Raw genomic sequence first — 57,671 nt, 5'->3', positions numbered from 1 at the left:
ACTATTCTATTAGCTATGATGTTAAGAATTTTGAAGATATTGTATCATTCAGTGATGAATTATCAAATGCGAAAATTTCGAGTGAAAATGCTGCAGAGCAGGTAAGCACCATGATGCGTACATTCTCTAAAATACAGACTCTTTTCTTCATTATTTCTGGTATGATCATATGTGTAGCGATGTTTATCATCATCATCATTTTGATTAAAATGCAGGCCATTCGCTATAAAATGGTAGGACTCCTATATTCCTTTGGTTTTCAAAAGAATATGGTAGTAAAAATAATCATTGCTGAAAATATTCTTTTAACGACTTTGGTAGGGGTTATATCTTCGATATTGTTGATTGCTATTCAATTCTCCACCCAAATATCCCCCATTCAAATTCATTTAAGTATTGGCGAATTTATAATAACTTTGTTAAGCTCCTGTAGTTTCATATTGTTGCTGTATGCGATCATCAATAAAAAGTTAATAAACACTCCACCTACACTTGCACTGAAAAAGTAAATGAACGAGTGTATTCACAAGATTGCATTCCAAACAAAAAGATTATTTCAAAGAGGTATACATGAAAAGAAATGCATGGATAAGCAAAGGATTCGTATTTATATTCATCGGAATGATTTGTTATACAATCAGTGTTTTTAGAAAAGGAGATGAACATACAATGACCCCTTATGTTATTCCACATGAAAGCATGAAACATGAAGGAACTTGGCTCATATGGCCTCATCATTATACCTATGGAATATCTTATCGAAATGAGCTAGAACCAATTTGGATACAAATGACACAAGCGCTGATTTCTGGCGAAAAAGTTCATATCCTTGCTTATCATGAACAAGAGAAAAAACGAATTGAGAAAGTACTCCTGGATAAACGTATTCCTCTAGATAATATTGATTTTGTTCTCGCAAAATCAGATGATGTATGGGTAAGGGATACAGGCCCTATATTCGCTTACGATAAAAACAACACTTTGAGTATTTTGGACTTTTCTTTTGATGGCTGGGGTAAAAAAGCACCTTTCAAAAAAGATAACAAAATCCCTTCTGTTGTTTCTAACAGTAAGAAACTTCCTTCCTTGATTTTATCTACTATAGTCCTTGAAGGAGGTGCAATGGAGTTAGATGGACGTGGTACTTTTATGGCTTGTAAAAGTTCCTTAATAAGTCCCCATAGAAATTCAAAGGTCTCACAAAAAGAAATGGAAGAATTTCTACATCAGTATTTTGGTATTACAAATTTCATATGGTTGGAAGGAAGCATCGGTGAGGATATAACAGACTCTCACATAGATGGTATCGCAAGATTCTATGATGAGGAAACTATTTTGACAGTTTCAAAACGTGATTTCTATGAATTATATGACAATATAAAAGAGAATGATTATGATGTTCTTACCTCTGCCAAAAACACAAAAGGAAAAGCGTACAATATCATTGAATTACCTCTTACGCAAAAAAATGTGATTGGTTTAGATTATAAGGGTTCCTATTTGAATTTCTATATAGGAAATAAAGTGGTGTTGTTTCCAATATACCAAGATAAGCATGATAAAATCGTAATCGAGAGCATGAAAAAACTGTATCCTGATAAGCAAATTGTTCCTATTGATGTAACACCCTTATATCCATATGGTGGTATGCTACACTGCATAACACAACAACAACCTGCGAATAAGCATTGATGTTTATAGCCTTTAGGCAACTTTGTTTGCCTACTTTCAACAAAGCGTATATCTTAGTACGCAATGCACTTTTTCAACTGATAAGGGTGTGAGGAATCTTAAAAAAATCGCGTGATTCTACATGCGATTTTTTTGCGTATAATTTTTTAAAGCTAAGCACCCTTCTACTATATCTTCATACGTTTGTTCGAAATTTCCACTATACCAAGGATCTGCAATCACACCCTTGCGATGTGTATAACTTAACAGACTATGAATTTTATTCTCTAGATCTCCATGACAGATACGTACCATATTAGAAATGTTTGCTTCATCCATCCCTATTAAAAGATCATATGCTTCATAATCCTCCTTCGTCATCACCCTTGCGGCTCTTCTTGTATAGGGAATATGATGTTTATCCAACATCCTCTTTGTACCTCTATGCGTATCATTTCCAATTTCTTCCCTACTCGTTGCGGCAGAAGCGATCATGTAGTCTTCCTTATTTTCCTTTACTAAATCTTTCATTACAAATTCCGCCATGGTAGAACGACATATGTTTCCATGACAGACGAATAGTATTTTTATCATCTTTGCATATCTCCTTATATCTTGTTAAATTCTTTGTTTATTAGCGTTTTAGACATATATGTTTGAAATACTTTTCCCAATGCAAGGCTACCACAGTTGCAAGCAGAAATTCAAAAAGGTTTTTGCGAATTAAATCATCATCTAATATCATTCAACCACGACCCTCACTTTGTAGCTTAATAAGCCAACCTTTAGCATCTGATAGCTTTACTTTGTCAATCCGCATATTACCAAAAACTTCTTTTTTTGATGAGGTTGATGACAAAGTTATAATTTACTTCAGTGTTATGTCTTACTCCAGTCTTTTGTGATACGTTTTTCCTTATCACATAGTGGTATATCATCCTTTACTGCTACTGGAATCGTGTCCGTTTTAACAAATTCCAACTATGCATATATTTCGATTTCCTGCATTATTTATGTACTTATACATATATCGTCCATCATTACGTTGGCTCTCTCCATTGTGTGAAATACGATTTTTATTATCTCGTCTTTTTTCACTCATCTTATCAATCCTCTCTTAACTGAAAGAGCCTTAATATGATATAAAAAGTATAGCATATCAAAAGCTCGTTAACTATATCAAATTGTTTTCGTTTTATCTGTATTCGATTACCACTCCGTATGAATCGGCTGGCATTTCTATTCTCTTTTCTCCAATGCACAAATAGCGTGACGCTTCTTCAATCGTCATGGGATAGCGTTTCAATATTGGAATTATTTATGTTTAACTTTGGGAAGAAAAACTGTGAATATATCTATTGGTAACTGTAAATGTGTCGTATGACTTACTCTTCGGTTTCAGCGTCAAAGATGATACTGATATAGTCAAGCTTGATTGTTAAATACTCTCGTTTTGCTATAACTTATTTCTCCTTTCCTTTTTGCACTTTAGAAACATTGCAAAAACCTCTGTAAATGCTAATTTAAGCCAGATTTCAATTACCAGTTGTGTATCACAAAGTGGTGTTACAATATCTCCCCTGCACAGACGCCTAAAAGCGTTTTTCCTGCGGTTAACATGCTAACCGCTTTGGAAGCATCCATCAGGTTAGATCAGCGAACATATGAATGTTAAGGTGTCTGTAAAATTTATTAACATTCAGATAAAAGCAATACAGAATTCACAGTATGAATTGACGCTTTATAAAGATACTAACTGCAAAATTGTAGAGTAAACGAATGCGTGCACTTCTCAAATAAGATTTGCACGCTTATTGACTAATATGTTGAAATTATATTTTCAAAATGATAAAATTATCATATTATGAAGTAGGAGGATCCCCATAGTGAACAAAAAATTGATGGAAGTAATGACGAATCCTATAAAATGCAAATTGTTGTTTGAGATAAATTCTTGCAAGCAGACAACTGCAAAACATTTAGCTGAAAAATTCAGTGATATACCACAGGCTACATTATATCGCTATCTAAAGAAAATGACTGCTGATGGTATACTGAAAATCGTAGAGGAAACTCAAGTTAGAGGAGCAGTAGAAAGAACATATAGTGTCGCTATTAATCTATCGAAGGAGGGAGCTAAAATTATAAGCAACAATTCAGGTGAAGCTTATATGCAGGCATTTACCCAATATGTCTTAGGTTTTATAAAATTATTTCAAGAATATTGTAATAGTGATAACATTAATATTCAAGAAGATAAATCCGGATTTTCGCTTGCTCCAATTTATCTAACAGATGAAGAGTTAGAAAAAGTGGTAACAAGCATACATGAAACTATAAAACCTCATAGAGACAATGAACCTGCGGAAAATAGAAAGCTACGCTCTATCGGCGTAATTGTTTCTCCTCCTACAAAAAAATAATGTTTAGTATATCTCCCATTTCTTCTTTGTGTAAATGGGAGATTTTATTTGACTCAACATTATCATTATGATATTATTATCTCAATGATAATAAAAATGGAGGTAATCAATATGATTAAGAAATGTATCATTATCACAATCGTTTCCTTTGTTCTGTTAATGGCTTTAACTTTTATACTGCCACAGTCAATCTCATTGCACTTTGGTATGACTGGTTCTGGTCCAGAAGTAAACAAATACTTTATTTTGTTGTTTACACCTGTACCAGCTTTAATTTACTGGGCAACGATAAAAAAGTATAAACGATAGATCTAGGAGGATAAAAACAATGAGCAATGTGTTAGAAATTAAAAATTATTCCAAAATATATTCTGATAACAAAAAAGCAGTTGATAATTTAAGCCTTACTGTTAAGGCTGGTGAAATTCATGCTTTTATTGGTCACAACGGTGCTGGCAAAACAACTACTATCCGTGCCATTGTTGGGATTATGGACTTCAACGAGGGAGAAATTTTTATTGACGGTCATTCTGTGAAAAATGACCCTGTAAAATGTAAGTCAATCACGGCTTATATTCCTGACAATCCAGATATATATGATTATGTAACAGGAATACAATATTTGAACTATATGTGCGATATGTTTTCGGTACCTGCAAAAGAACGAACTGTAAAAATTCAAAAATACGCAGATATTTTTAAGATTACAGCAAATCTAGGTGATTTAGTTAGTTCGTATTCTCATGGCATGAAGCAAAAGCTTGCCTTGATAGGGGCTTTTGTGTATAATCCAAAACTTTTAATTTTAGATGAACCGTTTGTAGGTCTTGACCCAGAAGCGTCCTTTCATTTAAAAAAAATCATGCGTGAACTATGCGAAACAGGTACAGCAATCTTTTTCTCAACCCATGTTCTCGAAGTCGCAGAGAAATTATGCGACAAGGTTTCTATTATCAATGGAGGCAAATTGATAGAAAGTGGCACTATGGAAGAAATTAAAGGTAGCCATAGTCTTGAAGATGTGTTTATGGAGGTCATAGAAAATGATAAGTAAGTATACATACCTTTTGAGAATGCAACTATACAACCTGTTTGGCATGAACCGTTTATTTCATTCACATGACGCAAAAGAAAAACAACGTACTGCCATTGTGGGAGGGTTAGGATTGGTTGCCATTTCTATTCTTATTACTTATATAGCAAAGTTTAGCAACAGCATGGCAGAAGCTGGTTTAACTGAGGCACTGCCCACTATTATGGTTGTAATTTGCTCCGTAGCCACCTTAGTACTCACTTTTATAAAAAGTACAGGTGTGCTTATCGGTCTAAAAGATTATGATATGGTTATGTCTTTACCCGTAAACAGCCTTGCAATTGTAATGAGCAGAATAACAATGCTGTACTTAATCAATTTAATAATTGGCTTTATTGCCATGTTACCATCAAGCATCGTGTATATTATTTATGCACAACCAGCGTTCAGCAATTATCTATATTTGATTGGAGCATTACTTTTTACACCTATCATTCCTATGATGATTTCATTGTCGTTGGGAGTTTTCATTGTTGCCGTTTCATCACACTCAAAGCATAAAAATATTTTTTCTCTTGTTTTGAGTACCGTAGGCGTATTAGGAATTGTTTATGCGTCTACGAAAACTCAGTCTATGAATGCTTCTCAGATTGCTAATTTAGGAGAAGCTATGACAAATGCTATTAATCAATTCTATCCACCTGCAACCCTTTTTTCAAATTCACTTTTGTACAATGACTGGATAAGCTTTATTATTTTCACCAGTAGTTCTTTAATATTGGGAATTGTTTTTGTTGCCACTGTTTCCTACTTTTATAAAACACTGAATACTTCTGTATTCTCTCAGCATACCAGTAGAAATTATAAGTTGGTTGAATTGAAAAGGTCTTCTCCGTTTATGGCTTTATATAAGAAAGAGATAAATCGTTTAACTTCATGTACCATTTATGCCTTAAATTCATGCATTGGAATTATACTTCTTTTTGTTGTATCTGTAATGGCAGTGTTTTTTATGCCAGCTTCATTCAAAGCGCAAATAGAAGCAATGGGAATTCTGAAAGTTATTCAAAATGTCTTACCAGTTGCGTTGGCTATTTTTGTTAGTATGACTTCGACAACGGCTGCTTCACTTTCATTGGAGGGTAAGAACCGTTGGATTATGTGTTCTGCGCCTACAAAAGCTCAAACAATCTATAATGCAAAAATTGCTGTTAATCTAACGGTTATATTGCCAGTATTACTGATAAGTACCATTTTATTGAGAATTGCATTTCCATTATCATTGGAAAATACTTTGCTTATGTTTATTACTCCAACCATATATGCGTTTTTTATTTCAGTTCTAGGAATGTTTTTGAATATTAAATTTCCAAAATATGATTGGACAAGTGAATATTATGCTGTAAAGGGCGGTGCAATTTCAGTCTTAGCAACCGTAGGGGCAGGAATGGCTAGTAGTTTGATTCCTTTTTATCTTTGCATTTTCTTTTCTAAATACAGTATGCTGATCATGATTGGAATTACAATAGCTATATTAATGGCAACAATCATAATTTATCAAGCAGTTTGCAAAACAGAATTGTACATGATATAAAAATGAATGAGCCATTGCTTGACTACAAGTTTAAAGCACTGTCAGATATGACGAGACGAGAAATTTTGTGCTTTCTAAAAAACGGTAAAAAATGCGCTGGTGATATTGTAAATCAGTTCTCTATAACTGCCCCGTCAATTTCTTATCACCTAAATATTCTAACAAAAAGTAAGCTGATTTCAGCTCATAGAAATAGAGGATTTATCATATATGAGTTAAACACTACAGAATTAAATGAGGTCATGGAATGGTTGGAAAACATAATGTTTATGTAAAGGAGATGAAATTCTACTGTGTCTAAATGGGGGCGAGATACAGCTTATCCAAAATTGCAAGTTTCTATGACATTACCATTCAAAAATTATTTTCTGATGCATAGTTAGTAGCTTATTTAAGTTGTGTAATAACTATAGATGCTAATTAACTAGAAAAATTTCTTTAGCTAGTATGCTACTTTATTAAAAAATTGAATAAGATAGAAGATTTTCGATCAATTGAAAAGCGTTTGTCAGTTATGCTATACGGAAGTGATTATATAGGATAATTTTAATAGTAGAGTTCACGAAAAATGAAGAATCTATTTACCAAGAAACAGTAAAATGGTTATCACATAAGCTTTCTGTCCCCCGTTAAACTCATAGAACAGAAAAATAATTTCATAATTAATATATTTACTCTAACTATAAAAAATAAGAATGGAAACCATTTACAATTAACATTTAAGGAATTTGACTTCATTCATTAGGAAGTCAAGAAAGAAGATAGAACTCAGCCCAGACTAACCGCAGTACATTTTTACAGTCCTGGGCATCGGATATGAATTTGCACGATGATAAAATAAAGCAAGACAGTCTACTGATTTAGATTGCCTTGCTTTTATCTATATTTTCATATCATATCGAGACCATTAAAAAGTTGTAAATCAGTTGTAAAACGTAATACAATTAGGATAAAACAAGCCTAGAATAAAGGAATACCCAAAGAATGACAACTCCTGCCATGACATGCAAACAATACTTTTATCATACTTTCATACTCCTCACGTAAAATTCATTTTTTAGGAATAAAATTCATCACCACCTCTATAGTTAAAGAATTCTGGATAACCAACTTACCCAACGGTTTGCAAGTTAAACTTGTATCCATGGATGTAGCATATAAAAATATGATACTAAAAGTATATGGAGTCCCAACAGGTGCAGTGAACGAAGTAGCGACGATCAACCCTAAATTTAAACCTAATACAGACTCTACGATTCACATAAAAGAGCCATCATCTAACTATCGTCTTACTGTAAATTCAGGAACTGGTTCTGGAAATATGTTACGGGTGATCTCGTAACAATCAGCGCAAATGCTCCCGCTAGTGGAAAAGTATTTAAGGAATGACTAGTTAATCCTAGCGACGTTATACTTGCGAATGCTAAGAGTGCTACAACTACATTTACTATGCCTGATAAAAATGTAGAAGGTATACGTAAAGAGGCACAGTATATATCAAATAACTGGACAGCCATACAATCCGCACACTTCAATATCTCTATGGGATGTAGTATGGAAAGCGCAATCTCTCATTACTTAGCCTCAACATTTACAAGTGTGCCAAAAGGGTATGGAAAATCAAGCCTTTCAAAATATGTAAGTAACAGAGAACATCAGGTTAATAACGTTGACTTATCCAAGTTGTATATTCAATCTTTTGATTATGAAAAAGAAAATGACAAGATTATAATAAACGATTCTTTGGACTTTTCTATATTCGAACATAATACACAAAGACAAGGCAAAGCATCTACATCAAATTATATAAAAGGATTCATGGCAAGACATTGAAAGGCTGCTCGCTACGCTCACACCCTTTCAATATAAGATTTAATTTTATATGGTAATAATTCCACACTTACTTGACACTAACTACAGGCTCTCTTTATACAAGAGACTAATTCTCTTACGAAAAGCAATAAAGAATTTTTTAATCTCAATTTAATTAAACAGGGACTATGTTATTCAAATATACCTATAGTTCATGAAAAACAGGATTCATTTTATCATATGTGCAATAGTATTTAAAGCCAAGTTCTTTTAATATTTTTTTTGCTTCCTCTATATGAAATCCTAAATGCTCTTGTTTATGACAATCACTTCCAATAGTAATAATCTTTCCACCTAATTCTTTATATAGCTTTAAAATGTCTATAGAAGGGGTGGTGTCTTTTAACCCATATCGTACATATGATGTATTGAATTCTATTCCTTTATTATCCATAATAACTTGTTTTAGAATTTTTTCTACTAATGACTTAATATTTTTAAATGGATAAATTCCTTGTTTATCATAACGTACAATCAAATCCATATGTCCTAAAACACTATAATTTTTATACTTTTGTATTATATTATAAATTTCTTCATAATACTCCAAATTATACTGTTCTTGAGTTTTATTCTTTTGAAATTCTTGTGTCCAAAATTCTAAATTTTGAATTTGGTGGACAGAAAATATAATAAAATCAAATTGATATTTATTAAATAATTTTTCATATTGATTGATCGTATGTTGCTGTATTCCAAATTCCATCCCTGTTTTAATTACAATACTCTCTTCATATTGTTTTTTTAACAACTCAATTTTCTCAAAATATTTTGGATAATCTACATTTGCCATTGGTTCATTATTTCGATAAACAATTTCTTCTCCACTATCCCAATCTACTTTAACACCATAATCCACATGCTCAGTAAAACAAATTTCATCCAAGCCCTTGTTTATAGCATCACAAATAACTTCTTCCATTGGATAAATAGAATCATCACTAAATTCTGAATGTACATGATAATCAACTAACATCATCTTTCCTCCGTTCTTTATAAGCCAATTATACAATATTAGTTAATCATTGCAATAATATCTAAAAATATGTAACTATGTAAACAATTTTTAATCTTTTTTATTAAATAAATGAATACATTGTTTCAAGTATATTCACAATTTTAAGTAAAATATTTGAAATCAACAAATTGAATAATCCTAATTATCATGATAATATAAAAATATAGTTATTAAAAAGAATGTGACTTACAAATAATCTTTTTATGCATAATGAGTAGTAAGTTAAAATTTCATTAACGACAAAATTTTACTTTATAGGGGAGAAAATAACATGTTAAAAAAAGATTTAAACGATATATTAATTAAACTTTCAAATACAGAAAAAGAAATTCATAGCTATATTCTAAATCATTTAGATTTAATTGAAAATCTAACTATAAGAGATTTAGCTAGCTCTACATATACAAATACTTCTACAATTATGAGATATTGTAAAAAAATTGGATATTCTGGTTTTGACCAATTTAAACATTCATTTAAAAACGACATAAAAAAATTAAACTATGATTCCTTTTTAATAAATGATTCGGAAAATACCATTCATTGTGTTAATAAAATGAAAATATTATATGATGAGGTTGTTGAAAAGACTTCACAGTTACTATCTATAACTCAACTAGATCTTATCATTGATGCCATTAACAATCATTCATATGTAAGCATAATCGCATATGATGCTAATATTGCTTTAGCAGAATATGCCACACATTATTTTAGCTTAATAGGTAAAATATGTAATATTTATTCTAGCATTGATCAGCAAATTCAATTTTCAATGCATGCTAATCCAAAAGATTACACTGTCTTTATAATTACTAGAAGCGGGAGTACAGATAGAATAAAAAAAGTTGTAAAAATACTCAACAAAAGAGGTTTCTATGTTGTATTGCTCACTCAACGATATATTACTCCAATATCCATATACTGTGATGAATGTATTGCTGCTCTCTATGACAATAACTTTGATAAAATGGGAGATTGTATTTTTTATACTTCAGTGAAATTTATTCTGGATTGTTTAGTATCTACATATTATTCAAAACATTATCAAAAGACTCTTTCATATGTAGATCAATACAATCATTTCTTTTTTGAAAATAATAATAAATAATGTTATAAAACTAATTTTTGATATTTATGCATTTTTATTAATTGTCCATTTTACTGAGCACCTCTTAAATCTAGTAATAAAATACTAGATTTTTTTATTGCTAATCATAAATAATTATAAAATTCAATATAATTCCTACCTTAATGTTTTTATGTCTTTTTGATTCATAGCTAATTTTAAAAAAAGTTTATATCATTTACATTTTTACTGTTCTTATTCAGGACATAACTCCTGGATAATATGATATTTTTTCATTTTTGATGCACCTAAATATGAGTTAATTATGTAGTTTAAAATGATTAGACCTTTTATGTTATTACATTTGTGTAACAGTGTTTCGCAAAACGAATTATACAATTCACTTTTCTTGTCACATCGTTACTAGTACTTCTTTTTATATATTCTTTTTTTTACTCTAAATATAATGATTTATGTAAAATAAAAGCTGAGGAGGAATTATTATGAAAATTTATTAATACAAAACCAATTTTGGCTTTAAAAGATGGATTTATTTATACAATGCCATTAATGATAACTGGTTCCATTTTTCTACTTTTAGCTGAATTTCCAATTGAACAAGTTACTTTATTTTTTGATTCTGTTGAATTAAAAGCCATTTTCAATCAAGCCTATGAGTGTTCATTTAACATTATGGCACTTATTGCAGTTATAGGTATCGCATATACTTATACTGATAATGAGAAATTGGCTGCACTTCCCGCTGGCATTATTGCTTTATCAGGATTTCTATTACTTCAACCTGGTTCAATAATGCGCGTTGGTAATTTTGAAAAATCTGCTTCTCTTTGTTTCTTCTTTTTTGATTTCTTTACTGGTTCTGCTATTTCTTCTACTGGATGATCATTGACATCTTCCACTTCATTAAAAAGATTCAATTGACCAGCAATTGTTTGTTCGCTACTTGATGAAAATCTCGCTTTTTTCAACATAGCAATTTGTTCTCTATACCAATTATTTTCTTGTTCCAGCTTGCTGTTTTCATTTGCTAATCCATCTCTATTGATAAGCAAATCGATGAGTTCTTCTTGACTCATCGATTGCAGTTTTGTTTTGATTTATTCTCTATTTTGCATGCCTATATCATACCACTTACAGCATATAAATGCACGATGTTTAAAGGCTTTTTTGATGATTTATACATATTTCGGATTGCTCTTTTTGAATGCTGTTTTCTGTTCAATTCGCAATCCTTCCAATAACCACTTTAACTGTTGGTGTGTAAGAATAATCGTTCCATCTTCATTCTTGATCCACTTAAAATGTCCTTTATCTAATCGTTTATATAAAAGCCAAAAGCCATTCCCATCCCAGTATAGGCATTTGATTTTATTACAGTGTCGATTACAGAAGATATACAACGAATCATGGAAAGGATCAAGATGATGTTTATCCTGTATCAGGGAGGCATAGCCATCAATTCCTTTTCGTAGATCAGTGTATCCTCGCACCATATAAACTTGTGTAATATCATGAAACTGTATCATTGTAGTGCCTTCATGATTTTGCGTAGTCCTTCATCATCCAATGAAGCATCTATTGATAAAGATACCCCGTTTATAACGAACGAAATCTTTTGCTGTACTTCACATGTCACTGCTACGATGCTGACTTCATCTGCCTTGTTCACAATTTGATATTTATGGTTTTTGAAACTTTGATAAGGAAGCCCACGTTCTCTACAAAACTTCTTCATATTCATTCCTGATGATTGTTGCTCTTTATGTAGTGATTCCCAATCATAATCATATTTTACTGGCATTAATTTCACCTCCTGTTGGATATATTATCTTACAGAAGGTTATCTATTTCTAGATGTGCTCTATTTGACGCTTACTGTAGAAGTAACTGCCATCTATGGTAATCGAATTACTCCTGTATCAGAAAATAAGCCGGTTGTTAAGAACACGAATATTACTTCCCCAAACACTGGGAATACATCTAAAACTATACTATGTATAAGTTTCTTAGCTCTTTCCGGTTGTGCATTGGGCTATGGATTGAATAAGAAAAAAGCTTTGAAAAAATAACGATTTTAAAAATTCTAAAGAAAAGTTATGGCTTTATCCATAGCTTTTTTTATTCTAGATACAAAATAATTATGTATCTAGTACATAGACAATGTATGCATTGTACGAAGTGTTTGATAATCGAAAATTGTAGAAGATTAGCTTATATAGAACATATGAATACCTCTCATCTGAAAAAAACTTATTTTACTGGAAGTATTCTATCACGAATAATGGTATAATATACGTTAAGGTAAGGTGATTTCATGGAATTGACGTCTGCACAAATTAAAGATTTTGCGGGTAGTGAAGAGCTCTATCAAAGGGCAGAAACAATGGTAAAGGAAGGGCGTATCGTATCTCTTGATATTGATGATTTTAGTAATCCACAATTGATACTAATCAATGCGACCATTAAAGATGAGAAACAATATCATGAAGTGAATATGTCGATTGAAAAAGACGATGAGATTGTACGTGCCCATCTATGCAATTGTAAAGAACATCAAACAAAATTAACCTGTGCACATTGTTGTGCAGTCCTATTAAAAGTAAAACAAGATCAAGAGGCTATGCAAAAACAGGATCAACCTGTACAAGCTAGTATTGTACATGATAACTATGCATTGCATGTAATGAACGCTTATGAGGAACAAATCGTTTATTCTTCTTTGGCTATGAATTTAAAACAGTCCATTCATGTAGAACCTGTATTAGAACTACGAAAAAAGAAGATTATGGCGCTTACCTTAAAAGTTGGAAATGAGAAACGCTATATTGTAAAGGATATCCGTGGTTTCTTAGATGATATCGCACAGAACGTAAAAAAGAGCTATGGAAAAGATTTGGAATTTCTCCATAACTTGCACAGTTTTGATGAAGAAAGCCAAGAACTGATTCAATTTATGATTCGCCATAGTTATGATATTTTATACTTTGAACATAATGAAGCTTTGCAAAGTTGCCCCCAAGCGCGTAATCTGTGTTTTACTCCAGATGCATTGGATGAGTTTTTCACAATGTATAATGGAACGGATGTAATGCATCGTATGAAAGAAAAGATGCTGATCAATATGCGTTTTCAAGATGGAAACCCAAAGCTTCAGTTAGAAGTAAAAAGAAAAGAAGATGAATCTTTTGAAATTAGCTTGAATACGACGGATTTCAGGGTACTAGAAGGTAGATCTCACATCTATGTATTGATGGATCATATCTTATATCGTTGTGATAAAAAGTATTCAAAAGATTGTGTGTTATTGTTAAATGCATATGTACAAAAGAAAAGCTCATTAATTATATCTCATGATTTTATGCGTAATTTCTATAACAGTGTACTGATGAACGTAAAACATCATATTCCTATTATTGGTGATGATATCAGTGAGTATGCACCACTACCACTTGAATGTAAAGTCTATATTGATATGCCTAAACATAATGTGATTAACGCGAAATTGTTATACTGTTATGGAAATGAAGAATACAATGCATTTTCTACGAACACATTAAGTTCTTCTCGTTCCTTTCATGAAGAGATTGCGACACGTCTTGTCTTTACAAAATATATGAAACGTATTGATGGGTTAGAAGGTCTTGCGTATATCGAACATTCTCAGGATGCAATTTATGAGTTTTTAGATAAGGGTATTGAAGAACTTTCTAACACGTGTGAAATTTACGCAACAGATAAATTTAAAAAGCTACAAATCAAAGACAGTGTCAATATTTCTATGGGTGTACGTATTGAAAGTGATTTATTAGAAATTAATTTTGATACCTTTGATTTTCCAGTTGAGGAACTTTCTCAAGTATTGGAAGCATATCGTTTGAATAAACGTTATTATCGTATGAAGAATGGTTCTTTTGTGAACATCGAAGATAGTGCACTACAAGAGTTATCTAGTATCCTAGAAGGAATTCATGTGGGTGATAAAGAAATCAGCAGTGGAAGTGTGAAAGTACCAAAATATCGTTCCCTCTATATCGATAACAATTTAAAAGATACCAATCAAATCAAAGTAGATCGTGATTCTTCTTTTAAAGATATTGTACGCGGTGTTCATAGCGTTGCGGATAGTGATTTTCAAGTACCTGAATCACTAAAGGGTATTTTACGTAATTATCAAAAGGTTGGATTTCGTTGGTTAAAGACTATGGCGGCATATGGTTTTGGAGGAATCCTTGCGGATGATATGGGAATCGGTAAAACTATTCAAGTAATCACCTTGTTAGAAGATGAGAAGCTACAACATCCAAAGACCTTATCTCTAGTAGTTTGTCCATCTTCTTTGATTTTGAACTGGGAAAGTGAGATTCATAAATTCTCTAAGATTTTATCTTGTATCCTCATATCAGGAACGAGTGAAGAAAGAAAACAACAGATCAAAGATTGTAAAAACTATGACATTGTCATTACAAGCTATGATTATATAAAACGAGATATGGAATACTATGAAGATATTACCTTCACTTATGAAATCATAGATGAAGCACAATACATTAAAAATCATTTAACAAAAAATGCTTTAGCAGTAAAAGCCATACAATCCAAACATCGCTTTGCGCTGACTGGTACACCAATTGAAAATTCCCTAGCAGAATTATGGTCAATCTTTGATTTCTTAATGCCTGGATATTTATTCAGCTATCATTATTTTAAATCAGAGTTTGAATTTCCGATTGTAAAAGAACAAGATCAGGCTACTTTAAAAGAATTAAAGAGAATGGTAGAACCATTTATCTTAAGACGTATTAAAAAAGATGTATTAAAAGAATTGCCTGAGAAAGTAGAACACACGATGTTAGTGGAAATGGATGATGAATCTCGTAAACTATATATGGCAAACCTAAGTATGATACGACAAGATTTACAAACCAATTTCAAAGAAAAAGGGTTTGTAAATAGTAAGATTATGATTTTGAGTATGCTTACTAGATTGCGTCAGATTTGTTGCGATCCTCGCTTACTATATGAGAATTATCATGGGATAGGAAGTAAAGTAGAAGCATGTGTAGAGTATATTGAAAGCTGTATCTCTTCAAATAAAAAAGTACTTTTATTCTCTCAGTTTACATCTCTTTTATCACTTATCCAAAAAGAACTCGAAAAAAGAGAAATTGATTTCTATTTATTAAAGGGAAGCACACCAAAAATCATGCGACAACAATACGTGAATGCGTTTAATACAGATGCGACTCCGGTATTCTTGATTTCCTTAAAAGCAGGAGGAACTGGATTAAATTTAACTAGTGCTGAAGTTGTTATTCACTTTGATCCATGGTGGAATGTATCCGCTCAAAACCAAGCAACAGATCGTGCTTATCGCATTGGTCAACACAACAATGTACAAGTAATTAAACTGATTGCGAAAGATACCATTGAAGAAAAGATCATGCATCTACAAGAGTTAAAACAAGATTTAAGTGATTCTATCATTCACCAAAATGAAGGTATTATTACGCGTATGAACGCAGATGAAATATTAAATCTATTCGAATAACAAGCCAATACTTCTTAGTATTGGTTTTTTACACATAATTTTGCGTAAGATACATACATAAAGAATAGGTGAGCTTATGAAAAAAAATCTGCTATTCTATAATTCATTAAATCCAAAACAATATCTACAAGTCCTACTAGAAAACTATCCATATGATATTGATGCCTCTATGGTTTATTCTCTTTGTAATAAACACCCCTATCCTCATCCTGTACTATGTTCTTTTATTTCATATTATAAAGATGTGATCAAGATTCGCATCACTTCAAACCAACAAGAATGTTGTCCTTCCCTTCTTCCACTCTTTTTAAAAATGAGTTTATTATCACAAAAAGATAGTGGGTTATTACGTAGCTATCCCTTTAATTTTCAAGCCGTTTTCTTTGTAGGAAAACATACTTTTTCACATCCTTATGCACATCTTCCATTTCAAAAGATTCCTTGTATTGATCGTGTCGTATTACATGATAAGATAAAACTTTGTATGCCACCTTATGAAGAACTTCCCATTCATAAAAGGACAAGTTTTATCTATCGTGATATTAGTATGGATGCCTCTGATTATGTATCAATTAGTATTCAAATCACACACAAACAAGGGATGATATTCTTATCAAAACAATGTGCTTCATTGGCTATTCCTTTGTTTCATATGTACCATACGACCAGCCCTTCCATTCATCAAGATTTTTTACTGATTTTTGGATTAAAAGATCAAAATACTTGTATGGAATACTATGTGGATGAAACCAATGATATGTACATTGGACTAGCAAAGGGAGATGAGCGTATTCATCATTTCCTACATTTAAAACACATGCTTCTTACCTTATATAATGCACTTTGTGTTCACCAACATGATCTACCTATTCATGCCTCTATGATAGAATTCTTTTATCAAAAAAAACAATATGGTTTTTTATTTGCGGGAGAAAGATGTAGTGGAAAGTCTGAAATGTTGGATGCATGTGTACAAGTACTAAAAAAACAAAACATGCAATATCAAGTCTTGTTTGATGATTTTGGAACGCTTCATTATCTTGATAATGAAATTGTTTCAACTGCCATTGAAATAGGTGCCTGTAAAGCATTGAGTGTACCTTCATTTCAAGATATATTTACGAGTTATCATGATGGTATTCTTTTAGAGGAAGATATTACTCGATATCATTTTGTACTTCCGCTTGTTTCTTTTGAAGATACCATTCACTTTCATAGAGTTACACACTTTTTCTATTTAGATGATACAAAAAGAGCTGCATTTCAAGAACCTTTAGAGTCCATGAATGATGTAAAACGTTCTTTCTTTTACAATGCTTTTGGGTGCACACAGGAAAGTCAACTCATCCATGACTTAATAGAAGAATTCATTACAATGATCTTTGTATCAAATATTCCACTGTATCCTCTATACACACGTGCGACTCCTTTTCAAAAACAAACAATTTATAAGCGCTTAGCAAATGAAATATTCCAGAAAATACTTGGATAAACATTGCTTAATTATGGGCTACAAGCTATACTTATAGTAGTAAATTTAGCGGAGGATCAGACATGGAAACGAAAGAAATCATTGATGAACTTGGGATGAAGCGTTCACTTACACGTATCACCCATGAAATCATTGAGCATAATAAAGGTATCAAAGATGTCGTATTGATCGGCATTAAGACACGTGGTGAGATTTTGGCAAATCGTTTGCGGGATAATATCTTACTTGTGGAGAATTATGAAGTGCCTTGTTATGCGCTGGATGTCTCACATTGGCGCGATGACAAAGAAACAACAACACCAATTCCAGAAATGGAATTGCCTGTAAAAGACAAACATGTCATTCTAGTTGATGATGTGTTGTTTAAAGGTAGAACGGTGCGTGCTGCCATGGATGCGATTATGCACTTTGGACGTGCAAAGGAAATTCAATTGGCGGTTTTAGTAGATCGCGGGCATCGTGAACTTCCTATTCGTGCAGACTATATTGGAAAGAATATACCAAGTTCGCTACAAGAAGTCATTCGAGTAAAAGTGAAGGAAATAGATGATATAGATGGTATCTATATCAGCAAATAAAGGTGGAAAAAATGGAAAAAGAATATGTATTGAAGTTTGCGAAAGAGTTATTATCAATTGATTCTCCTACAGGATTTTGTGATAAAGCAATACGCTTTGTGGAGAGTACAGTTACAGAATTAGGATATCCATGTAAAAGAACACAAAAAGGAAATTTGCTTATCTATGTAGATGGTAAGGATGCGTCTAAAACAGTGGGTCTATGTGCGCATTGTGATACCTTAGGTTTGATGGTTCGCTCTATCAAAGACGATGGTAAACTTGCCTTAACTAATATTGGTGGACCTATCATTCCTACATTGGATGCGGAGTACTGTCGTATACATACAAGAGATAACAAAACTTATACAGGTACAATCTTATCTACTTCTCCTGCCTCTCATGTGTATAAGGATGCGTCTAGTAAGGCTCGTGAGATTGCAGAGATGGAAGTACGCATTGATGAAGTCGTAAAAAACAAGGCAGATGTGGAAGCATTGGGTATACAAAATGGTGATTTTGTAGCGATTGATCCAAAGGTTCAAATTACAGATAGTGGGTTTATCAAATCACGCTTTTTGGATGATAAAATAAGTGTTGCGATTCTTGTGGGTGTGTTAAAAGAGCTAAAAGATAAGAATATAACACCAGCACATAATGCTATCTTTATGATGAGTACATATGAAGAAGTAGGACATGGAATGTCTTATATTCCAGAAGAAATTAGTGAACTTCTTGCGGTGGATATGGGATGTATCGGTTTAGACTTAGCATGCAGCGAATATGATGTTAGTATTTGTGCAAAAGATTCGAGTGGACCTTACGATTATGAATTTACCAATCGTTTGATTTCTTTGGCAAAACAAGAACAGCTTAGTTATGCTGTGGATATCTATCCAATGTATGGCTCTGATGTAAGTGCAGCAAGAAGTGGTGGAAATGATATCAAGGGAGCTTTGATTGGTCCTGGTGTTCATGCTTCACATGGAATGGAAAGAACACACATTGATGGAGTACTTCATACGATGAAGTTGATTCTTGCCTATATAAAATAATGAAATGGAGCGATTATGCTTCATTTTTTTCATGTTTTTAAGTACTCTATCATATACTGTGCTGAGGTGAGCCTTATGTTTTTACACACATTTTTACTTGTATTTATTGCCGAGATGGCTGATAAAACCCAGTTTATGATTATGGCACTTACCAATCGTTTTCGTATTAAGACTATTCTTATGGGAATGATTAGTGGAATTATTATAATCGCTGGATTATCCGTATTAGCTGGAGATATCATTGGTGATTTTGTTCCTGTGAAAGTTATTAAAATATGTGGTGGGGTTATGTTTCTATTGTTTGGATTATGGAATTTACGCAAAGGAAAAGAAGAGGAAGATCATCATAAAGTTGGTATGAAATTACCAATCATATCCATTGCGTTATCTTTTATATTGGCAGAATTGGGAGATAAAACACAACTTGCGACAGTTGCATTGGCTGCGGATCATATGCAAGATCATTTAGCAATCTTTGCAGGTTCTGCAATTGGCCTAATTCTTGCGAACATCGTTGGTATCTTTGCGGGAAAATTCATTTTTTCCAAACTTCCTGAGGATCGTGTAAAACTTATTTCATCTTGTATTTTCTTCTTCTTTGGTTCTACTACATTATTTGAGGCAATTCCTGGTACTCTTTGGTTATATGCTAGTTATAGTATCCTGCTTACCCTAATTGCCTATGTTATTTATACCTATTCACGTCGTGTAAGAATTTGATGTTCCCACGAATACAATCTTCCTTTTTGTGATATAATATCCATATCGCTACAAAGAGAAAGAGGGAATATAACATGCATGAATGGTCACTAGATATACTCTATAAAGGGTATGATGATACTTGCTTTCAATCAGATATGAAAGCATTAGAAAAAAATGTAGATGCGTACAATGAGTTGGCAAAGCATATACATGAAAAAACAGAATTAGAAGCGTGTAAAGAGATCGTAAAGCTACAAGAACAAAATAAACTTGTCCTTAGTAAACTCTATGCGTATGGAAACTTAAAACAATCAACAGACACGACAGACTCTGAAACGATTGCTTATTTGGAACAGATTACTCGTCTTGTGACAAAATTAAGTAAAGCAAATTCTATTTTTGAATCTTTTATTGCGCAGGTGAAGAATTTAGATACGTATATAAAAGAAGATGAATTTCTAAAAGAATACGCATTTTACTTAAAAGAAATCCAAGAGAACGGTAAATATTTACTAAGTGATGATGTAGAAGAAGTAATTACAAAATTGAATATGAGTGGAGGCAGTGGTTGGGAAAGCCTACAAAGCTATTTAACAAGCACCTTGAAAGTAGAGTATCAAGGAGAAACAATCACCTTACCTCAAATACGTAATCTTGCATATGATGCGGATAAACAAGTACGTAAAAGTGCTTATGAGGCGGAACTTAAATCTTACGATAAAATTAAAGATGCCATTGCGTTCTCTTTAAACAACATCAAGTCTCAATTTCAAACAGTTTGTGATCTACGTGGATTTGAAAGTCCTTTGGATATGACCTTATATCAAGCAAGAATGAAAAAAGAAACATTAGATGCGATGTTAGAGGCTATGGAGGAATACATGCCTTTATTTCAAACCTATTTAAAAAGAAAAGCAAAATTGTTAGGATATGAACATGGACTACCTTGGTATGAACTATTTGCACCTCTAGCAACTACAAGTACAACATATTCTATTGATGAAGCAAAAGAATACTTAGTAACGCACTTTAAACCATTTGCTCAGGATATGGCAGATATGATACAAACTGCATTCGATGAACAATGGATTGATTTTTATCCAAAGAATGGTAAAGTTGGTGGAGCTTTCTGTTACAATTTACCATTTGTCAAACAAAGTCGTGTACTAACAAATTATGATGGTGGTTTAGGAGATATAGTTACACTTGCCCATGAACTTGGACACGCCTATCATGGAATGATGATACAAGATCATCATTTACTAAATACAACGTATTCTATGCCAGTAGCGGAAACCGCATCAATCTTTAATGAAAACATTATTATGAATGCGATTATTAAGGATGCTCAAGGTGAAGAAAAAATAGCCTTATTGGAAAATCAGCTACAGGAATTAACACAAATCATGTGTGATATTTATTCAAGGTTCTTATTTGAAAAGGAAGTCTTTGAACGTCGTACAAAAGGATTTATGTTTCCTGATGAATTAGAACAAATTATGTTGGACGCTCAGAAAAAAGCTTATGGAGATGGATTAGATCCTGCTTACTTACATCCATATATGTGGGTTTGTAAATCTCATTATTATTCTAGTGATTTAAGTTTCTACAACTTCCCTTACGCCTTTGGTGGATTATTCGCAAGAGGTTTGGTTTTGAAATATCAAGAAGAAGGTCCTTCTTTTGTAGATACGTATCGCAAGATGCTAAAAGCTACCACAGTATCTTCTGTAGAAGATGTAGCACGTATTGCCCATATTGACTTAACGGACAAGGGATTCTGGATAGATTGTTTAAAGACATGTGAAGAAAGCGTACAAGATTTTTTTGAACTTACAAAATAAAAACAATGATATTGTAAAATCAAGTAAACGTATCAACAAGCAAAAGGTATGAATTCCTATATTTTTTAGGAGTTCTGTCTTTTTTTGTAGTGGACACCATAAATGTACTCACCTGAAGATTCACAACGTTCTCGTGATTAGGGTTAAAGCACCTTGTATAATCCCCCATCCATTTTACACTATCATCTACTCTAGTAAACTTGCGAATGTAATTCTAGCATACTATAATCTGCTTAACAAAGATATTTAATAGGCAATGGAAAGGAAACAAGAAACAGGGGAGAGGATGAAACTCATGATAATTTAGAATGTGAAAGCAAATTAAGCAGCATACTTAATTTTTCAACGAAAGGAAAATAATGCCATGAAAAAATTATGTATTATCATTTTATGTTTGAGTTTTCTTTATGGATGTCAAAACAAACCATTAACTCCAGATACTTTCAAAGAGTCTTCAGAAATATTTATTTTTCACAAGAATATTAACGACTTTTCTGATTCATTGCCGAATGAAAATCAACATTTCACATTTGAAAAACTAGAAAAACAAGATTCACAATTTATTATGACTTATCAAGTAAAAGAGGTTTCCTGTCTACAACTTAACTTTGATGAAAATGAACAGCTAAAAACCATTAGTTTTGGCAATATTGAAAATATTGATGGTTATCAATATTCAAAATTAGGCATATTACCTTCTGCACTAATTTTAAGCATTATGTACTCAGATATAGAGGAAGAAAATTTGGATACAATAGCAAAATTTTTATCGGAACCATTTTCATCAGATAAACAAATGAAATTGGAAGATAATAAAATCGACTCTACAATTTCAATAAGCAAAGATATAAAAAAACAAATAATCACATTAGTTATTGAATAAAAAATTGAATTAATAAAGGTTACCTCACTTTTTTAGAAAATCTTACCAGATATATTCTATTAAATGAGATAACCTTTTTTATTCTGCTAATCATTAAGATACCTTTATTTTGCATTTTGAAAAATTTGATAAGTTGTCTGATAAGAATTTATCACTCCTTTATCGGAAGTAAGAGAAATGCGTATATATTTGTCGATAAATTCTTCGACTACTTTTGTACATTTTATCGCACCTGCATTGTTCATATGAAATCCTGCATCTTTTGTATCTTTCATCCAATCCACTGAAGGAACATCAGCATTCATATCCAATATAGGTACACCTCTTTTATTCGCATATTCTTTGGCAAGATTGCTTTTTTGCGTAGTCCACTCACGTGTTGGAAATTTAACAAATAGCAATTTGATATTTTTTTGTTTACAAAGTTCTATAATGGAATCAATGTAAGCAATCTTTTTCTCATCTAGTCCTAAGGCAACATCATAGCGAGACATATACGTTTCATAGCCAGTGAATGGAATCACGGTAGTTTCATATAGATAGCCTTTGAAGTGATTTGGTGGTTTATTGTTCGTCGTAATACTTTGAGAAGGAATGATTTTGTTTACGGTCTTACGATATATTTGATTCGCATAATTTTCATATAAGATATCTTTATCTTCTTGATTTAAACCGCCTGTATCATCATGAATCGCTCGAAGTCTTGCGCTATCTGTACGCAGAGAATTGATAGCACTACAATAACGAGGAATTTGTGAAGTTGAACTCGCAAACAATTCATTAATTTCAAAGATAACAACTTCAGGTGTTTGATAATTAAGTGCATCCTTTAATAAATAATAGGACAACCATGCAGGTTGTGAGGCTGAAGCTAAGGAGTATGCCGTTACTTTCTTATCATTCCAATAGGTCATTGGAGAAAATCCACGATAGATATTGCTATCACCTAAGGCAAGAAGTTGAATACTACGTTTCTTTTCTTTATAGAAATCATCCATATTTGTATATATCTTTGTGCTACAGCCATTTGCACTCACACGATTAAATCCACTAATCTGAATCGGTGATCCTAAAATCAAGGAACAAACAACGATTAGAAATTGTCTCTTTATTCTTTTCATGTTCACTCCTCTTTTCCTTTAAAATTGACTATAAATAAAATCTGGGATATCCGATAAATCTGCTTGTAAGAAATATACAAAGATAATCATAAAACAAAGATAGAAAAACAGAGTCCATGCCAGATACATACATAGCTTATGATTTTTCAAATTTAAGAATGTCTTCAATTACATACACCCAACCTTTCCATCCATAATGTGTCGCATCCATGAAGAAATAATCACTATATTCATGCTTGCTTAGATCACTTAAGTTTACTTTATTTACTCTAGCAATGGTTCTAATGTTTTGGTAATACTCTTCACGTTTTTCTTTTGAGAAACCAACATGATCATACCATGCGCCATTCACTGGAATCATAATCAAATTCACGCTAATTTTGTTTTGTTTACAAACATCTAGGAAGAGTTGTAAATCATCATATTCAGGTGAAATAGAGTAGGATTCATTTAACTGTGAATTTTTCTTTTTCTCCACACGTTTTTTATAGCGTGCATTGTAATTATCATTATCCATGTTAAATGGATTGCTTACTCTTTGTTGTCCTTCGATATCTGCCTCTTTTAATAAACGAGCTTCATCAATCCCAGTAAATTTAGGTACAGGCTTTGCCATACTGTGATAAATATCTGAAGATTGATAGTCTGACATAAAAGCTACATCCGTCTTTAACGAAATAAAAGATGAGAAGATACCTGTATAGGCACTATCTAGAATGCTCGCTTTATTGCTAGTGTATACTTTTTCATATTTCATCACGCGTTCTTTTACTTTTGGGCTCGGTGTTAATAATTCATTGGTACGTTTTATGATTTTCTTTTTTGTAGATTTTTTGATGTTGCTGTTCTTTAGAAAATCAATGAAGTTATCTTCCGAAAATCTTGATGTAAAGGACATTGCATCTGCCCCATCCTTGGTAAACCATTGAGGAGAAAGGATTAAGTTCACTTTTTTATTCTCCATACTAGGTGCTACTGCGCCTAGTCGAATGGCATGGTTCAAGGATTGAAAATACCCTTCTCCAATTAACATAAAGCTTTTATCTTTCGCATTCACCATTTGTTTAGGATGAAATTTAGAATCATATAAACGACTCAATTCACTTGAGCCTAACACCAATGCAGTATTTTTATGAAGATTGTTCGCAAGTGCAGAAGTGGATAAATACTTCTTACGACTTAGATAATAGTCTATATCGTTTGTATCACTTGTAATAGCTTCACTTACATACCAACGAAACCCAGTAATGGTAATGGCAAATACTACCAGAGCGGTGATAAATGCCTTTATAATTCTCATTTTTCAGAACTCTTTTCTTCTAAAAGAGCAATTAACTTATTTGGTGTATCCATTTGACTTCTTTCGATTTCTGTTGGAGATAAAGAAATATTAAAACGCATTTCAATTTCTACAATCAAGGTAGTAACACCCAAAGAATCAATCAACCCCGTATCAAATAGGTTGATATCCAAATCTTCCTTTACAATTTCATCTTCACATACTTCTTCTAACATTTCTAAAATTTCATTTTTCATTTTCATTTCCTCCATTTTTTATATGTGCAACAACAGCAAACGAACAAGACGATGAACAATTTCCATAAAATGACCTGAGAAGATTAAGAATCCAAACATGATCAAGTTCAAGGTCACAAACCATGATAGAAGTTTGTACCATTTCTTGTTTTTATTATTCTTATAAAACTTTGATTTCTTTTGGTAAAACTCAAAACCTCCTAGTAGTAATCCATGGTATAACCCGTATAGGATATAGCTAGGTGTGATTCCATGCCAAAATCCCATAATACTCATATTAACCATATACGCAGAGAATGCCAAATTGAGCTTACTAGAGAAACGTTTCTTACGTACGCTATCCAACATGAAGCGTGAGAATACAAAATCACGAAACCAATAGGATAGGGTCATATGCCAACGATTCCAGAAATCCTTAATATCAATACTTAAGAATGGTTTATTGAAGTTCTCTGGTGTCTTAATACCTAATATATAACTGGCTCCTATCGCCATATTACTGTAACCAGCAAAATCAAAGAACATATAAATTCCATATAAATAGGCATAGGCAATCACTTCCAAAGGAGCATATATGTTAGATACACGATTCATTAGAGTAAATGCAATTCCACCCAATGCAAATTTATATAAAATACCTAACGTAAGCTTAAAGATTCCCTCTCCTGCCATCTGCAAGTACTCACTCTTTGCTGGAATGTTATGCAAATCACTAAGATAACGTCGACTTCGATCAATTGGACCTGAACTTATCGAAGGGAAGAATAAAATAAAACTACTATATTCGAAGAAACTCATTTCTTCTATTAAACCATCATAGGTTTCAATCACAATCTGTATTACCTTAAAGGATACATAGGAAACTCCTATAAAGGCAAATAGATTGAGTTGAACCAAAGAGGATACTTTACAAAGAATCAATGGCAACATTGCCAAGATGACAAATTGTACATAAAGTGAAGAGTTTTTCCCATACTTCTTTCTTAAGAATAGATAGATGCGAATCACATACCATTCAATGACATAGAACGCAATGAGATAGAGAAATCCACTCATACTGTTTCTACAGATTAAATACAGAAAGAAGATAGAAAACCCAAGGGCATATTGTTTGATGGGTTTTTCTTTCACTCCTAGAATAAAGGCTGGTATCAATCCTGCGAATAAGACAAGAAAGAAGCTTAGCCCTTCAAAGAAATTCATGATAACCCCTCTTGTAATGCTTTACGATCCGCTTTCCCATTGTTGGTCATTGGCATTTCATCAATGAACACATATTTCTTTGGTACCATATAATCTGGTACAAATTGTTTTAGTGATGCGGAAATGCTTTGTCCTAATTGGAAACGTTGACTTGTATCTCCTTGATACACAATATATCCAATTAGATTTTTAATCTTTCCATCTTTATAATTAGGAATTACTACGGCATTTTCTACACCGTCCACTTTCATTAGATTCTGTTCAATATCACAGATTTCTATACGGTACCCATTAAGTTTCACTTGTAAATCCATACGTCCACAATAGTACAACATACCATCTTCAAGATAGCCTTTATCACCAGTATGATACGCAGGCATTTCTACGCCATCAATGACTCTTGTAAAAAAGGCTTTCTTTGTTTGCTCAGGATTATGGAAGTATCCTTTTCCTACCGTATTTCCAACAATGATGATTTCCCCTTTTTCCATATCTGGAAGGCAATTCCCCTGTTCATCAATGATTTGAAGCCATGTACCTGGTTTTTGAACTCCAATTGGTAAAGGATTACTATTCTCAATTATTTCCTCGGTAATAACTACATCACTGATAGCCACTGTAGATTCTGTAGGTCCATACGTATTGATTACCTTAGCGTTTGGAAAACGTTGTAATAGTTTTCTAGCCGTTTCATTGGTTAACACCTCTCCACAAAACAAGAAGGTTTCCATATCTGGCATCATATCTTCGCAAAAGGATTTATCAACTAAACACATATCCGCAAAAGAAGGTGTGGATACCCAAACATTGGCCTTTGAGGAAGCTAATGCTTCAAACAATGTATGATAATCTTTTTGTAGTTCTTTATCTAACGTAAATAAGGTACCTCCACTTCCTAAGGAAGTGTATAAATCCATTACGGACAGATCAAATGAAAATGGTGCTTGGTTGATAAATATCTTTGCTTTTGATTGTGCATTTGCAAGAGGTATTGACCACTCTAGGAAATGATTCAAGTTTGCATAAGAAATTTGTACTCCCTTAGGAATACCAGTACTACCTGAAGTAAATATAATATAAAATATATCTTCACTTGTGAGTGCGCAAGAAGAATCAATTTCTTCCGTATGTGTATCTATGATTTCATATAATTTTGTTTTATCTACAATACCATTATGTGCAACATCAAGCTCTTCACTGCTTAGTACAATCGATGATTGAACCGTCTCTAAGATAGCTTCGATACGGTTCTTTGGAATACCTGCATCAATTGGACAATATGCTCTACCAGATTTTACACAAGCTAGAAAACAAATCAACATAAGTGGATCTTTATGTCCATATACAGGGATTGGTGTTTTATCATCCTTTAACTCGCTTTGTAGATAATGAGCCAATCGGTTTGCCTTTTGAAGTAAATCTTGATAACTAAGCGTTTCGCCGTTGTGTATATAGGCAATCGCATTTGATGAAGCGAATCCCTCCAATGTTTTTAATAATTCCATGTTATTACACTCCTCGTTTGAATGGTCCCATCCATTTAACATGTTCATTATAGCATAGTGCTTTTACACCAAATCTTAATTAATCTTAACAATCATAAATGTAAATACGCTGTTATATATTTTTACATAAAAAAACCACGCTCTGGGAGAAGCGTGATTTTTTTAAAGAAAAAGGATTAATCTAAGACCGGCTGGTAACAGTCTTAAATTATGGTATTGCAGATATATATTATTATTTTGGTCTTTATCTGCACCTATATTATAATCCATATTTATTAAAACATTTTTGTTATTTATAACAACATTTTGTCATATCTTATCTTTTCATTTTGTTTCTATATACTTTTGGTGTTATACCAGTATACTTTTTAAATATTTTATTATAATAGCTTTGTCCTTGGAAACCTACACGACTTGCAATTTCTTTTATTTGGACATCTTCTCTCAACAGCTCTTTACTAACATCTACACGTTTCTTTGCCAACATTTCCGTGAATGTCTTATGCATAGTTGTACTTAATAACTTACTTATATAAAAAGGAGATACTTTTAAATGTTCTGCCAAATCACTCAAGGTAATCGGTTTCTTATAATTATGTTCTATGAAATGGAGTGCTTCTTTTACTAGATGATTGGTATTTTTAAATCGTAAATCACTTACATTATGATATAGTTTTTTTAAGTTCAAGGTTAAATTGATATCCAACTCTTGGTATACATTGGCAGATATACGTAGAGGTAACAACATAAAATCATGTAAATCAATATCCATAAATTGTCGTTTGATACTCACAAGTAATTCTTCATAATATTCATCGATATGATGTAAGATATCTTCTTTATCCAACATTAGTACATCATCACATATCTTTTTGATTATATTCTTTAATGATGCTTCCTCCAAATTTTCAAAGATTGTTAAGGTATCTTCCACATAGTTGTGCATGTGATTTATATGAACCCCTAATGTATTGACGTTATCATAAATTTGTTGTTGGAAGGGCAGTTGTTTTCCAATATGATCTCTTGCCTTTAAAAAAGAATCATGAAAGTTATCGATGTTATTTACCATGGTTCCAATACCCAACCCAGCTTCATCGGTAAGATTATTTTCTAGTTGTTCACAGACATTCACTATATCTTCTTTAGAAAAAGATTTATCTCCTAAGACAAAGCAAGTTAGAAAACCATGTATTTTTTCTTGGATGATTTGATATGTCGAAGATGAAAATATGGCGTGCAGTTGTTCAAGAAGAAAATCTTCTTGGGTTCCTCTATATAACACACACATCCCACTTGTAATCTTTGGATTTAAAGCATGTACCTTACGATAAAGTTCTATTTCAGATTCATCTGAAATAATCGCATACAAACATTCATGGATTCTTTGCGGTATCATTTCTTGTATTTTCATCTCAAACGCATCGGCTTTGTTTACATCAAAAGAAGTTAACTTTTTTATTAGGGTTTCGATTGCCTGTAAAAACTCCGCAATGTTATATGGTTTTAAAATAAAATCTGCGACACTTAAACGAATGGCTTGTTGTGCATATTCAAAATAATTATAAGAAGATACAATTAAGAATTGCACTTTTGTATCCTTGCTTTTCATATCTCGAATCATATCTAAACCATTTATCCCAGGCATATTGATATCTGCACACACGATGTTTGGTTGTTCCTTTTCAAATAACGCAATAGCTTCCTTTCCATTTCGTGCTTCAAAAACAAGACCATCTCTTATGTTTTCTTTTAGAATATGAACCAATGTTTCCCGTTCTATCTTTTCATCTTCTACTACAAGTATCTTTACCATTAGATTTCCTCCCCCTTGATTTTCATCACTATTTCAAAGCCACAATCCTCACTACTATTCACAATGATTTCGACTTGATCTTTAAAAAATGTTTTTAATCGTTTCGTCACATTATACAATCCAATGTGTTCTCTTTCTTCATCCTGTATACGATATTCATTTAAGATCAATTCTTCTAATGTATGAGCAGACATACCTATTCCATTATCGCTTACTGATAAAAGAATATCTGTTCCATTCATACTCGCACTTACTATAACTTCCCCATCCGTTATAGTGTCTTTTAAGCCATGCGTTACTGCATTTTCCACCAATGGTTGTAGAACCATCGTAGGAATGTGAATGTTTTGTATATCTAAATCCACATATAAATGGAAAGTGATTCTTTCTCCAAAACGATTTTCTTGTAGAAACATATAGTTTTCAATCGCTTTTAACTCTTCTCTTAAGGTACTTACTTTATGGATGGTATCTAAACTATATCGAAGTAGTTGACTTGTCTTTTCCATCAGTTCACTAGTTTCATATGCGCCTTCACTATACGCCTTCTTATAAATCATATTCAAAGTATTAAATAAAAAATGCGGGTTTATTTGATTTTGTAAAACACGTAATTCTCCTTGAATTAATAACTCATCTTTTTTTAAGTTCTCATTTTGTTGTTCTAGAACACGTTTTTCTAAGTCTGCCTTTTCTTCTGCATATTGGATATTCTTTTGAACACTATCTGCCATATCTTCAAGAGCAATACATAATTCATTCATCTCGACATTCGCATTGGATATTTGTGTTAAATCGTATTCTCCTTTTTTTATTTGTTTCATATTATGGACGATTTTTTCAATTGGATCTGTAATTGATTTTAACATCGTTCTAGAAAAGTATATAATCCATATGATCATAAGGATTATCAAGAGAACCGACATCCAACCTAATATAAGACGATGCTCGTGCACTTGATTTTTATAGAATTGCATATCTTTGGTTAAAATTTCATAATAATCGCCACGTGATCTCATGATGTTGATAAATTGTTGATGTACTTGATCTTTTGATACTGGTGCATCTATCGTGTAGGTAGCATTCTTAACATATTGATAAAACTCTTGTATGCTTGATTTAAGCTTAGTAAACTGTTTATCCTGATCCACCTTGCCATATGCATCTTTTACATTTTGTAGACCTTGTAAAGCCTCTTTCTCGCTATTCTCTGCTTGTTTGATAAAGGTTTCATCTTCATTAGACATATACTCTGTATAAAGGGTATGTATTTCTTTTGCATTATGATATACATGATTTAATTCATTATACGTGGTAAATGTATCATTGTACTTATTAATTGTTTCATCATTCAACAAATAATACATCGTACAACCAAGTGATACCATCAAAAGAAGCATAATATTATATACAAAGATACGCCAACGCATACTTTCTGTTCTTCTTTTCATGATTCACCCTCCCATCAAAATCCTTTCTTATATTCTACCATAATGATGTTCAAAAAAAAACAAGATGCTTGCGCATCCTGTTCTCTATTATTTGTCTACTGATTTTTTAACAAGAGCTAATACTTCTTCAGCTGTTGATAAACTTAATGCTTCTGCAGCGAGAGATTCCATCTCTTTTTTGCTTAAGCCATTTACCATTTTACGTGCTGGAAGAATAGAAGTAGCTGACATTGAGAATTCATCAAGACCCATACCTAATAGTAATGGTACTGCATATGGTTCTCCAGCCATTTCTCCACACATACCAGCCCATTTTCCTTCTTTATGAGCACCTTGAATTGTCATATTTACAAGACGAAGGATAGAAGGGTTATATGGTTGGTATAAGTAAGATACATTTTCACTCATACGATCCGCTGCCATTGTATACTGAATTAAGTCGTTTGTACCAATAGAGAAGAAATCTGCTTCTTTCGCGAAGTTATCTGCATTTACTGCAGCAGCAGGAATTTCCACCATCATACCAACTTCAATATTATCCGCAACTTGTACACCTTCTTTGATAAGGTTTGCTTTTTCTTCATTGAAGATAGCTTTTGCATCACGGAATTCTTGTACCGTAGCGATCATTGGGAACATGATACAAAGTTTTCCATAAATACTTGCACGAATCAATGCACGCAATTGTGTACGGAAAATATCTGTACGATCTAAACATAAACGAATTGCACGGTATCCTAAGAATGGGTTCATTTCTTCAGGGAATTCAAAGTATGATAATTTCTTATCTCCACCGATATCCAATGTACGAACAACAACTTTACGTCCGCCCATACCTTCTAATACTTCTTTATATGCAACAAATTGTTCATCTTCTGTTGGGAAGTGATCAGCATCCATATACAAGAATTCTGTACGGAACAAACCTACACCTTCTCCACCATTATTTAAGACACCATCTACATCTTTCGCACTACCGATGTTTCCAGCAAGTTCTACTTCATGACCATCTGTAGTAATAGATTTCGCATCTTTTAATACACGAAGAGCTGCTTTCTCTTCTGCAAAAGCTGCTGCTTTTGCTTCATATTTCTTAATTGTATCCTGATCTGGATTTAAGATAACATCCCCTTCTAATGCATCAAGGATCATCATATCTCCATGATTTGCTGCTTCAAGTACACCAGCACAACCAACAACAGCAGGAACTTCTAAGCTTCTTGCCATGATTGCAGAGTGAGATGTTCTACCACCAATTGCTGTCGCAAATCCTTTTGCGAACATATTTAACTGTGCAGTATCAGATGGTGTTAAGTCATGTGCTACTACGATTGAATCTTCATTCATTGTTGATAAATCAGGAATTGTTAATCCTAAAACATTGCATTTTAAACGATATGTAACATCTTTGACATCTGCTGCTCTTTCACGGAAATAATCATTATCCATAGACTCAAACATTGCTACCATTTGTGAAGAAACAACATCTGCTGCATATTCTGCATTCACTTTATCGTTTTCAATCATTGAAACGATCTGCCCAGCGAATTCAGGATCTGATGCCATCATTAAATGTGCATCAAACACAGCCAATTCTTCTTCAGATAAACGTGCAGAAGCTTTTTCCTTTACTACTTCAATATCTGCTTTTGTTTTTTCAAGAGCTTCATTGAATTTTTTAACTTCTACTGCAGGGTCTCCATCCTTTTTAACGATTTCTACATTAGGCTGTACCAGCTTGTATACTTTCGCGATAGCTACTCCAGACGATGCCGCAATACCTTTTAACATAAATGTATCCTCCTCTTAACACTTAAAACCACTTATGATGAGTATCTTTTTTTGGTAGAATTACCTGTATTTTTGAACTTCTTTAATCCTACCTACGTATTTAATAATACCATTTTTCACATATATAAGCAATGAAAGAATGCCTCTACCGCAATGTTTTTTAGCTGTTCGTGCGTCTTTCCATCATATTTATTCTTCCACCAATCGCTATCGTTTAGGCATAGGAAATCATTCCTAATGATTTCTGCATAGATTTCAGGTAGTTCGCGTAAGATTCTATCCATATCGATACGAAATTCATTTGCATTATAGGCACCCTCCTGTTCCATTATTTGTAGATTTTCCTTACTGGTTGTTTCTTCATATTTTTGATACAACCTTCCCAAATACTTCATTAATACATCTTCATCTTTTCTTGTTCTTTTCATTCGATATACCGCCCTTCCATAGGTATATACGAGAAAATTGGGTAAAATTCCTAAAAAAAAGACAAATTCTTTTAAAAATTTGTCTCTTCGTACCTTTTATTGAAAAAATAATACAAACAAATAAAGCAAAAGTGCAATCACACCAAACGCTAGTAAGACTACAGGTAGTATTACTGAAAATCCTGCTATTACTAGTGCTAGAAAATCATTCTTCTCTAAATTTGCTGTTTTACCTTCTTTTATTTCCTTTTTTTTCAACAGTTCTTTTAATCTAGGTCTATTTATCACTGAATTCACCACCAAAATGACATAGTGTGAAATGACCTGGTTTAATTTCTTTGTTAGCTGGTTCTTGTTCCTTACAAATATCCTTAGAATAAGGACAACGAGGATGGAATTTACATCCACTTGGTACATTTACATTGCTAGGAATTTCCCCTTGGATAGCTTCCATCGCAGAACGCTGTGATGGATCTGGTTTAGGTATCGCTGCCATTAAAGCTTTCGTATATGGATGTTGAGGATTATTAAATATTTCATCCTTATCAGCCAATTCCACTAGAGATCCCAAATACATGACTCCAACACGATTACTTATATGTTTTACAACACTCAAATCATGAGAAATAAAGATATAAGAAATTTTTTGTTCTTTTTGCAAGTCTACCATTAAATTTATAATTTGTGACTGAATAGAAACATCGAGTGCAGATACTGGTTCATCACAAACGATAAAAGATGGACTTAATGCAAGTGATCTTGCAATCCCAATACGCTGACGTTGTCCCCCAGAAAACTGATGTGGATAACGATAGCAATAATATGGTGGTAATCCACATTTTTCCATCAATCCTAAAATATAATCCTTAAGTTCATCCCCTTTCTTATAGTACCCATGTGCAACCAAAGGTTCAGAAAGAGTGTTATAGATATTCATTCTAGGATTCAATGAACTATATGGATCCTGAAATATAATTTGCATTTTTTCACGTAATTTACGCATTTCTTTGCGATTCTTCGCAAGAATATTTTCTCCATTGAAAATCACTTCGCCCTCTGTAGGCTCATGTAAACGGATAATAGCACGTCCTAACGTTGACTTACCACAACCAGATTCACCTACAAGACCTAAAGTTTCACCTTCGTAAAGTTTAAATGAAACTCCATCCACAGCTTTTACATATTTTTTATTTTTATTAAATTTTCCTTTTCCAAGAGGGAAAAACTTTTTAAGGTCATTGACCTCAAGAATAACTTTCTTATCCTCCATATTATGCCTCCTGTCCTTCATCATATAGGAAACAACTTACATGATGTCTTGAACCCACTTTAACATCACTTGGTTGTCCTTCTCTACATTTTGGCATAGCCTTTGGGCAACGATCAGCAAAATAACATCCAGAAGGAAGATTTACTGGATTTGGCACACTACCTTCAATTGTTGCCAAACGTTCATTTCCGCTATTTAAAGAAGGCATACTAGCCATTAAACCCACTGTATATGGATGTTTAGGGTTTTTGAATATTTCAAAAACAGAAGCACTCTCAACAACTTTTCCAGCATACATAACATTTACATGATCCGCCATCTGTGCTACAACACCCAAATCATGAGTAATTAGCATAATAGACGTTCCAGTTTTTTCTTTTAGATCATTCATTAATTTTAATATTTGAGCTTGTATGGTTACATCAAGTGCCGTTGTAGGTTCATCCGCAATCAATAGTTTTGGACTACAAGCTAATGCCATAGCAATCATAATACGTTGACGCATCCCACCAGACAACTGGTGAGGATAATTTGTAACAATTTTCTCAGGACGAGAAATACCAACTAAATCTAATAATTTAATAGTACGTTCTTTCGCCTCATCTTTTGTAACATCTTCATGTAGAAGAATGTTTTCTTCAATTTGAGATCCTACAGTAAATACAGGATTTAAAGAAGTCATAGGTTCTTGGAAAATCATTGATATATCATTTCCACGAATCTTACGTATTTCTGCATCACCTAAAGTGGCAAGATTTACGCCATCATATGAAATATTACTACCATCTTCAATCTTGCCAGGTTCATCTACTAAACCAAGAATACTCATGGCTGTAACACTCTTGCCACAACCAGATTCACCAACAATAGCAAGCGTTTCATTTTCGTACATTTTGAAGTTATTGCCATCTACAGCTTTGCTAACTCCTTTACTAGTATAAAAATAAACACGAAGGTTTTCTACATCTAGTATTTTCTTGTTCTTATCTTTTTCCATGTATAAACCTCCTATCTAATATCTTTTGGATCAAATGCATCGCGAAGTCCTTCACCTATAAGATTGATGGAGATAACTGTCAGCAAACACATGATACCTGCAGGTACCCAATTCCAAGGCAAGCTCTGGAACACTTCAGTGTTACGAGCCAATTCCATTAAGTTACCCCATGAAGGAATAGGAGGAGTAACCCCCATTCCAAGGAAAGATAACCCTGCTTCTGTTAGAATGGCACTTGCCATCGCTAGAGTCGCATTTACAATAATCATAGAAAGTACATTTGGAATTAAATGTTTAAATATTTTCGAAAAATCGCTCAACCCTAAAGCTTCACAAGCTTGCATATATTCTTGCTCACGTAAAGAAAGAATTTGACCACGTACTAGACGAGCCAATCCTGGCCATGATAAAACACCAATTAAAGTTGATACAATATACATTTTGATATCTGTTGGTGTCCATAATAGATTAAATGCAACTACTAAGATAAGTGGAGTAAAAGGAAGAGAATATACTATCTCAGAGAAACGCATCAATAAATTATCGACCCAACCACCATAATAACCAGCGATACCGCCGAATATACAACCAAGTAAAACAGTTATTATTGCAGCAATTAATCCAACCATAATAGAGATTCGACCACCTAGAAACAGACGGAATAACACATCACGTCCTTGTTGATCGGTTCCTAACCAATGGCTTGCACTTGGCGCCATATTTTTTGCAGCATAACTATAATCTGTTACATCGATTCCCATTATAATTGGAACGAAGATAACAGCTAATACTATCAAAACGAAAACAATTAAACCAATCATTGCAATTTTGTTTTTACGAAATCGTTGAATCGCAATGCGCCATGGTCCCATGGTATCGGATTTATCCATTTTCGCAAGTTCATCAACTTTTTTATTTTCTAAATTATCATTTATCATTACCATTCACCTCTATTCTACTTTAACTCGTGGATCCACTACAGAATATAAAATATCTGATAATAAATTACCTAAAACCATCAAGATTGCAGAGAACAATAAACAGGCTGTAATTATACTCTGGTCTTGTCCTTGAATAGCTTCAATCAATATTTTACCAAGTCCTGGCCAACCAAATACGGATTCCAGTATCATCGCTCCACTGAAAAGGGATGGAATATATAATCCCAATAAAGTTACTAGAGGAATAAGTGCATTTTTAAATGCATGACGATAAATAACGACTTTCTCTTTCAACCCTTTTGCTCGTGCAGTTCTTACATAATCCATGTTAATAACATCAATCATAGAACTACGCACATAACGTGAGAATGTTGCAAAGTTAGAGAATGCCAATACAATCGTAGGTAATAGCATATGACTTGCAATATCCATGATTTCTTGGAAGATATTATCATAGCCAAACATGGATAAGTCTGGGGATCGCATTCCGGTAACTGGCAGTCCAAATGGAAGTGCGATACAGAAGATTAAAACAAGTGCAAAGAAGAATGTTGGTACTGATACTCCTAATAAAGAGAATACTGTCCAAAAGTTATCAAATTTAGTAAACTTTTTCACTGCCTGTCGAATTCCTATTGGTATAGATAAAGCAACACCGACAATCATGGCTACAATATTTAACAAAAATGTATTCCACACAAAATCACCAATGATATCAATTACTGGTGCCTTGTATTTAATAGATTGTCCCAGATTTCCACTCGCAAAATTACCAATCCAAATCACATATTGTTCAGGGAGGCTTTTGTTAAGTCCCAATTCTTCACGGATTTGTTCTTTTTGTTCTGGGGATGCCTTCGTCCCAAGTCCTAAATATGCTGTAACAGGGTCTCCAGGCATTGCTTTAACCGTACCAAATATAACCACTGAGATTATAAACATAACAGGAATTAGATTTAATAATCGTTTTCCAATGTATTTTAACATAAAATCACCTCTCGTATTTATATTAAGCGACAAATAAGAGCAAGGAATACTTGCTCTTATTTGAACACTTTAATATTCTTTAATAAAACTATTCAAGCGTAGCATCTTTCAATGCTTTTGGCCAAGAATATAGAGCATTTGTCTTTAAATTCTTTACGCGCTTGTTATAAATATCAAAGTACGTATTTCCATAAACTGGAACAACAGTAGCTTCATCATTTAATTTAACTGCGATTTCTTTCCAAACATTTACAGCTTCATCTTTATCTAAAGTTGTAAGACCTTTGTCTAATAATGCATCAACTTCTGGATTTTTCAAACGAGCATAATTATCGCTACCATCTTTCGCATAACGAGAATTAAATGTAGTATAAATATCAGTCATACCATCAGAAGTATATGATGTTGCTAAGAAGAATACTGTCCATTCATTTGCATTCTTATCATAATAAATCTTATCTAAGATTGTATTGAAGTCAACAGTAGCAACCTGTACATCAGCACCTAATTCAGTTCCCCAAGCTTTTTGCCACATTGGAACTAAATTTGAAAGAATATCATGATCTGCCATAGATAAAATTTTGATAGATAGTTTTTCGCCGTTTTTGTAACGGAATCCATCTGCACCAGGTGCCCAACCTGCTTGATCAAGCAATTGTTTTGCAGTTTCAATATTATACTCGTAAGTGTTTAATCCTTCGATTTTTTCTTCACCACGAATAGCTGGTCCCATTTCAGAAAGTGGGTTGTTGTACAATGTAGGTACATATCCAATTTCAGCACCATCTAAATCTTTACATTTTGGACATTCATAGTAAGAATCTACGAATGATTGACGATCGAATGCATACGTTAATGCCTGACGTACTAATTTATCCTGAGTTACACCAGCACCAGCATTAAAAGTAATATAGCCAGCTCCGCCACGTGGGTAGCTATTAAATGCAAGATCTTTATTGTTTGTAGCAGGACCGATTTTCTTAGGTTCGATTGAACCAGCAAGAATATCGATGTTTCCTGATTCTAATTCTTGATACTCAGTTGTCATTTTTGTAGGTTTGATGATTACGTTTTCAATTTCGTATCCTTCACCTAATTGTTTTGCTGAGTAATTTTCATTTTTTGTAAATGAAGCACCACTACCAGCATCCCATTTTTTCATAACATATGGTCCAGTACCGATTGGTTCTTTGATTAAATCTTTAACTGCTTTTGTGTTTTTATATTTATAATCTTTAAACTGATCTTTACTAATGATTGCAAATGATGCTGCATAAGCAGTCAAGCTATCATTACGCGCTTCATCAGTTGTAAAAGTGATTGTATAATCATCTACCACTTTGATACCTGGGAATTCAGGTTCTTTTTTGTTATCAGCATTGTTATAATCAGCATAACCTGATAAATACTGTGTAGTTCCTGCATAACGTCCATCATATGTTGGATCAGAAACTACTTTGAAAGTAAATTCAACATCTTCTGCGTTGAAATCTGTTCCATCAGAGAATTTGATGCCTTTTTTCAACTTGAAGGTAACTGATTTTGCATCATCACTTACTGTCCAAGATTCCGCTAAACCTGGTTGTAGCTTGTTGTTAACATCATACTCCCCTAATTTGTTATACACCAAGTCAACAGCATATCCATCATATGAAGATGAATAGTAAATTGGCGAGAATGTACCTGTCAAACTTTCTGCTCCTACTGTAAGCGTTGAGCTCTTTTTATCTGAACTTCCACATCCTACTAGAGAAACAGCCATTAGACCTATACAAAATAGGCTTAATACTTTTTTCATAAAATCTCCTCCTATCACTCCTGATATGTTATTCATTATATCTTACTTCACATAGAATTACAATAATTATTCCATGAAAATTACATGGAATGAAAAGACGTTTTTACATTTTTGTGTAAATAATGGAATAAATTGTTTTAAAAGAAAATGATTTTTTTCATATTTACATTTTTTCACTCTTTTCATAGTAAATAGTGCAATTTTCAACTAAATACACCCTTTATGTTATCGCAAGTCTTCCTTTTAATGCAAGAAAATGCAAATAGTAGTTTTTTCCATACAAAAAGAACGACTTTCATCGTTCTTTTAAAGGTATAGAATTATCTCATATTAAATGGTTTGATTGTTGCAGGAATAGCACCATCCATGATTAATGTAGGTTCACCTTGAATAAGTGGTGTAATATAATCGTGGAATTCTTTTGTTAATCCTTGGTAATCAGGTAAAATCCATTCTGTTGGAACATGTTTAACGTGGTTTGCGAAATCTTCAGCAGGTCCTGAAATGAATTTTGCATTGTATTTACCATCTACATATTCTCTTTGAACAGCAACAACGTGTCCTGTGAATCCAGGTTTTGCACTTCTTGCATGTGCAGACATACCTAATTCAAATGCTTCTGTAACATCTACTAATGACTGTGCAAAGTTAGAGCTACGAGCTGCAGTACTTAAATCTTGTACTTTCGCACGAGGGGCGATACCAGCTTCTAAGATCATTCTCTTTAAAGCTTCAGCAGCCCCACCTAATACAGCATGTCCGAAACCATCATTTACGGCTTCTCCAGCTGCTAAGTAAGTTCCATCAGCAAAGTGAGCACCCTCACTTGTTACGATATAGCATTTCCCTTTTTCAGCCATGCATTTTTTAACTTCTGCAAGGAATTTTTCTTTGTCGAAATCAACTTCAGGTAAAATGATCAAATCTACACGACCAGTAGCAACTGTTGAACCAGCTAACCAACCAGCGTCTCTACCCATTGTTTCAAGAATGAAAACTTCTTCACGAGTATATACATTGTAATCTAACCATGTAGCATTTACTACTTGGTTCGCAAATTTTGCACCTGATGCAAATCCTGGACAGTGATCAGTCACCATTAAGTCATTGTCAACTGTTTTAGGAATACCAACAAAGCGTTTTGCGATGTTGTTTTTCTTAGCCCATTGGCTCAATGCATCTACTGTATCCATAGAGTCATTTCCACCAATGTAGAATAAGATTTCAATATCATGTTTGTCCATGATTTCAACTAATTTACGGTAATCAGTTTCATCATTTCTTTTTAATTTGTAACGGCAAGAACCTAAGGCAGAAGATGGAGTCTGACGTAATACGCGGTTTTCAAACTCACTCATGTTTGTAAGGTCATATAAACGATCCTGTAAAATTCCTTCAATTCCATTAAGTCCACCATAAACTGTGTCATAAACTGGGTTTAACTGGTTTGCTCTAACAACACCTGCAAGTGAAGCATTGATAACGGTTGTTGGTCCACCAGACTGAGCAACTAAACAATTTGCCATGTAATTTCCTCCTAATTAAAATAATCATTACGTAAGATATTTTAGCACAGTTCCATTTATTTTGAAAGTTCCTATTTGTTTTTCTTTTCATTCATTGCTGTGATAAAACATAAAAAGTCTACAATGACGTCATTTAATAGCACAATTCCTGCTAAACTTATGTTTTTAAAGGCCAAAATCACAAGCCCTAAAAAGAAGATAACCTCCATAATAATAATCTGTCTTCGCTCTTTTTTATACCCTTCTTGTGTATATAATTTCATAAGCTCAAAAAAAGGTAATCTTTTAAGCATAAAGGAATCTAAAGCAAATAACAAAACCCAAAAGAAAAAACGCAGATACTCTGGTTCATAGAGAGAATAAAATAGAGGAAGGCAGAGTATTTCTACCGTACTAGCAATCATAATATCTCGATACGTTTTTTCCATATATATCACCTTGTCTCTATTATACCACCAAGGTGCATCTTTGGTTATGATTTCGTGCTGCTTTTCCCTCTTAATTTTTTACGCGCAAAAATCATTTTAAAATCCTTCCCGTTAAATGGAAACAGAGGATAGAAATAAGAAGTTTTTGTTACCGTCTTATTCGAAATCATAATGCATAACATTGCAATAATTCCTATCCAAAATCCAAAACGTGGAGATATTGCAGTTAGTATTAAAATCATAATGCGCATAAATTTAATCGCATATCCCAATTCAAAACTAGGTTGTGTAAAATCCGCAAGTGCCACAAATGCCATATACAGGATAATTTCGGGAGCGAGCCAGCCTGCATTGATCGCAAACTCTCCCAAAATAAGTGCCCCTATAATACTAAAGGTACTACCTAAGGAATTCGGCGTATTCAAGCTTGCCATCTTTAGCGCATCAATACCAAACTCCAACAATAGCAATTGTACAATGATTGGTACATTTCCTTGATCTTTTATGAGAGTGAAGCGAAACCAATCAGGACATAAAGTAGGATTGAGATTAAGATAGAACCAAACAGGAGTCACTAATAAAGTAATAAAGAAAACAAGGATTCTTATGATTCTTAAATAGCTTCCGGTAATCGGTGGTAAGTAATAATCCTGTGCCTCTTGTATAAAATCAAAAAAACTTGTTGGTAGTATTAAAACACTTGGTGAATTATCAATCATTAAAATAAGCTTTCCTTCTAATATGTTACTGCTTGCAGTATCGGGTCGTTCCGTATAGCGAACCTTTGGAAAAGGATTTAGATATTTATGAGGCACCAATGCTTCCGCTATGCTTTCATGTGCCATCGTTAAAGCTTCTACTTGTATTTCGGATAGCATTCTTCGCACATCCTTTAACATATCTTCATCAATCAATCCATCCATATAACAAAGCACTATATCACTCTTACTTATAGAACCAACGCTTGTATATTCCATGCGCAAATGTGAATCACGTATTCTTCTTCGTATCAAAGCGGTATTAAAAATCAAGGTCTCAACAAACCCATCACGACTTCCTCTTAACACCTTATCATCTTGTGGCTCCTCCATACCTCTTACTGGATATGTTCTTGCATCGATTACGATACCTTCTTCATACCCTTCCACCATCAACACAATAGAACCACTTAGTACCGCTGTAATCAAATCTTTCATATCCGCTTTTACATCTACTTCAAGATAAGAAATGAATCGATCACAAAACACCTGTACACTATCCCTTTCTACTGTTTCTTTGATATCTGCCTTTAATAGAAACTCCATCATTTTCTCTAAGATTTCATCTTTCGCAAAACCATCTACAAAAAACAATGTCATATGGATATTTTGAACCAACATTGCTTTGGATACAACATCAAAATTTTGATCTACATATAATTTCTGTTTTAATTCTTGTATGCGTTTTTCATACATCTTGATCACCTATAGTTAAGATGTACATATCGTGTATATTTATACGTATGTGCACGAATATTAAAGTATAAATCTATGAACTATCAAGCAACTAAAAAACAGGTTTCTTTGTCCTGTTTTCTTATGTTATTCCTATTATGATACTAGATTGCTACTATTAGGAAGATTGTTCAAGTTCTTCGCTGTATTCTTCCCATTGTTTCATCATATGTTCAATCTCATTATGAACATCATCAATTGCCGCATCTAATTCGTTCATTTTATGATAATCGTGATAATACTCCGGGTCAAAACGTTTCTCTCTTAAAATTTCTAGCTCTTCTTCTTTGTCCGCAATCTTCTTTTCAAGTTTGGTTATCTCTTTTTTATAATTGATGCCTCTGGTTGGCTTTTTCTTTTCTTCCTTAATTGTGATTGTGTCCACAACAGGTATTGGTTCTTTGTTCATGTATTCACTATACGTTAATGGAAAAAACTGTGCTTTTCCATCATCAATCACAAGGATAGCAGTAGCTAGCTTACTTATAAAGTATCGATCATGAGATACAAACAACATACTTCCTTCATATTCTCTCAAGGATTCTTCCAAAGCTTCTTTTCCAATTAAATCTAAATGGTTGGTAGGCTCATCCATCATCAAGAAATTAGGATGAGAAAGCATTAGTTTTACAAAGCTCAAACGTACTTTTTCTCCACCCGACAAACAATCAACGGTTTTAAATACATCATCTCCATTAAATAGAAAACAGCCTAAGGCGGTACGTACTTCTGTACGTGTTAAATCAGGATAATCATTCCAAACTTCTTCTAATACCGTATTATTTGAGTCAAACTGTGCTAGTTCTTGGTCAAAGTATCCAACTTCTATTTGATGTCCTAAAAGATAGCTTCCAGCCAATGCGGGGATTTGTTCCATCAGAGTTTTCATCAAGGTTGATTTTCCCATCCCATTTGGTCCAATGATCGCAATGCGTTGAGATTGGAGAACCTCTAAATCCACTTTACATAAAGGATGATCATAACCAATTTCTAAATCCTTAACTTCTAAAACTCGTTTACCACCTCGAACCTTTGGTTCAAAACGAGCGTGAAATGTTCTTTGATCATTCTTAGGATCATCGATTCTATCCATACGATCCAAGTATTTAATCTTTGATTGCGCAAAGGCTGCTTTGTTCTTTTTATAACGGAATTTTTCAATTAGTGTTTCCAATCGCTCAATCTCTTTTAGTTGGCGAACATATGCACTTTTTTGAAGTTCGATATCGCTCTTTTTTGTATTTACATAGTTTGTATAATTTCCAGGATATCGTCTCATGACTCCATATTCAATTTCATACACAACATCTACAACATCATCCAAAAACATACGGTCATGTGATACCATTACAACTGCTTTAGGATATCGTTTTACATAGTTTTCTAACCATTCAATGGTATCGATATCCAAATGGTTTGTAGGTTCATCCAAGAGTAATATATCTGGTTTACTTAACAACAGTTTTACAAAAGCAAGACGTGTTTTTTGTCCTCCACTAAAGGTGGAAATCTTCCTTTGTAAATCTTCTTCTTTGAATCCAAATCGCGTAAACACACTCATCAATTCACTATGATAGGTATACCCACCAAGTTCTTCAAAGCGCTGTTGAAGCTTTGCATAAGCATCCAATGTTTCTTCACTATGATCCATGGCCATTTTATCTGTTAATGCCATCAATTGTTTTTCCATTGCCTTGATATGATCAAAAGCATGTTCCAGTTCATCCTGTACAAGTGCATCTTCATCACTAAATGTTGTTTGAGCTAAATACCCAATGCTTGTATCATTGGATGCGTGAATTTCACCACGATCCAAAGACTCTACTCCAGATATAGACTTTAATAAGGTTGTCTTTCCACATCCATTACGACCAACAACTGCAATTTTTTCTGTATTTTTTATTTCGAATTGTATATCTTCAAATATGGTGTTTCCACCATAATACTTACTCCCTTTATGGATCTGATATAGCATAATCATCACCTTTTCTTTAATTTTTATTTTATGATCCCGATTGCTTGTGCAAAACTAATCGCAACTTGTTTTGCATAAGCTTCTTTATTTGTTTTCCAAAATTGTGCATCTTCACTATTGGATACATACCCAAAGTCAAACTCTAACGCGTACATTCCATTAGCATCTTTAAAACTAGCGTTTTGTTCTTTCGCTAAATCTGAATAGAGTGCCGCAAAAGTCGCTTTTCCGCCAGTTTCTCTTAGATACAAATTATTGTCAAAATATTCTTTATCAATTGCACTTGCACCAACTCCAGTATCATCTTCACTCAGATAATTACTTGCGGTTACATTTAACTCTTTTTGTAGGGTATACATCATGTTTTTTGCTAATACATCACTTACATAAGAGCTATGCCAAATCTCTGCACCTCTTAAACCTGTAGATTCACTTTTATTCATACGTAACATAACATAATACTTCGCATCTTTTTTTATAGCTTGTGCAAATCTTCCGTTTTCACCATACGCTTTATCAGCTTCACTATCTGCATCTTTACGTGATATTTCTACGCGTAACCCATAACTTTCCAGCTGTTTCTTCATCACAACCGCAGCATCATACATCTCTTGATACTCACTCAATCCATTCCCAGTACTTCCTTTATCAGGAACATATTGAAAATCAGTACTCATCCCATAAGGGTCCAAGTACACATCTATTTTCTCTTTGGATGGTTTTTTCTTTTCCACGTTTAAAAATAAATAATTATCATTTAATGTAATATCATAATCCTTCAACAATGCCTTATCCGCAACCATCGTTACTTTCTTAACTGCATTGTCTCTTTTTACCGTATAGAAAGGATCAGAGGTAAATGTATCCTTATAAGTTACTCTTTTCTCTACTAAATTATCAATGATGATAAGTTCATAAAAGCCAGGGTCTAAATCATTTAATGCAATCTTTTGATCTACTTCTTTATTCACTGTTAGAGTGATGGTCTTATCTGTACATAAGTTATGTAGTTGCATAGTTTTTCCAGTCGCTAGATCATCGCTCTGTGGACCATATGCACTCGTATACAAGCCTAAAGATTCCCCATAATAGGTATAATCATTAACGACAAATGTTTCAGCACTCTTCTTATTTAATAGCTTCACTGTTTCTTTTTCACCTAAATTGCATACGGTAAATTTCTTTTCGTCCTCTGCAGGAGATAAAAAAACATTCACTAAGGTATATACTATGAGCACAAGTAAAAGCAATAAGGGAAGTGCTACTTTCCAACGAATTTTATACATTTTCCTCTTTGGTACAAATGCCATAGTGTTATCCTCCTATCTAAAATCGTGCATCTTTTAAGTGTTTTGGTACCTGATCTTTTTCAGGTGGAAAGCTCATATGCGATGGAGATACTTCTACATCAAGCATATCTTTGGGACGTTTTGGTACTGGTAAGTCAATCCCTTCAAACTCCATATACTGTATAGGAAATACACTTTCCTTTGTATATACAACAGGCTTAAAAAAGGAATTGAATGTCCATGTTAAATCATATCCAATCAATGGACTATTCTTATTTATCTCACCATATTTTTTCGCATTTCTGATGAATCTATTCTTTAATATTTTAGGATTACAACCCAAGTTTTCAAACAGGGTAATAAGTACCATAAGAATACCATTACGTACTCTCCATAGGAAATCTTTTACTTTGTTTTCACTTACATAATCCACGACAAAGATGTCAATAAATAAGCCATCGCACTCTTTGCATTTATTCCTCAATAAAGTATTTACTTCTTCACAATATGTGCCTTTTTTTCGTACTTTCATAGGTACTACAACGTTATAATTTTTATGCGTTGCGTAACTTTGGGAAACATAGCCATCTCCTAGCTCATGTGCAACCTTTAAGAAGCGTTCATAATCTTCACGCATCATGCCAATATCCGCATCATCATCCCATGGGATAAAGCCTTTATGGCGCACAGCACCAAGGGCACTTCCACCCGTTAACCAATAGGGAATGTTATGTTTTTGACACAATGTATCTATATCTTTTAACATGGACAATAAGACGAGTTGTACATCACGTACACAAACCTTACTTCCGTCCTCATTTGTCTTGATAATATATTCTTTCATAAAAATCACCATTATCATTATAGAAGAAAAAAAGCTTTAAAACAATGGTTTTCTTGTTTTATAAGAATTCCTTAATAAATTATTTAGATATCCCATTGGTTTTGATCTTTTTTATCGCACATTCGTACTATAATATGCTTTTTCGTAACTCACGCTATGAAATAACGTATTAAAATTAACTATGTAATACATAATACGTCTAAGGAGGGTCAAACATGGACTGTTTAGCTAGATTACGACAACTCATGAACCAGCACCATATGACTGAATACAAACTATCTCAGGCATCTGGAATTCCATTGAGTACGATCAATTCACTCTTCCATAAAGGAAATTCTCCTACTATACCCACGCTGGAGGGTCTATGCAGAGGATTGGATATTTCATTAAGTGATTTCTTTTACGAACCAGGCAACAATGATGATATGGAAAAAGAAACACAATTCTTGATTGGTAATTGGAAAATGCTAACAAGAGAACAAAAAACAATTATACTAGATGTCATCAAAATGTTATTAGAAGCTTAAAGACTGTTCGCAGTCTTTTTCTTATACTTGAGAAAGGAGTTGTTGTATCGTTTCCTGATTACATTGTGCTATTGTTAGGATACCTCTTGGTTGAGGTGAATTAGAAAGCACATATTCCATCCAAACAGTACTTAACCATTGATCAAACTTATATCCACATTCTTTAAATACTCCAATTGTATGAAAGCCAAGTTTTTCATGTAAGGAAATGCTTGCGTCATTAGGAATTGTAATACAAGAATAAGCGATATGATAGTTTTGTAGTTTAAGTAATGCTAGAAGTACCTTCATTAAGGATGATCCAATTTGTTGACGTACAACATTAGGATGCACATAAACACTTAACTCTACATCCCATTGATACGCTTCTCTTTCACGAAAGCTACTTGCATATGCATAAGCAACGACCTCACCATCCAGTTCACATACCAAAAATGGATATTTATTTTGTATGGTTGTAAGTTTTTCTTGCCATTCTTTTTCATTCATTGCTTCATAGGCAAAAGTAGCGACACTGTTGTTTACATAATACTCATAGATTGTACAAATCGTTGGTATATCGCGTGAAGTCGCGAATCGTATTTTTTTCATAGTCTCTCCTAGTAGAAAGCCATGAGGTCATCATGGCTTTTTCTTAAAATATTAGGTTTCTTGGCGTACGTGGGAATGGTTCTACATCACGAATGTTTTGCATACCTGTCATATACATTAACAAACGATCAAATCCTAGTCCAAATCCTGCATGTTTACATCCACCATAACGACGAAGATCCATATACCACTGCAATCCTTCTTTCGCCATTCCAAGTTCATCCATACGTTTCTCTAATACATCATAACGTTCTTCACGCTGTGATCCCCCTACTAACTCACCAACTCCTGGCACAAGTAGATCACAAGCAGCTACAGTCTTGTTATCATCGTTTACACGCATATAGAACGCTTTGATTTCTTTTGGATAATCCGTTAAGAAGACAGGACCATTTACAATCTGTTCACAGATATAACGTTCATGTTCACTGTTCAAATCCATTCCCCACTCTACTTTATTTTCAAATTTCACATCTGCTTTTGATAACAGTTCAATTGCTTCTGTATAAGGCATACGTTTGAATTCACTGTTGCGTACACTTTTGATACGATCGATGCATCCTTTATCAATCATGGTATTGAAGAAGTTCATTTCCTCTGGTGCATTTTCTAACACATAGTCAATGCAATATTTCACCATGTCTTCGATTAGGTTCATATCATCATCTAAATCGGCAAATGCAATTTCTGGTTCAATCATCCAAAACTCTGACGCATGACGTGAAGTATTTGAGTTTTCAGCACGGAACGCTGGACCAAACGTATACACATCACGAAAAGCCATCGCAAACGCTTCTACATGCAATTGACCAGTAACGGTAAGGAACGCTTCTTTCCCAAAGAAATCGTCTTCATAGTTTTGGTTATCAATGGTAGTTGCACGAAACATCTCGCCAGCACCTTCTCCATCATTTCCAGTAATGATTGGAGTTTGCACATATACAAATCCTTGATCTTGGAAGAATTCATGGATTGCCATAGATAACACAGAACGTAAACGGAAGATTGCATAAAAACTATTTGCACGAGGACGTAAATGTGGTATCTCACGCATGTACTCAAAACTATGACGCTTTTTCTGTAATGGATAATCACGATCACAATCACCTTCTAAAGTAGCTTCCGTAAGGATAATTTCAAAAGGTTGTTTCCCTTCTGGTGTCAATTTTATTTTACCAGTGATACTGATTGCTGCCCCTGTAGGATACTTTTCTACATCTTCAAAGTTTTTAAGTTCTTGCATATACACCAATTGGGCATTGCGGAAATACGTACCATCATTTAATTCAATAAACCCTAATTTTCCACTGCAACGATTGGTACGAATCCACCCTTGCAACTGCACATATTCTAATGAGTCTAGTTCTACATGAGAGCCACTCATCACAATTTCATAGAGCTCTCTAATTGTCATAAATTCAAACATTTTTCTTTCCTCCTATGTTCTGTAACAACAAAAAAACGTTCCTAACATTCAGGAACGTATCTTTACGCGGTGCCATCCTGATTCCTATCAAATACATGATAGACATCTTGATTTGGATATAACGTAATCCCTACGAAGCCGTCTACTATGATTTCTCCGGCTTAACTCCACAGCTGTTCGCTTGATAGATTTGTATGTACCATCTTTCACCCTCATGGCTCGCTTCTACACTTGACCTATCAGGGTCTGTTTCATCGTTCTGTATTCAAGCTGTTTGTTTCAAATACCAACTCTTGTATAGATGATACCACATCTACACTCTTTAATACAACCCCTTTTGGAATTTGTATATGTTCATGCGTAAAATCAACCAAACCTGTAATACCACAGGCAATCAATCGATCTACTGTTTGTTGAATATTTTCAGATATTGCCAGAATTGCTATTCGGCATCCTTCTGGTACTAACTCATCTAAATCTTTAATATCGTATACTGGAATACCAAAACGTACTCCTTGACGATCTGGGTTCACATCAAATGCGCAAGCTATTTCACCTACAACATAATCCCATTTATTATACTTCATTAAGGCACGCCCCATATTACCGGCTCCTACAAGTATAATTTTTTCATCAAAGTCCATACCTAACTGTTGGTTAAAGATTTCAATCAAGCGATTTACATCATAACCATAGCCCTGTTTCCCAAGATTTCCTAAAAAAGAAAAATCTCTACGAATGGTAGTCGGTTCAATATTGACGACACTAGCAAGTTCCTTTGACATGATTCTTTCTACTCCAGAACTCTTTAATTTACGTAATGCTTTTAAGTATACAGGGTAGCGCTGCAAGGTTGCACGCGGTACATTTTTCTCTGACATTATAATCACCCACAAGCTAGTATACCACATTTTTATACATTTGTGAATATTTTATCTTTCTTAACTAACGTAATATTTATTGTATCTTTTATACATAAAAATTTGATTCTATTATATATACAATATCATTAGTTTATACTTCTTCTACATATCGAGTCCAAGTATTTCTTCCTCTTTCTTTTGAACAATACATAGCCTTATCTGCCAATCTTAAAACTTCATGCGTATCAGCTATAGTCTGTCCATCACAGTTGGCATAACCAATGGATAACGTAATTTGTTGACTACACTTTGATTGCTTATGTTCCATATTTTGTGCAGCTAAATCACTTCGTACCGCATGAATGAACTTCTCGATTTCTTCGTTGCTTTGATTCTTACAGAAACATGCAAATTCATCTCCACCATAACGACAAGGGATAATACCATCATGGCTGTAACGATTCAAAGTATCACCGACCATACGCAATGTAAGATCGCCATGAATGTGTCCATACGAGTCGTTATATTCTTTAAAGTAATCAATATCCATCATAATAATTCCTAAAGAATGAATCGTGCCATCTTTTTCTTCCATAAGTTGATTGAAATAACGACGATTATAAATATTGGTCAAATCATCAATATGAACTTCATCTACTAAGCGCCTATTTTCTTTCAACGTAGTTTCATGTTTTAAAATTATTTCTTGAAGATGTATTCTAGCCTTCATACCATTCACACGAACATCATCTTCCATAACGGAAATCTTACGCATTGTATGATAATAAGATTGATAACTCTCTTGAAGTTCTGCATCTTCTGAAAATGACTCCGCGTAAAAAACACGTAAATCTACAAGACGGCGAATGAAAGATATCTCATTCATCGTGCCATATTCATCCAATATATCTAAATAGCGTTTCGCATATTCTTTTTCTTTAAGTTTTATAAGGGCATTCGTGATATGTAGCAAAAACATGATAATAATATAACGATCATCTACTCCATAATAATCACGTTCTATAATTTCTTCAGAAATTTCTTTCGCTTTCTCTTTATTTCCTTGAAACGCTGCCTCTAAAAGACGTCCTGTACGACAACAAAACGTATGAAAACTAGTATCCCCCATACGGGCTATTTCACTGTCTTCACAAATTGTTAAATACGCATCCATTTCATTTAGCTGGTCCATATAACCGTTTACTTCTGCTAGATTGTACAGAACGATTGTCAATAAACGAGCATCTTTAAACTGCCCTTCCAACATCGCTTGATATGCATTTTGATAATATTTTACAGCTTCATCATATTGTTTATGTCCTTGAAACATATCAGCAATATTATTCCAAGCATTACATCTTTGGTATACATCTTTTAATTCCTCTGCCAATGCAATTGATTCCATATAGAATTGAAGAGCGTTTTGTTCATCGTTGATTAAATGATAATAAAAACCTAGTAGATGACATACCTTCATATAAAGCGCAGGATATAGCGTTTTTGAACAGAGTTGTTTCGCATCGTATAAATACTGTCCACTTAGCATCGCATCGTTTTGAGCAAGATAGTAGTCGCCTAAATACGTATAAGCAAATGCTGTAGCATATCCATAGGAGTGTTGTTTGCTTAGTTCTAATAACTCTAGACAACAAGCCTTCTCTTTTTCTAAATCCGTAAAACGAACATTTAACACGGTATCGATGAGTTCGTTCATATGCTGAAGTAAATTGCTCATGGTTTGCGGCACCTCCTATCTCCAATCTATACATTATTTGTGTTTTTCGTGCTTATATTATACCACACGATTATGTGATAATTCGTTATAAAATATGTATTTTCATAGCTTCAAAGCACAAACACGAAAAAACCCTCATATATTATGAGAGTCTACGCATACTGTTCCAAATCAAGACTTGGATCTGCAGTGCAATCAAAGTCACCACGAACACCATGTTGATAAGCAATATAACCAGCAACTGCAATCATCGCTGCATTATCTGTACAACAAGATAATGGAGGAATTACAAACTTGATATCTGGATATTCCTTGGCTAAATCTTGTTCTACTTTCTCACGCAAACGGGAGTTAGCCGCAACTCCACCTGCTAACACCATTTGTGTTGGATGATACCTATCAAGAGCTTTGCGTGCCCTCAACAACAACGCATCCAGTGCAGTTTCTTGATAAGATGCTGCTAAGTCAGCGGGTGCAAAGATTTCCCCTTTGCGCTTACAACGATCGATAAATTGTAGAACACTACTCTTTAATCCACTAAATGAGAAATCTAATTCGTTTTCAGTCTTTGGTTTTGCAAGAGCATAAATTGGTTTTCCTTCTTTCGCAAGTTTATCCACATAAACTCCACCAGGATAAGGAAGTCCTAATACACGTCCAACTTTATCTCCAGCCTCACCAATCGCATCATCCTGTGTTGTACCCAAGATTTCAAAGTCCCACTCATTTTTCATATAAACAAGTTCTGTGTGTCCACCAGATACAACAAGTGCCATTAATGGAAATGTCAAATCCGTAATCAGACGATTTGCGTAAATATGTCCCGCGATATGATGAACTGGAACAAGTGGCTTATGAAACGCCCATGCCAATGTCTTTGCGGCTTGTACACCTATATGAAGACATCCAACCAAACCAGGTCCTTGTGTTACCGCAATCGCTTCTATATCGTCCATAGTAACATTTGCTTTTTGTAAAGCCTCTTCAATCACCATAGATATATTTTCTACATGTATTCTACTCGCAACCTCAGGAATGACTCCACCAAATTCTTTGTGTACATCGATCTGAGTCGCAACAATATTGGATATAATTTCTTTTCCATTCGCAACAATCGCAACTGCTGTTTCATCACAGCTAGATTCGATTGCCATAATCAATGTTTGTTTCATTCAAGTCCACCTCCTAACGCTTTGCACATCACAATGGCATCTTCGCCATTATCACTATAATAACCTTTTCTAATATTCATTTCAAAGAAATCAAAAGACTCATATAGATAACGTGCTTTTTGATTACTAACACGAACCTCTAACATGATGGTCTCACATCCTGCCTTACTTGCAAGAGTTATCATCTGTTCCATCATTTCTTTCGCATATCCCTTTTTTTGATACGTTGGATGTACCGCTAAATTTGCCAATTGACATGTCTCAAAGGTAACCCAAAAGTCGATAAAACCAACGATAGTTCCTTCATCTTCACAAACAAAGAAAGAACCAAATTCATTTTCTTCGATTTCATATAAAAACATTTCTTCATTCCAACGACTCGTAAAACAAACTTCTTCGATATCCATTACAGCACGAATATCCTCGATCGTCATTTTGCGAATCATATTAGGAAACCTTGTATGCATCTTGTTCTTTCAAATAGCGAGGAACAAGCGTATGTATATTTTCTATTTTTCTAGCATAGGGTCTTACTTCCATGAAATTCTTTAAGAAGTCAGGAGTACAAGATGTTTCTTCAATAAGTTCACTATCCCCATAGATATGGTAAATAGATGAATCGTATTTTTCTTTGATTTCATTCAATGTTAGAATGGTTTCTTCTTCACTAAATTGACCATGTTGTAAAACACCTACATAGGCTCTATTACTTCTAGCATCCAACATAACAAGTGCGTGTTCATCTAGCCCAGCATATAACTGTAAAGTAGAAATTGCATAAAGTGGTATCAATTTACGCGTACATAACACTTTTGCGACACACATTGCAATTCTTACTCCTGTGTAACTTCCAGGTCCATCGCTAATCACTACTTCATCGATGGTATCACTATCTACACCAGCTTCCTCACAAATGCGAATAAGCTCAGGAAAAATCGTTTCAGATTGTGTTTTCCATGCGAGATTACACGTCCCCGCAAGTAATTTTCCATCTTTATAAATCCCAACAATCAAGTGCTTATGTGCACTATCTAAACATAATGTGATCATGATAACGCCTCCACAATTGCTTCATATTTATCTCCAATCGCAAAGAATTCAAAGCTTCGTGCTTCTTCATTTTCTCCTTCTTTACGTAAAATTGATATTTCAAGACGCTCTTTTGGTAATTGATCCTCTATATAATCTGGCCATTCAACGATGCATAAGCCATCTCCTTCATAGTACTCATCAAACCCTAAATCTTGAGAAATACCTTCTAAACGATACGCATCCATATGGTATAAAGGTATCTTTCCACGATATATTTTGAGTATAGTAAACGTAGGAGAATTGATAGTCTTTTGAATACCAATCGACTTTCCTAAAGCCTTTGTGAACGTTGTCTTACCTGCCCCCAAATCACCCTTCATTGTAAAAAGCATTCCAGGTTTTACCATGGCGCCTAGCTTTTCTGCTAATGCATTGCTTTCTTGTAGAGTATGTATTTCTATTGTTTTCATTACGAACACCTTCTTATCGTATTTTTTTTCTTAACTTCATTGCCATTCTTGCCAAACGATAAAAGACAGAGACTGGTACATCAAATTCTCCAATGAATTCATTTATATATGGGTTAAAGTTAGATTTGAACTTCGTTAAGCCATCTGCTAAATCACCCTCGACACCACCCATATTGGCATATTGTAAACCATGTTCAAAGGCATACTTCATATTCTCTGTATATAAATAGTATTGAGGCATGAATTTTTTAAAGCGATCGTTCATTCCTGCATACAACATTTCCATGGTATTTCCATAAACAACAGATAAGATACCGGCGATGATCGAATCCTGCGGATAATCCTTTTCAAACTCCCGGAATTCCTTAATATCTTTTTCTAATGCATTTTTAATATCATTTAAACGTCGTTGTTTCTTTGGAGAACCTTCTTTTAAAGCTTCTAATTCCAATGCGTTCGCTTCTTGTTCTTTGAGTAAGCGTTCGAGTGTTTCAGGAATGTTAACACTCGCCAAGAATAAATACGCATCATCACCATAAATATCCATTAGTTGCATAAAATATTCATGATTACGTAGATTAACATTTTTTCGCTCTTCTGTCAAAGAAACTACATCACTAAATTCTTTCATACGTGATGCATCTGCTTTTATAACCTTCACATCGCGCTTTAAAGCATCCTTGATTAAACGTTTCGTATGACGAGGTAGTTGTTCATCAAAGTCCTCTGTTTTGTACACATTCGCTTGAAAACGTGGTTGTATACTTTCTTCAATATATGTTGAAAACCCCTGATGAATCGCACCAGAGAGTATCATATTAGAAAGGATGGTATTCGTTATTGGGTAACGATTGGTATTTTGTTCATCAATTTTATAGTCATTAACATGAATTCCTGGATCCATCTTTATAAATAAACAACGATATTTCTTTGCCCATTTTTTCAACTCTTTAAAGAAGAATGCCATCACATCTTTATTCTCATAATCCATAATAGGGCCTCTTGGTATATACATCATTGTAAATCCCAAAGGCAAGTGTTTGATTAAGATAGAGGCAGACACGATCAACGTATCTTTTTCTACTACACCAACAATTTCATGATCCCAATTTTCTTTTACTTTTGCCCACTGTGAAGACTGTAACAGATTACACAATGGATGGTTTGATACAAATGCATCATGTTCTTTTGGTTCAACTTTTGTCTTAAATTGCATATGTACATCTCCTAACTATCTTCGAAGAACTTTATGTTTGATTTTTCTTAACATTTGATATTGTTTATAAGCGGAAGGATTCCCTATATAGATAAAATCTCCTACAAGTTCAATGACATCCGCGTAAAAACCTTTTTTGAATAAGTAGACACCATAGTCTTGCGCATCCTCACTAAAGTTTCCGCTAATTCCATAGAAATTATACTTAGGTACGTGATGATGCAGTGCATCTTTAATCGCATACCATTGAATCGCATAGGAACCTTTGAATTTATGAAATTCACTATAACTTCCACCAAATAAATATAAAACTTCATTTGGATATTTCACAAACATGGATGCGGCTAAAGGAATTTCATTTCCATGTGCACTTTGTAGCTGCAAGGCTTCTATCTTTCGTTTTTCAATAACAGAAAGATTGTCCTGTGCCTGTTGTAAACGATTGGCTGTTTTTTTAGCCTCTGGATTCTTTTCTACAGCATCTTTTAATTTGTTAATATTTGCTTCTTCTGCTGTATATTCATCCTCTATTCGAGCGATATATTCATTCATATCCAAATACGCAAACAATGCACTCATATGCTCTTGGAAACAATCATAAAAACTTTCATAATATGCCAAATCAGGTTTGTTAAAATTCTTACGGTTTCCAGTTGCTTCCACTACTTTTTCGAGTATGGATAATTCATTTCGCTTCAACTCACGTACTTTGATACCTGTTTTCTCTGTAAAATTTATATTTCGACGAGTCATTGACTGCATTTGTTTTAAGAGAGCTTCTTCACTTGTATCTTCTAGTGATAAAACTGACATCCAACGTGGTTCAAACTCATCTTCATGATGGGTACGAAACCCTTGGTGTTGAAATCCAAAAGATTCTAATACTTTTATAAGGTGATCTTCTTTGAAAGTACCTTCTATTGTATTCCCATCGATATCATGTTGTTGATAAGAAATATATGGATCAAGTTTCATATATAAGCATTTATGTTCTTTTAAGAATGCGATTAACTCCTTCATAAAATAGTTCACTAAATCATCGTTATGATAATCTATTAAGAAACCACGTAAAGCCATAAATAGCTTATTGCCTCGATAAACATCCATAGACTGTAAGGTACAAGCACAAAGGATTTCTTCATTCTCTTTTACACCTAGATAATGAATTTCCCATCCTTTTTTTGCGCGCATATTTGCCATTTCAACAGATTGCCAGAAATTATGGGCTTTACTACTTATGAAGTACGTTTGATATTCTTCTTGTGTCAATTCTACAAACTTCATTCATATCTTCCTTCCTCTTAAATTTTATCATTTTATCACTCATGCGTTATTTATTATACCATGGAATTGGTATAGATAAAACAGAAAAGAAAAAGACATCCTTGCGGATGTCGATCACCTGGCAGCGTGCTATCTTCACTGAGGCAGGCCCAGCTATTGTCGCCGCTGAAGTGC

Annotated in this window: 58 protein-coding genes (1 of these 58 running past the window's edge); 20 read left to right on the top strand and 38 right to left on the bottom strand. The window is 33.7% G+C overall.

The genetic code is table 11. The features are described from left to right. Both ACWG0P_RS04775 and ACWG0P_RS04770 read left to right on the top strand, forming a co-directional pair. On the top strand, positions 1-509 hold the end of the coding sequence (locus ACWG0P_RS04775) for an ABC transporter ATP-binding protein/permease (protein WP_455800727.1). 1,288 nt of this gene lie to the left of the window's left edge; 509 of the gene's 1,797 nt are visible here — the last part of the coding sequence; the start codon falls outside the window, past its left edge; it ends in the stop codon at positions 507-509. A gap of 61 nt (positions 510-570) precedes the next feature. Then, entirely contained in the window at positions 571-1,692 is a 1,122-nt protein-coding gene (locus ACWG0P_RS04770; protein WP_455800726.1) for an agmatine deiminase family protein, read from the top strand. 117 nt (positions 1,693-1,809) lie between these two features. On the opposite strand, the gene ACWG0P_RS04765 is transcribed toward ACWG0P_RS04770, so the two are convergent. The 3 genes from ACWG0P_RS04765 to ACWG0P_RS04755 all read right to left on the bottom strand — a co-directional run bounded on the left by ACWG0P_RS04765 (position 1,810) and on the right by ACWG0P_RS04755 (position 2,962). After that, on the bottom strand, positions 1,810-2,265 hold the full coding sequence (locus tag ACWG0P_RS04765) for a low molecular weight protein-tyrosine-phosphatase (protein ID WP_455800725.1): 456 nt from the start codon (positions 2,263-2,265) through the stop codon (positions 1,810-1,812). A gap of 373 nt (positions 2,266-2,638) precedes the next feature. Further along, positions 2,639-2,773: an integrase DNA-binding domain-containing protein gene (locus ACWG0P_RS04760; RefSeq protein WP_455800724.1), complete on the bottom strand. Its 135-nt coding sequence runs from the start codon at positions 2,771-2,773 to the stop codon at positions 2,639-2,641. A gap of 93 nt (positions 2,774-2,866) precedes the next feature. Beyond that, a complete protein-coding gene (locus ACWG0P_RS04755; RefSeq protein ID WP_455800801.1) occupies positions 2,867-2,962 on the bottom strand; it encodes a hypothetical protein in 96 nt (31 codons plus the stop codon). A 595-nt stretch (positions 2,963-3,557) separates the two neighbouring features. Between ACWG0P_RS04755 and ACWG0P_RS04750 the strand changes: the two genes are divergently transcribed. The 7 genes from ACWG0P_RS04750 to ACWG0P_RS04720 all read left to right on the top strand — a co-directional run bounded on the left by ACWG0P_RS04750 (position 3,558) and on the right by ACWG0P_RS04720 (position 8,554). Next, entirely contained in the window at positions 3,558-4,094 is a 537-nt protein-coding gene (locus ACWG0P_RS04750; protein ID WP_455800723.1) for a hypothetical protein, read from the top strand. A 111-nt stretch (positions 4,095-4,205) separates the two neighbouring features. Continuing rightward, positions 4,206-4,403, top strand: coding sequence for a hypothetical protein (locus ACWG0P_RS04745; RefSeq protein ID WP_455789704.1), 198 nt, complete (start codon positions 4,206-4,208; stop codon positions 4,401-4,403). A gap of 19 nt (positions 4,404-4,422) precedes the next feature. Further along, positions 4,423-5,148 (top strand): ABC transporter ATP-binding protein, encoded by a 726-nt coding sequence (locus ACWG0P_RS04740; RefSeq protein WP_455800722.1) that lies wholly within the window; start codon positions 4,423-4,425, stop codon positions 5,146-5,148. After that, complete coding sequence (locus tag ACWG0P_RS04735; RefSeq protein WP_455800721.1) at positions 5,138-6,721, top strand: hypothetical protein; 1,584 nt, start codon at positions 5,138-5,140, stop codon at positions 6,719-6,721. Before ACWG0P_RS04740 ends, ACWG0P_RS04735 begins: the two co-directional genes overlap by 11 nt. 2 nt (positions 6,722-6,723) lie before the next feature. Further along, positions 6,724-6,996, top strand: a complete 273-nt coding sequence (locus ACWG0P_RS04730; protein WP_455800720.1) for an autorepressor SdpR family transcription factor — start codon at positions 6,724-6,726, stop codon at positions 6,994-6,996. Positions 6,997-7,844: 848 nt separating this feature from the next. After that, positions 7,845-8,063, top strand: a complete 219-nt coding sequence (locus tag ACWG0P_RS04725) for a hypothetical protein (protein WP_455800719.1) — start codon at positions 7,845-7,847, stop codon at positions 8,061-8,063. Between the two features lie 107 nt (positions 8,064-8,170). Next, on the top strand, positions 8,171-8,554 hold the full coding sequence (locus ACWG0P_RS04720; RefSeq protein ID WP_455800718.1) for a hypothetical protein: 384 nt from the start codon (positions 8,171-8,173) through the stop codon (positions 8,552-8,554). 184 nt (positions 8,555-8,738) lie between these two features. On the opposite strand, the gene ACWG0P_RS04715 is transcribed toward ACWG0P_RS04720, so the two are convergent. Then, a complete protein-coding gene (locus ACWG0P_RS04715) occupies positions 8,739-9,569 on the bottom strand; it encodes a histidinol-phosphatase HisJ family protein (protein ID WP_455800717.1) in 831 nt (276 codons plus the stop codon). 313 nt (positions 9,570-9,882) lie between these two features. On the opposite strand from ACWG0P_RS04715, the gene ACWG0P_RS04710 reads away from it, so the two are divergent. Both ACWG0P_RS04710 and ACWG0P_RS04705 read left to right on the top strand, forming a co-directional pair. Then, positions 9,883-10,722, top strand: coding sequence for a MurR/RpiR family transcriptional regulator (locus ACWG0P_RS04710; protein WP_455800716.1), 840 nt, complete (start codon positions 9,883-9,885; stop codon positions 10,720-10,722). A 519-nt stretch (positions 10,723-11,241) separates the two neighbouring features. Further along, a complete protein-coding gene (locus ACWG0P_RS04705; protein ID WP_455800800.1) occupies positions 11,242-11,583 on the top strand; it encodes a PTS transporter subunit EIIC in 342 nt (113 codons plus the stop codon). On the opposite strand, the gene ACWG0P_RS04700 is transcribed toward ACWG0P_RS04705, so the two are convergent. From ACWG0P_RS04700 to tnpA, 3 genes are all read right to left on the bottom strand, one after another. Further along, positions 11,478-11,777 (bottom strand): transposase domain-containing protein, encoded by a 300-nt coding sequence (locus tag ACWG0P_RS04700; RefSeq protein WP_455800715.1) that lies wholly within the window; start codon positions 11,775-11,777, stop codon positions 11,478-11,480. The two genes, ACWG0P_RS04705 and ACWG0P_RS04700, sit on opposite strands and share 106 nt — an antisense overlap. 99 nt (positions 11,778-11,876) lie before the next feature. Further along, on the bottom strand, positions 11,877-12,227 hold the full coding sequence (gene tnpB / locus ACWG0P_RS04695; protein WP_455800714.1) for an IS66 family insertion sequence element accessory protein TnpB: 351 nt from the start codon (positions 12,225-12,227) through the stop codon (positions 11,877-11,879). Continuing rightward, complete coding sequence (gene tnpA / locus ACWG0P_RS04690; RefSeq protein ID WP_455800713.1) at positions 12,224-12,502, bottom strand: IS66 family insertion sequence element accessory protein TnpA; 279 nt, start codon at positions 12,500-12,502, stop codon at positions 12,224-12,226. Before tnpA ends, tnpB begins: the two co-directional genes overlap by 4 nt. Positions 12,503-12,557: 55 nt before the next feature. On the opposite strand from tnpA, the gene ACWG0P_RS04685 reads away from it, so the two are divergent. From ACWG0P_RS04685 to ACWG0P_RS04650, 8 genes are all read left to right on the top strand, one after another. Continuing rightward, complete coding sequence (locus ACWG0P_RS04685) at positions 12,558-12,770, top strand: hypothetical protein (RefSeq protein WP_455800712.1); 213 nt, start codon at positions 12,558-12,560, stop codon at positions 12,768-12,770. Positions 12,771-13,015: 245 nt separating this feature from the next. Then, positions 13,016-16,249: an SNF2 helicase associated domain-containing protein gene (locus ACWG0P_RS04680; RefSeq protein WP_455800711.1), complete on the top strand. Its 3,234-nt coding sequence runs from the start codon at positions 13,016-13,018 to the stop codon at positions 16,247-16,249. A 76-nt stretch (positions 16,250-16,325) separates the two neighbouring features. Next, the gene (locus ACWG0P_RS04675; protein WP_455800710.1) at positions 16,326-17,741 is read left to right on the top strand and encodes a hypothetical protein; all 1,416 of its coding nucleotides are present in this window, start codon (positions 16,326-16,328) and stop codon (positions 17,739-17,741) included. 62 nt (positions 17,742-17,803) lie between these two features. Beyond that, complete coding sequence (pyrR, locus tag ACWG0P_RS04670; RefSeq protein WP_455789696.1) at positions 17,804-18,319, top strand: bifunctional pyr operon transcriptional regulator/uracil phosphoribosyltransferase PyrR; 516 nt, start codon at positions 17,804-17,806, stop codon at positions 18,317-18,319. An 11-nt stretch (positions 18,320-18,330) separates the two neighbouring features. Next, positions 18,331-19,353, top strand: coding sequence for a M42 family metallopeptidase (locus ACWG0P_RS04665; protein ID WP_455800709.1), 1,023 nt, complete (start codon positions 18,331-18,333; stop codon positions 19,351-19,353). Between the two features lie 75 nt (positions 19,354-19,428). Continuing rightward, positions 19,429-20,073, top strand: a complete 645-nt coding sequence (locus ACWG0P_RS04660) for a TMEM165/GDT1 family protein (RefSeq protein WP_455800708.1) — start codon at positions 19,429-19,431, stop codon at positions 20,071-20,073. A gap of 74 nt (positions 20,074-20,147) precedes the next feature. Continuing rightward, positions 20,148-21,899 carry a M3 family oligoendopeptidase gene (locus tag ACWG0P_RS04655; RefSeq protein ID WP_455800707.1) on the top strand — a complete coding sequence of 584 codons (1,752 nt, stop codon included), beginning with the start codon at positions 20,148-20,150 and terminating at the stop codon, positions 21,897-21,899. Positions 21,900-22,263: 364 nt separating this feature from the next. After that, the gene (locus ACWG0P_RS04650; protein WP_455800706.1) at positions 22,264-22,782 is read left to right on the top strand and encodes a hypothetical protein; all 519 of its coding nucleotides are present in this window, start codon (positions 22,264-22,266) and stop codon (positions 22,780-22,782) included. 104 nt (positions 22,783-22,886) lie between these two features. Here the strand turns inward: ACWG0P_RS04650 and ACWG0P_RS04645 are convergent, their stop codons facing one another. The 21 genes from ACWG0P_RS04645 to ACWG0P_RS04545 all read right to left on the bottom strand — a co-directional run bounded on the left by ACWG0P_RS04645 (position 22,887) and on the right by ACWG0P_RS04545 (position 47,199). Beyond that, a complete protein-coding gene (locus tag ACWG0P_RS04645) occupies positions 22,887-23,903 on the bottom strand; it encodes a hypothetical protein (protein WP_455800705.1) in 1,017 nt (338 codons plus the stop codon). Between the two features lie 136 nt (positions 23,904-24,039). Beyond that, the gene (dltD, locus tag ACWG0P_RS04640; protein WP_455800704.1) at positions 24,040-25,203 is read right to left on the bottom strand and encodes a D-alanyl-lipoteichoic acid biosynthesis protein DltD; all 1,164 of its coding nucleotides are present in this window, start codon (positions 25,201-25,203) and stop codon (positions 24,040-24,042) included. Beyond that, positions 25,200-25,439: a D-alanine--poly(phosphoribitol) ligase subunit DltC gene (gene dltC, locus ACWG0P_RS04635; RefSeq protein ID WP_455789690.1), complete on the bottom strand. Its 240-nt coding sequence runs from the start codon at positions 25,437-25,439 to the stop codon at positions 25,200-25,202. The genes dltD and dltC overlap by 4 nt, the downstream gene beginning before the upstream one ends. A gap of 18 nt (positions 25,440-25,457) precedes the next feature. Further along, entirely contained in the window at positions 25,458-26,642 is a 1,185-nt protein-coding gene (gene dltB, locus ACWG0P_RS04630) for a D-alanyl-lipoteichoic acid biosynthesis protein DltB (RefSeq protein ID WP_455800703.1), read from the bottom strand. Next, positions 26,639-28,147, bottom strand: coding sequence for a D-alanine--poly(phosphoribitol) ligase subunit DltA (gene dltA, locus ACWG0P_RS04625; protein WP_455800702.1), 1,509 nt, complete (start codon positions 28,145-28,147; stop codon positions 26,639-26,641). The genes dltB and dltA overlap by 4 nt, the downstream gene beginning before the upstream one ends. A 316-nt stretch (positions 28,148-28,463) precedes the next feature. Beyond that, positions 28,464-29,963: a response regulator transcription factor gene (locus tag ACWG0P_RS04620; protein WP_455800701.1), complete on the bottom strand. Its 1,500-nt coding sequence runs from the start codon at positions 29,961-29,963 to the stop codon at positions 28,464-28,466. Further along, positions 29,963-31,414: a sensor histidine kinase gene (locus ACWG0P_RS04615; RefSeq protein WP_455800700.1), complete on the bottom strand. Its 1,452-nt coding sequence runs from the start codon at positions 31,412-31,414 to the stop codon at positions 29,963-29,965. Before ACWG0P_RS04615 ends, ACWG0P_RS04620 begins: the two co-directional genes overlap by 1 nt. 87 nt (positions 31,415-31,501) lie before the next feature. Continuing rightward, the gene (gene ptsP, locus ACWG0P_RS04610; RefSeq protein WP_455800699.1) at positions 31,502-33,205 is read right to left on the bottom strand and encodes a phosphoenolpyruvate--protein phosphotransferase; all 1,704 of its coding nucleotides are present in this window, start codon (positions 33,203-33,205) and stop codon (positions 31,502-31,504) included. Between the two features lie 116 nt (positions 33,206-33,321). Continuing rightward, complete coding sequence (locus ACWG0P_RS04605) at positions 33,322-33,633, bottom strand: MG284/MPN403 family protein (protein WP_455800698.1); 312 nt, start codon at positions 33,631-33,633, stop codon at positions 33,322-33,324. Between the two features lie 96 nt (positions 33,634-33,729). Then, positions 33,730-33,921: a hypothetical protein gene (locus tag ACWG0P_RS04600; protein WP_455800697.1), complete on the bottom strand. Its 192-nt coding sequence runs from the start codon at positions 33,919-33,921 to the stop codon at positions 33,730-33,732. Next, positions 33,911-34,903, bottom strand: coding sequence for an ABC transporter ATP-binding protein (locus ACWG0P_RS04595; protein ID WP_455800696.1), 993 nt, complete (start codon positions 34,901-34,903; stop codon positions 33,911-33,913). The genes ACWG0P_RS04600 and ACWG0P_RS04595 overlap by 11 nt, the downstream gene beginning before the upstream one ends. A gap of 1 nt (position 34,904) precedes the next feature. Then, on the bottom strand, positions 34,905-35,900 hold the full coding sequence (locus tag ACWG0P_RS04590; protein ID WP_455800695.1) for an ABC transporter ATP-binding protein: 996 nt from the start codon (positions 35,898-35,900) through the stop codon (positions 34,905-34,907). A gap of 11 nt (positions 35,901-35,911) precedes the next feature. Beyond that, the gene (gene opp4C / locus ACWG0P_RS04585; RefSeq protein WP_455800694.1) at positions 35,912-36,838 is read right to left on the bottom strand and encodes an oligopeptide ABC transporter permease; all 927 of its coding nucleotides are present in this window, start codon (positions 36,836-36,838) and stop codon (positions 35,912-35,914) included. A gap of 12 nt (positions 36,839-36,850) precedes the next feature. Continuing rightward, complete coding sequence (locus ACWG0P_RS04580; RefSeq protein WP_455800693.1) at positions 36,851-37,828, bottom strand: ABC transporter permease; 978 nt, start codon at positions 37,826-37,828, stop codon at positions 36,851-36,853. An 88-nt stretch (positions 37,829-37,916) separates the two neighbouring features. After that, complete coding sequence (locus ACWG0P_RS04575; RefSeq protein WP_455800692.1) at positions 37,917-39,626, bottom strand: ABC transporter substrate-binding protein; 1,710 nt, start codon at positions 39,624-39,626, stop codon at positions 37,917-37,919. 320 nt (positions 39,627-39,946) lie between these two features. After that, positions 39,947-41,152 (bottom strand): diphosphate--fructose-6-phosphate 1-phosphotransferase, encoded by a 1,206-nt coding sequence (locus ACWG0P_RS04570; protein WP_455800691.1) that lies wholly within the window; start codon positions 41,150-41,152, stop codon positions 39,947-39,949. 71 nt (positions 41,153-41,223) lie between these two features. Then, positions 41,224-41,580 (bottom strand): hypothetical protein, encoded by a 357-nt coding sequence (locus ACWG0P_RS04565; RefSeq protein WP_455800690.1) that lies wholly within the window; start codon positions 41,578-41,580, stop codon positions 41,224-41,226. Between the two features lie 44 nt (positions 41,581-41,624). Continuing rightward, the gene (locus tag ACWG0P_RS04560; RefSeq protein WP_455800689.1) at positions 41,625-43,034 is read right to left on the bottom strand and encodes a spore germination protein; all 1,410 of its coding nucleotides are present in this window, start codon (positions 43,032-43,034) and stop codon (positions 41,625-41,627) included. A gap of 157 nt (positions 43,035-43,191) precedes the next feature. Next, positions 43,192-45,048 (bottom strand): ABC-F family ATP-binding cassette domain-containing protein, encoded by a 1,857-nt coding sequence (locus ACWG0P_RS04555; protein ID WP_455800688.1) that lies wholly within the window; start codon positions 45,046-45,048, stop codon positions 43,192-43,194. Between the two features lie 23 nt (positions 45,049-45,071). Beyond that, positions 45,072-46,358, bottom strand: a complete 1,287-nt coding sequence (locus tag ACWG0P_RS04550) for an N-acetylmuramoyl-L-alanine amidase (protein ID WP_455800687.1) — start codon at positions 46,356-46,358, stop codon at positions 45,072-45,074. 16 nt (positions 46,359-46,374) lie between these two features. Beyond that, positions 46,375-47,199 carry a LicD family protein gene (locus ACWG0P_RS04545; protein WP_455800686.1) on the bottom strand — a complete coding sequence of 275 codons (825 nt, stop codon included), beginning with the start codon at positions 47,197-47,199 and terminating at the stop codon, positions 46,375-46,377. Between the two features lie 197 nt (positions 47,200-47,396). On the opposite strand from ACWG0P_RS04545, the gene ACWG0P_RS04540 reads away from it, so the two are divergent. Continuing rightward, positions 47,397-47,708, top strand: a complete 312-nt coding sequence (locus ACWG0P_RS04540) for a helix-turn-helix domain-containing protein (protein ID WP_455789645.1) — start codon at positions 47,397-47,399, stop codon at positions 47,706-47,708. 21 nt (positions 47,709-47,729) lie between these two features. Here ACWG0P_RS04540 and ACWG0P_RS04535 read toward each other — a convergent pair whose 3' ends face one another. From ACWG0P_RS04535 to ACWG0P_RS04490, 10 genes are all read right to left on the bottom strand, one after another. Then, entirely contained in the window at positions 47,730-48,299 is a 570-nt protein-coding gene (locus ACWG0P_RS04535) for an N-acetyltransferase family protein (protein ID WP_455800685.1), read from the bottom strand. A gap of 43 nt (positions 48,300-48,342) precedes the next feature. Further along, positions 48,343-49,725: an asparagine--tRNA ligase gene (asnS, locus tag ACWG0P_RS04530; protein WP_455800684.1), complete on the bottom strand. Its 1,383-nt coding sequence runs from the start codon at positions 49,723-49,725 to the stop codon at positions 48,343-48,345. A 251-nt stretch (positions 49,726-49,976) separates the two neighbouring features. Further along, the gene (locus ACWG0P_RS04525; RefSeq protein ID WP_455789641.1) at positions 49,977-50,606 is read right to left on the bottom strand and encodes a redox-sensing transcriptional repressor Rex; all 630 of its coding nucleotides are present in this window, start codon (positions 50,604-50,606) and stop codon (positions 49,977-49,979) included. A gap of 133 nt (positions 50,607-50,739) precedes the next feature. Then, positions 50,740-52,323: a diguanylate cyclase domain-containing protein gene (locus ACWG0P_RS04520; RefSeq protein WP_455800683.1), complete on the bottom strand. Its 1,584-nt coding sequence runs from the start codon at positions 52,321-52,323 to the stop codon at positions 50,740-50,742. A 152-nt stretch (positions 52,324-52,475) separates the two neighbouring features. Continuing rightward, the gene (gene tsaD, locus ACWG0P_RS04515; protein WP_455800682.1) at positions 52,476-53,495 is read right to left on the bottom strand and encodes a tRNA (adenosine(37)-N6)-threonylcarbamoyltransferase complex transferase subunit TsaD; all 1,020 of its coding nucleotides are present in this window, start codon (positions 53,493-53,495) and stop codon (positions 52,476-52,478) included. Continuing rightward, on the bottom strand, positions 53,492-53,941 hold the full coding sequence (gene rimI / locus ACWG0P_RS04510) for a ribosomal protein S18-alanine N-acetyltransferase (RefSeq protein ID WP_455800681.1): 450 nt from the start codon (positions 53,939-53,941) through the stop codon (positions 53,492-53,494). Before rimI ends, tsaD begins: the two co-directional genes overlap by 4 nt. A 1-nt stretch (position 53,942) precedes the next feature. Continuing rightward, positions 53,943-54,545 carry a tRNA (adenosine(37)-N6)-threonylcarbamoyltransferase complex dimerization subunit type 1 TsaB gene (gene tsaB / locus ACWG0P_RS04505; RefSeq protein WP_455800680.1) on the bottom strand — a complete coding sequence of 201 codons (603 nt, stop codon included), beginning with the start codon at positions 54,543-54,545 and terminating at the stop codon, positions 53,943-53,945. After that, entirely contained in the window at positions 54,542-54,997 is a 456-nt protein-coding gene (gene tsaE, locus ACWG0P_RS04500; RefSeq protein WP_455800679.1) for a tRNA (adenosine(37)-N6)-threonylcarbamoyltransferase complex ATPase subunit type 1 TsaE, read from the bottom strand. Before tsaE ends, tsaB begins: the two co-directional genes overlap by 4 nt. Positions 54,998-55,010: 13 nt before the next feature. Continuing rightward, positions 55,011-56,213, bottom strand: a complete 1,203-nt coding sequence (locus tag ACWG0P_RS04495; RefSeq protein WP_455800678.1) for an aminoacyltransferase — start codon at positions 56,211-56,213, stop codon at positions 55,011-55,013. 15 nt (positions 56,214-56,228) lie between these two features. Further along, entirely contained in the window at positions 56,229-57,497 is a 1,269-nt protein-coding gene (locus ACWG0P_RS04490; RefSeq protein ID WP_455800677.1) for a peptidoglycan bridge formation glycyltransferase FemA/FemB family protein, read from the bottom strand. Positions 57,498-57,671: the final 174 nt, after the last annotated feature.

Source organism: Amedibacillus sp. YH-ame6, assembly GCF_053848845.1.
The sequence above is the reverse complement of the archived record's forward strand: the minus strand, read 5'-3'. Positions and strand labels throughout refer to the sequence as shown.

Coding starts and splice junctions, on each gene's coding strand:
- ACWG0P_RS04735 (WP_455800721.1), top strand. CDS start 5,138: ATGATAAGTAAGTATACATACCTTTTGAGAATGCAACTATACAACCTG.
- ACWG0P_RS04560 (WP_455800689.1), bottom strand. CDS start 43,034: ATGTATGAAAAACGCATACAAGAATTAAAACAGAAATTATATGTAGAT.
- tsaD (WP_455800682.1), bottom strand. CDS start 53,495: ATGAAACAAACATTGATTATGGCAATCGAATCTAGCTGTGATGAAACA.
- ACWG0P_RS04660 (WP_455800708.1), top strand. CDS start 19,429: ATGTTTTTACACACATTTTTACTTGTATTTATTGCCGAGATGGCTGAT.
- rimI (WP_455800681.1), bottom strand. CDS start 53,941: ATGATTCGCAAAATGACGATCGAGGATATTCGTGCTGTAATGGATATC.
- ACWG0P_RS04590 (WP_455800695.1), bottom strand. CDS start 35,900: ATGGAAAAAGATAAGAACAAGAAAATACTAGATGTAGAAAACCTTCGT.
- ACWG0P_RS04710 (WP_455800716.1), top strand. CDS start 9,883: ATGTTAAAAAAAGATTTAAACGATATATTAATTAAACTTTCAAATACA.
- ACWG0P_RS04540 (WP_455789645.1), top strand. CDS start 47,397: ATGGACTGTTTAGCTAGATTACGACAACTCATGAACCAGCACCATATG.
- ACWG0P_RS04535 (WP_455800685.1), bottom strand. CDS start 48,299: ATGAAAAAAATACGATTCGCGACTTCACGCGATATACCAACGATTTGT.
- dltD (WP_455800704.1), bottom strand. CDS start 25,203: ATGAGAATTATAAAGGCATTTATCACCGCTCTGGTAGTATTTGCCATT.
- ACWG0P_RS04545 (WP_455800686.1), bottom strand. CDS start 47,199: ATGATAATGGTGATTTTTATGAAAGAATATATTATCAAGACAAATGAG.
- ACWG0P_RS04605 (WP_455800698.1), bottom strand. CDS start 33,633: ATGAAAAGAACAAGAAAAGATGAAGATGTATTAATGAAGTATTTGGGA.
- ACWG0P_RS04765 (WP_455800725.1), bottom strand. CDS start 2,265: ATGATAAAAATACTATTCGTCTGTCATGGAAACATATGTCGTTCTACC.
- tnpB (WP_455800714.1), bottom strand. CDS start 12,227: ATGATACAGTTTCATGATATTACACAAGTTTATATGGTGCGAGGATAC.
- ACWG0P_RS04615 (WP_455800700.1), bottom strand. CDS start 31,414: ATGAAAAGAAGAACAGAAAGTATGCGTTGGCGTATCTTTGTATATAAT.
- ACWG0P_RS04760 (WP_455800724.1), bottom strand. CDS start 2,773: ATGAGTGAAAAAAGACGAGATAATAAAAATCGTATTTCACACAATGGA.
- tnpA (WP_455800713.1), bottom strand. CDS start 12,502: ATGCCAGTAAAATATGATTATGATTGGGAATCACTACATAAAGAGCAA.
- ACWG0P_RS04700 (WP_455800715.1), bottom strand. CDS start 11,777: ATGAGTCAAGAAGAACTCATCGATTTGCTTATCAATAGAGATGGATTA.
- ACWG0P_RS04770 (WP_455800726.1), top strand. CDS start 571: ATGAAAAGAAATGCATGGATAAGCAAAGGATTCGTATTTATATTCATC.
- dltB (WP_455800703.1), bottom strand. CDS start 26,642: ATGAATTTCTTTGAAGGGCTAAGCTTCTTTCTTGTCTTATTCGCAGGA.
- ACWG0P_RS04705 (WP_455800800.1), top strand. CDS start 11,242: ATGCCATTAATGATAACTGGTTCCATTTTTCTACTTTTAGCTGAATTT.
- ACWG0P_RS04650 (WP_455800706.1), top strand. CDS start 22,264: ATGAAAAAATTATGTATTATCATTTTATGTTTGAGTTTTCTTTATGGA.
- ACWG0P_RS04570 (WP_455800691.1), bottom strand. CDS start 41,152: ATGGCAAATTGTTTAGTTGCTCAGTCTGGTGGACCAACAACCGTTATC.
- ACWG0P_RS04595 (WP_455800696.1), bottom strand. CDS start 34,903: ATGGAGGATAAGAAAGTTATTCTTGAGGTCAATGACCTTAAAAAGTTT.
- dltA (WP_455800702.1), bottom strand. CDS start 28,147: ATGGAATTATTAAAAACATTGGAGGGATTCGCTTCATCAAATGCGATT.
- ACWG0P_RS04550 (WP_455800687.1), bottom strand. CDS start 46,358: ATGGCATTTGTACCAAAGAGGAAAATGTATAAAATTCGTTGGAAAGTA.
- ACWG0P_RS04680 (WP_455800711.1), top strand. CDS start 13,016: ATGGAATTGACGTCTGCACAAATTAAAGATTTTGCGGGTAGTGAAGAG.
- ACWG0P_RS04675 (WP_455800710.1), top strand. CDS start 16,326: ATGAAAAAAAATCTGCTATTCTATAATTCATTAAATCCAAAACAATAT.
- tsaB (WP_455800680.1), bottom strand. CDS start 54,545: ATGATCACATTATGTTTAGATAGTGCACATAAGCACTTGATTGTTGGG.
- opp4C (WP_455800694.1), bottom strand. CDS start 36,838: ATGATAAATGATAATTTAGAAAATAAAAAAGTTGATGAACTTGCGAAA.
- ACWG0P_RS04620 (WP_455800701.1), bottom strand. CDS start 29,963: ATGGTAAAGATACTTGTAGTAGAAGATGAAAAGATAGAACGGGAAACA.
- ACWG0P_RS04555 (WP_455800688.1), bottom strand. CDS start 45,048: ATGCTATATCAGATCCATAAAGGGAGTAAGTATTATGGTGGAAACACC.
- ACWG0P_RS04495 (WP_455800678.1), bottom strand. CDS start 56,213: ATGCAATTTAAGACAAAAGTTGAACCAAAAGAACATGATGCATTTGTA.
- ACWG0P_RS04580 (WP_455800693.1), bottom strand. CDS start 37,828: ATGTTAAAATACATTGGAAAACGATTATTAAATCTAATTCCTGTTATG.
- ACWG0P_RS04720 (WP_455800718.1), top strand. CDS start 8,171: ATGCCTGATAAAAATGTAGAAGGTATACGTAAAGAGGCACAGTATATA.
- ACWG0P_RS04575 (WP_455800692.1), bottom strand. CDS start 39,626: ATGAAAAAAGTATTAAGCCTATTTTGTATAGGTCTAATGGCTGTTTCT.
- ACWG0P_RS04645 (WP_455800705.1), bottom strand. CDS start 23,903: ATGAAAAGAATAAAGAGACAATTTCTAATCGTTGTTTGTTCCTTGATT.
- ACWG0P_RS04715 (WP_455800717.1), bottom strand. CDS start 9,569: ATGTTAGTTGATTATCATGTACATTCAGAATTTAGTGATGATTCTATT.
- ACWG0P_RS04730 (WP_455800720.1), top strand. CDS start 6,724: ATGAATGAGCCATTGCTTGACTACAAGTTTAAAGCACTGTCAGATATG.
- ACWG0P_RS04665 (WP_455800709.1), top strand. CDS start 18,331: ATGGAAAAAGAATATGTATTGAAGTTTGCGAAAGAGTTATTATCAATT.
- ACWG0P_RS04745 (WP_455789704.1), top strand. CDS start 4,206: ATGATTAAGAAATGTATCATTATCACAATCGTTTCCTTTGTTCTGTTA.
- ACWG0P_RS04655 (WP_455800707.1), top strand. CDS start 20,148: ATGCATGAATGGTCACTAGATATACTCTATAAAGGGTATGATGATACT.
- ACWG0P_RS04740 (WP_455800722.1), top strand. CDS start 4,423: ATGAGCAATGTGTTAGAAATTAAAAATTATTCCAAAATATATTCTGAT.
- ACWG0P_RS04755 (WP_455800801.1), bottom strand. CDS start 2,962: ATGACGATTGAAGAAGCGTCACGCTATTTGTGCATTGGAGAAAAGAGA.
- tsaE (WP_455800679.1), bottom strand. CDS start 54,997: ATGAAAACAATAGAAATACATACTCTACAAGAAAGCAATGCATTAGCA.
- ACWG0P_RS04565 (WP_455800690.1), bottom strand. CDS start 41,580: ATGGAAAAAACGTATCGAGATATTATGATTGCTAGTACGGTAGAAATA.
- ACWG0P_RS04520 (WP_455800683.1), bottom strand. CDS start 52,323: ATGAGCAATTTACTTCAGCATATGAACGAACTCATCGATACCGTGTTA.
- dltC (WP_455789690.1), bottom strand. CDS start 25,439: ATGAAAAATGAAATTTTAGAAATGTTAGAAGAAGTATGTGAAGATGAA.
- asnS (WP_455800684.1), bottom strand. CDS start 49,725: ATGTTTGAATTTATGACAATTAGAGAGCTCTATGAAATTGTGATGAGT.
- ACWG0P_RS04490 (WP_455800677.1), bottom strand. CDS start 57,497: ATGAAGTTTGTAGAATTGACACAAGAAGAATATCAAACGTACTTCATA.
- pyrR (WP_455789696.1), top strand. CDS start 17,804: ATGGAAACGAAAGAAATCATTGATGAACTTGGGATGAAGCGTTCACTT.
- ACWG0P_RS04525 (WP_455789641.1), bottom strand. CDS start 50,606: ATGTCAGAGAAAAATGTACCGCGTGCAACCTTGCAGCGCTACCCTGTA.
- ptsP (WP_455800699.1), bottom strand. CDS start 33,205: ATGTTAAAAGGTATTGCGGCATCGTCTGGAGTAGCTATCGCGAAAGTA.